Annotated in this window: 57 protein-coding genes and 1 tRNA gene (1 of these 58 running past the window's edge); 25 read left to right on the forward strand and 33 right to left on the reverse strand. The window is 34.3% G+C overall.

What is annotated here, in order from left to right:
• Nucleotides 1-178 precede the first annotated feature (178 nt).
• Both cydB and ACTF54_RS10600 read right to left on the reverse strand, forming a co-directional pair.
• Nucleotides 179-1216, reverse strand: coding sequence for a cytochrome d ubiquinol oxidase subunit II (cydB, locus tag ACTF54_RS10595; protein WP_347196709.1), 1038 nt, complete (start codon nucleotides 1214-1216; stop codon nucleotides 179-181).
• 3 nt (nucleotides 1217-1219) lie between these two features.
• Complete coding sequence (locus tag ACTF54_RS10600) at nucleotides 1220-2575, reverse strand: cytochrome ubiquinol oxidase subunit I (protein ID WP_347196710.1); 1356 nt, start codon at nucleotides 2573-2575, stop codon at nucleotides 1220-1222.
• Between the two features lie 268 nt (nucleotides 2576-2843).
• Here ACTF54_RS10600 and ACTF54_RS10605 point away from each other — a divergent pair, with 268 nt between their 5' ends.
• Together ACTF54_RS10605 and ACTF54_RS10610 are read left to right on the forward strand one after the other, a co-directional pair.
• Complete coding sequence (locus ACTF54_RS10605) at nucleotides 2844-3209, forward strand: hypothetical protein (RefSeq protein ID WP_347196711.1); 366 nt, start codon at nucleotides 2844-2846, stop codon at nucleotides 3207-3209.
• Nucleotides 3210-3288: 79 nt separating this feature from the next.
• Nucleotides 3289-5391 (forward strand): TonB-dependent receptor domain-containing protein, encoded by a 2103-nt coding sequence (locus ACTF54_RS10610; protein ID WP_438969316.1) that lies wholly within the window; start codon nucleotides 3289-3291, stop codon nucleotides 5389-5391.
• 52 nt (nucleotides 5392-5443) lie between these two features.
• Here the strand turns inward: ACTF54_RS10610 and ACTF54_RS10615 are convergent, their stop codons facing one another.
• The 5 genes from ACTF54_RS10615 to ACTF54_RS10635 all read right to left on the reverse strand — a co-directional run bounded on the left by ACTF54_RS10615 (nucleotide 5444) and on the right by ACTF54_RS10635 (nucleotide 10870).
• A complete protein-coding gene (locus tag ACTF54_RS10615) occupies nucleotides 5444-6049 on the reverse strand; it encodes a class I SAM-dependent methyltransferase (protein WP_347196713.1) in 606 nt (201 codons plus the stop codon).
• Nucleotides 6050-6057: 8 nt separating this feature from the next.
• Complete coding sequence (locus ACTF54_RS10620) at nucleotides 6058-6531, reverse strand: Dps family protein (protein WP_438969317.1); 474 nt, start codon at nucleotides 6529-6531, stop codon at nucleotides 6058-6060.
• A 61-nt stretch (nucleotides 6532-6592) separates the two neighbouring features.
• Nucleotides 6593-7258 (reverse strand): peroxiredoxin, encoded by a 666-nt coding sequence (locus ACTF54_RS10625; protein WP_347196715.1) that lies wholly within the window; start codon nucleotides 7256-7258, stop codon nucleotides 6593-6595.
• A gap of 224 nt (nucleotides 7259-7482) precedes the next feature.
• Nucleotides 7483-9381 carry a hypothetical protein gene (locus ACTF54_RS10630; RefSeq protein ID WP_438969318.1) on the reverse strand — a complete coding sequence of 633 codons (1899 nt, stop codon included), beginning with the start codon at nucleotides 9379-9381 and terminating at the stop codon, nucleotides 7483-7485.
• Between the two features lie 181 nt (nucleotides 9382-9562).
• On the reverse strand, nucleotides 9563-10870 hold the full coding sequence (locus tag ACTF54_RS10635) for an NAD(P)/FAD-dependent oxidoreductase (protein ID WP_438969319.1): 1308 nt from the start codon (nucleotides 10868-10870) through the stop codon (nucleotides 9563-9565).
• Nucleotides 10871-10992: 122 nt separating this feature from the next.
• Here ACTF54_RS10635 and ACTF54_RS10640 point away from each other — a divergent pair, with 122 nt between their 5' ends.
• Nucleotides 10993-11583: a class I SAM-dependent methyltransferase gene (locus ACTF54_RS10640; RefSeq protein WP_347196719.1), complete on the forward strand. Its 591-nt coding sequence runs from the start codon at nucleotides 10993-10995 to the stop codon at nucleotides 11581-11583.
• Nucleotides 11584-11593: 10 nt separating this feature from the next.
• Here ACTF54_RS10640 and ACTF54_RS10645 read toward each other — a convergent pair whose 3' ends face one another.
• The 11 genes from ACTF54_RS10645 to ACTF54_RS10695 form a co-directional block, all read right to left on the reverse strand.
• On the reverse strand, nucleotides 11594-12274 hold the full coding sequence (locus tag ACTF54_RS10645; protein ID WP_438969320.1) for an aspartate/glutamate racemase family protein: 681 nt from the start codon (nucleotides 12272-12274) through the stop codon (nucleotides 11594-11596).
• Nucleotides 12275-12298: 24 nt separating this feature from the next.
• Nucleotides 12299-12820, reverse strand: coding sequence for a hypothetical protein (locus tag ACTF54_RS10650; RefSeq protein ID WP_347196721.1), 522 nt, complete (start codon nucleotides 12818-12820; stop codon nucleotides 12299-12301).
• A gap of 1 nt (nucleotide 12821) precedes the next feature.
• Complete coding sequence (locus tag ACTF54_RS10655; protein WP_438969321.1) at nucleotides 12822-13595, reverse strand: DUF2490 domain-containing protein; 774 nt, start codon at nucleotides 13593-13595, stop codon at nucleotides 12822-12824.
• Nucleotides 13546-14580, reverse strand: a complete 1035-nt coding sequence (locus ACTF54_RS10660) for a Tll0287-like domain-containing protein (protein ID WP_438969322.1) — start codon at nucleotides 14578-14580, stop codon at nucleotides 13546-13548. Before ACTF54_RS10660 ends, ACTF54_RS10655 begins: the two co-directional genes overlap by 50 nt.
• A gap of 33 nt (nucleotides 14581-14613) precedes the next feature.
• Complete coding sequence (locus ACTF54_RS10665) at nucleotides 14614-14874, reverse strand: YidH family protein (RefSeq protein ID WP_347196724.1); 261 nt, start codon at nucleotides 14872-14874, stop codon at nucleotides 14614-14616.
• The gene (locus tag ACTF54_RS10670; protein ID WP_347196725.1) at nucleotides 14874-15140 is read right to left on the reverse strand and encodes a heavy-metal-associated domain-containing protein; all 267 of its coding nucleotides are present in this window, start codon (nucleotides 15138-15140) and stop codon (nucleotides 14874-14876) included. The genes ACTF54_RS10665 and ACTF54_RS10670 overlap by 1 nt, the downstream gene beginning before the upstream one ends.
• 177 nt (nucleotides 15141-15317) lie before the next feature.
• The gene (locus ACTF54_RS10675; RefSeq protein WP_438969323.1) at nucleotides 15318-15680 is read right to left on the reverse strand and encodes a rhodanese-like domain-containing protein; all 363 of its coding nucleotides are present in this window, start codon (nucleotides 15678-15680) and stop codon (nucleotides 15318-15320) included.
• A 103-nt stretch (nucleotides 15681-15783) separates the two neighbouring features.
• Nucleotides 15784-17196: an MBL fold metallo-hydrolase gene (locus ACTF54_RS10680; protein WP_347196727.1), complete on the reverse strand. Its 1413-nt coding sequence runs from the start codon at nucleotides 17194-17196 to the stop codon at nucleotides 15784-15786.
• 164 nt (nucleotides 17197-17360) lie between these two features.
• Complete coding sequence (locus tag ACTF54_RS10685; RefSeq protein ID WP_438969364.1) at nucleotides 17361-18275, reverse strand: penicillin-binding transpeptidase domain-containing protein; 915 nt, start codon at nucleotides 18273-18275, stop codon at nucleotides 17361-17363.
• A 17-nt stretch (nucleotides 18276-18292) separates the two neighbouring features.
• The gene (locus tag ACTF54_RS10690; RefSeq protein WP_438969324.1) at nucleotides 18293-18766 is read right to left on the reverse strand and encodes a hypothetical protein; all 474 of its coding nucleotides are present in this window, start codon (nucleotides 18764-18766) and stop codon (nucleotides 18293-18295) included.
• Between the two features lie 2 nt (nucleotides 18767-18768).
• A complete protein-coding gene (locus ACTF54_RS10695; protein ID WP_438969325.1) occupies nucleotides 18769-19713 on the reverse strand; it encodes a transglycosylase domain-containing protein in 945 nt (314 codons plus the stop codon).
• A 214-nt stretch (nucleotides 19714-19927) separates the two neighbouring features.
• On the opposite strand from ACTF54_RS10695, the gene ACTF54_RS10700 reads away from it, so the two are divergent.
• From ACTF54_RS10700 to ACTF54_RS10715, 4 genes are all read left to right on the forward strand, one after another.
• The gene (locus ACTF54_RS10700; protein WP_438969326.1) at nucleotides 19928-20332 is read left to right on the forward strand and encodes a hypothetical protein; all 405 of its coding nucleotides are present in this window, start codon (nucleotides 19928-19930) and stop codon (nucleotides 20330-20332) included.
• Nucleotides 20333-20408: 76 nt separating this feature from the next.
• Nucleotides 20409-24767, forward strand: coding sequence for a CusA/CzcA family heavy metal efflux RND transporter (locus tag ACTF54_RS10705; RefSeq protein ID WP_438969327.1), 4359 nt, complete (start codon nucleotides 20409-20411; stop codon nucleotides 24765-24767).
• Between the two features lie 10 nt (nucleotides 24768-24777).
• Nucleotides 24778-25938: an efflux RND transporter periplasmic adaptor subunit gene (locus ACTF54_RS10710; RefSeq protein WP_347196732.1), complete on the forward strand. Its 1161-nt coding sequence runs from the start codon at nucleotides 24778-24780 to the stop codon at nucleotides 25936-25938.
• Between the two features lie 110 nt (nucleotides 25939-26048).
• On the forward strand, nucleotides 26049-27047 hold the full coding sequence (locus tag ACTF54_RS10715; RefSeq protein ID WP_438969328.1) for a metal-dependent hydrolase: 999 nt from the start codon (nucleotides 26049-26051) through the stop codon (nucleotides 27045-27047).
• An 81-nt stretch (nucleotides 27048-27128) separates the two neighbouring features.
• Here the strand turns inward: ACTF54_RS10715 and ACTF54_RS10720 are convergent.
• The 3 genes from ACTF54_RS10720 to ACTF54_RS10730 form a co-directional block, all read right to left on the reverse strand.
• Nucleotides 27129-27204, reverse strand: a tRNA-His gene (locus tag ACTF54_RS10720).
• A 118-nt stretch (nucleotides 27205-27322) separates the two neighbouring features.
• On the reverse strand, nucleotides 27323-28039 hold the full coding sequence (gene bshB1 / locus ACTF54_RS10725) for a bacillithiol biosynthesis deacetylase BshB1 (protein ID WP_347196734.1): 717 nt from the start codon (nucleotides 28037-28039) through the stop codon (nucleotides 27323-27325).
• A 156-nt stretch (nucleotides 28040-28195) separates the two neighbouring features.
• Nucleotides 28196-29350, reverse strand: a complete 1155-nt coding sequence (locus ACTF54_RS10730; protein ID WP_438969329.1) for a trans-sulfuration enzyme family protein — start codon at nucleotides 29348-29350, stop codon at nucleotides 28196-28198.
• 126 nt (nucleotides 29351-29476) lie between these two features.
• On the opposite strand from ACTF54_RS10730, the gene hutI reads away from it, so the two are divergent.
• The 3 genes from hutI (at nucleotide 29477) to ACTF54_RS10745 (ending at nucleotide 32898) form a co-directional block, all read left to right on the forward strand.
• The gene (gene hutI / locus ACTF54_RS10735) at nucleotides 29477-30727 is read left to right on the forward strand and encodes an imidazolonepropionase (RefSeq protein WP_347196736.1); all 1251 of its coding nucleotides are present in this window, start codon (nucleotides 29477-29479) and stop codon (nucleotides 30725-30727) included.
• 6 nt (nucleotides 30728-30733) lie between these two features.
• Nucleotides 30734-31753 carry a formimidoylglutamase gene (locus ACTF54_RS10740; RefSeq protein WP_347202001.1) on the forward strand — a complete coding sequence of 340 codons (1020 nt, stop codon included), beginning with the start codon at nucleotides 30734-30736 and terminating at the stop codon, nucleotides 31751-31753.
• Nucleotides 31754-32100: 347 nt separating this feature from the next.
• A complete protein-coding gene (locus ACTF54_RS10745) occupies nucleotides 32101-32898 on the forward strand; it encodes an MBL fold metallo-hydrolase (protein WP_347196738.1) in 798 nt (265 codons plus the stop codon).
• 114 nt (nucleotides 32899-33012) lie between these two features.
• Here ACTF54_RS10745 and ACTF54_RS10750 read toward each other — a convergent pair whose 3' ends face one another.
• The 5 genes from ACTF54_RS10750 to trmD all read right to left on the reverse strand — a co-directional run bounded on the left by ACTF54_RS10750 (nucleotide 33013) and on the right by trmD (nucleotide 37738).
• On the reverse strand, nucleotides 33013-33417 hold the full coding sequence (locus tag ACTF54_RS10750) for a DUF2306 domain-containing protein (protein ID WP_347196739.1): 405 nt from the start codon (nucleotides 33415-33417) through the stop codon (nucleotides 33013-33015).
• A gap of 178 nt (nucleotides 33418-33595) precedes the next feature.
• Complete coding sequence (locus ACTF54_RS10755; RefSeq protein ID WP_438969330.1) at nucleotides 33596-35815, reverse strand: NADP-dependent isocitrate dehydrogenase; 2220 nt, start codon at nucleotides 35813-35815, stop codon at nucleotides 33596-33598.
• A 347-nt stretch (nucleotides 35816-36162) separates the two neighbouring features.
• Nucleotides 36163-36516, reverse strand: coding sequence for a 50S ribosomal protein L19 (gene rplS / locus ACTF54_RS10760; protein ID WP_347196741.1), 354 nt, complete (start codon nucleotides 36514-36516; stop codon nucleotides 36163-36165).
• 131 nt (nucleotides 36517-36647) lie between these two features.
• On the reverse strand, nucleotides 36648-37010 hold the full coding sequence (locus ACTF54_RS10765; protein WP_347196742.1) for a T9SS type A sorting domain-containing protein: 363 nt from the start codon (nucleotides 37008-37010) through the stop codon (nucleotides 36648-36650).
• A 47-nt stretch (nucleotides 37011-37057) separates the two neighbouring features.
• Nucleotides 37058-37738, reverse strand: a complete 681-nt coding sequence (trmD, locus tag ACTF54_RS10770) for a tRNA (guanosine(37)-N1)-methyltransferase TrmD (RefSeq protein ID WP_347196743.1) — start codon at nucleotides 37736-37738, stop codon at nucleotides 37058-37060.
• A gap of 178 nt (nucleotides 37739-37916) precedes the next feature.
• Here trmD and ACTF54_RS10775 point away from each other — a divergent pair, with 178 nt between their 5' ends.
• The 7 genes from ACTF54_RS10775 (at nucleotide 37917) to ACTF54_RS10805 (ending at nucleotide 44135) form a co-directional block, all read left to right on the forward strand.
• Nucleotides 37917-38276 (forward strand): BlaI/MecI/CopY family transcriptional regulator, encoded by a 360-nt coding sequence (locus ACTF54_RS10775; RefSeq protein ID WP_438969331.1) that lies wholly within the window; start codon nucleotides 37917-37919, stop codon nucleotides 38274-38276.
• A 1-nt stretch (nucleotide 38277) separates the two neighbouring features.
• The gene (locus ACTF54_RS10780) at nucleotides 38278-41151 is read left to right on the forward strand and encodes a M56 family metallopeptidase (RefSeq protein ID WP_438969332.1); all 2874 of its coding nucleotides are present in this window, start codon (nucleotides 38278-38280) and stop codon (nucleotides 41149-41151) included.
• Between the two features lie 108 nt (nucleotides 41152-41259).
• Nucleotides 41260-41412, forward strand: coding sequence for an SsrA-binding protein (locus ACTF54_RS10785; RefSeq protein WP_347195730.1), 153 nt, complete (start codon nucleotides 41260-41262; stop codon nucleotides 41410-41412).
• The gene (locus ACTF54_RS10790; protein ID WP_347195731.1) at nucleotides 41412-42248 is read left to right on the forward strand and encodes an ABC transporter substrate-binding protein; all 837 of its coding nucleotides are present in this window, start codon (nucleotides 41412-41414) and stop codon (nucleotides 42246-42248) included. Before ACTF54_RS10785 ends, ACTF54_RS10790 begins: the two co-directional genes overlap by 1 nt.
• A gap of 71 nt (nucleotides 42249-42319) precedes the next feature.
• On the forward strand, nucleotides 42320-42922 hold the full coding sequence (locus ACTF54_RS10795) for a LemA family protein (protein WP_438969333.1): 603 nt from the start codon (nucleotides 42320-42322) through the stop codon (nucleotides 42920-42922).
• Nucleotides 42923-42924: 2 nt separating this feature from the next.
• Complete coding sequence (locus ACTF54_RS10800; RefSeq protein WP_347195733.1) at nucleotides 42925-43362, forward strand: TPM domain-containing protein; 438 nt, start codon at nucleotides 42925-42927, stop codon at nucleotides 43360-43362.
• Nucleotides 43362-44135 (forward strand): TPM domain-containing protein, encoded by a 774-nt coding sequence (locus tag ACTF54_RS10805; protein ID WP_438969334.1) that lies wholly within the window; start codon nucleotides 43362-43364, stop codon nucleotides 44133-44135. The genes ACTF54_RS10800 and ACTF54_RS10805 overlap by 1 nt, the downstream gene beginning before the upstream one ends.
• 94 nt (nucleotides 44136-44229) lie before the next feature.
• Here ACTF54_RS10805 and ACTF54_RS10810 read toward each other — a convergent pair whose 3' ends face one another.
• Nucleotides 44230-49071 (reverse strand): choice-of-anchor L domain-containing protein, encoded by a 4842-nt coding sequence (locus ACTF54_RS10810; RefSeq protein ID WP_438969335.1) that lies wholly within the window; start codon nucleotides 49069-49071, stop codon nucleotides 44230-44232.
• 256 nt (nucleotides 49072-49327) lie between these two features.
• Between ACTF54_RS10810 and ACTF54_RS10815 the strand changes: the two genes are divergently transcribed.
• Genes ACTF54_RS10815 through ettA form a run of 3 tightly spaced genes read left to right on the forward strand, consistent with a single transcriptional unit; the run spans nucleotide 49328 to nucleotide 51605 of the window.
• A complete protein-coding gene (locus ACTF54_RS10815; RefSeq protein ID WP_347196204.1) occupies nucleotides 49328-49507 on the forward strand; it encodes a CAL67264 family membrane protein in 180 nt (59 codons plus the stop codon).
• A gap of 9 nt (nucleotides 49508-49516) precedes the next feature.
• Entirely contained in the window at nucleotides 49517-49927 is a 411-nt protein-coding gene (locus ACTF54_RS10820; protein ID WP_347196203.1) for a hypothetical protein, read from the forward strand.
• Nucleotides 49914-51605, forward strand: a complete 1692-nt coding sequence (gene ettA / locus ACTF54_RS10825; RefSeq protein WP_438969336.1) for an energy-dependent translational throttle protein EttA — start codon at nucleotides 49914-49916, stop codon at nucleotides 51603-51605. The genes ACTF54_RS10820 and ettA overlap by 14 nt, the downstream gene beginning before the upstream one ends.
• A gap of 130 nt (nucleotides 51606-51735) precedes the next feature.
• Here ettA and ACTF54_RS10830 read toward each other — a convergent pair whose 3' ends face one another.
• On the reverse strand, nucleotides 51736-52494 hold the full coding sequence (locus ACTF54_RS10830; RefSeq protein ID WP_347196201.1) for a zinc-dependent peptidase: 759 nt from the start codon (nucleotides 52492-52494) through the stop codon (nucleotides 51736-51738).
• 88 nt (nucleotides 52495-52582) lie between these two features.
• Nucleotides 52583-53317, reverse strand: coding sequence for a Bax inhibitor-1/YccA family protein (locus tag ACTF54_RS10835; protein WP_438969337.1), 735 nt, complete (start codon nucleotides 53315-53317; stop codon nucleotides 52583-52585).
• A gap of 117 nt (nucleotides 53318-53434) precedes the next feature.
• Between ACTF54_RS10835 and ACTF54_RS10840 the strand changes: the two genes are divergently transcribed.
• The 4 genes from ACTF54_RS10840 (at nucleotide 53435) to ACTF54_RS10855 (ending at nucleotide 55517) form a co-directional block, all read left to right on the forward strand.
• Entirely contained in the window at nucleotides 53435-53983 is a 549-nt protein-coding gene (locus ACTF54_RS10840; protein WP_438969338.1) for an RNA polymerase sigma factor, read from the forward strand.
• A 30-nt stretch (nucleotides 53984-54013) separates the two neighbouring features.
• Nucleotides 54014-54520, forward strand: a complete 507-nt coding sequence (locus tag ACTF54_RS10845) for a hypothetical protein (RefSeq protein WP_438969339.1) — start codon at nucleotides 54014-54016, stop codon at nucleotides 54518-54520.
• The gene (locus tag ACTF54_RS10850) at nucleotides 54517-54990 is read left to right on the forward strand and encodes a sensor of ECF-type sigma factor (protein WP_347196197.1); all 474 of its coding nucleotides are present in this window, start codon (nucleotides 54517-54519) and stop codon (nucleotides 54988-54990) included. Before ACTF54_RS10845 ends, ACTF54_RS10850 begins: the two co-directional genes overlap by 4 nt.
• A 188-nt stretch (nucleotides 54991-55178) precedes the next feature.
• Nucleotides 55179-55517: a hypothetical protein gene (locus ACTF54_RS10855; protein ID WP_438969340.1), complete on the forward strand. Its 339-nt coding sequence runs from the start codon at nucleotides 55179-55181 to the stop codon at nucleotides 55515-55517.
• Between the two features lies 1 nt (nucleotide 55518).
• Here the strand turns inward: ACTF54_RS10855 and ACTF54_RS10860 are convergent, their stop codons facing one another.
• From ACTF54_RS10860 to ACTF54_RS10875, 4 genes are all read right to left on the reverse strand, one after another.
• Nucleotides 55519-55803 carry a DUF4230 domain-containing protein gene (locus ACTF54_RS10860; RefSeq protein WP_438969365.1) on the reverse strand — a complete coding sequence of 95 codons (285 nt, stop codon included), beginning with the start codon at nucleotides 55801-55803 and terminating at the stop codon, nucleotides 55519-55521.
• Nucleotides 55804-56016, reverse strand: a complete 213-nt coding sequence (locus tag ACTF54_RS10865; protein ID WP_438969341.1) for a hypothetical protein — start codon at nucleotides 56014-56016, stop codon at nucleotides 55804-55806.
• On the reverse strand, nucleotides 56017-56934 hold the full coding sequence (locus ACTF54_RS10870) for a GSCFA domain-containing protein (RefSeq protein WP_347196195.1): 918 nt from the start codon (nucleotides 56932-56934) through the stop codon (nucleotides 56017-56019). It abuts the gene before it with no gap.
• A 98-nt stretch (nucleotides 56935-57032) separates the two neighbouring features.
• Nucleotides 57033-57323, reverse strand: coding sequence for a hypothetical protein (locus ACTF54_RS10875; RefSeq protein WP_347196194.1), 291 nt, complete (start codon nucleotides 57321-57323; stop codon nucleotides 57033-57035).
• A gap of 175 nt (nucleotides 57324-57498) precedes the next feature.
• Between ACTF54_RS10875 and ACTF54_RS10880 the strand changes: the two genes are divergently transcribed.
• Nucleotides 57499-57671, forward strand: the 5' portion of a protein-coding gene (locus tag ACTF54_RS10880) for a formate/nitrite transporter family protein (protein WP_347196193.1). It continues 658 nt past the right edge of the window; only the first 173 of its 831 coding nucleotides appear in the window; the start codon lies at nucleotides 57499-57501; its stop codon lies beyond the right edge, outside the window.

Genomic DNA, 57671 nt, shown 5'->3' on the forward strand with positions numbered 1-57671 from the left:
ACTTCTTCATCAAAGAACAACTAAATAAAAACTTTTTGTCTAATTTTAAAGTGTCCTATTTTTGTGGAAGCCTACACAAATACTACAATTTATATAGTTGCTTTCATTATAATTTTACATTTTCTAATAGGCTTTATATGGCTAGCTTTCAAATTGAATAAGAAAAAAGAAAAGTAAATTAATAACTCGTATCATCTAGTTTCACTTTACCATGAAAAGTTTTATACAAGAATAAAAAATATCCGGCTAAAAGCGGTGCACCTATACATACAATGGTTAACATAATACCTAGTGACTTTTGTGATGATGCTGCGTTGTAAATAGTAACACTATATTCTGGATCAATAGTAGAAGGTAACAATACAGGATATAGTTGTACTGCTACCAGCATTAATAAAAATGCCATCGTTAATGAGGAAAAAATTAGAGCTGTTCCATAACTTTTCTTTGATACTAATCGAGGCACATTTGCAACTGCTAGAAAGGCCAAAACAGGAATTATAAACAGTATAGGGTACTCTTTAAATCTATCTGTCACTCCAGGTAAAAATACGAGTGTGTATAAGGATGTTGCAGCAAAACTTACGATAAAGAAAATCATTCCTTTTTTAAGTAAAAACGTTAGTCTAGCGTGCAAACGACCTTCAGTTTTTAACAGTAGGAAGATAGCACCTTGCGTCATAAATAGGGATACTGTGGTAAAACCTACCATAATCGCGTATGGATTTAAGAAAGAGAAAAACATACCGCCTTTATAGCTTAAATTTTCTCCAATAGCGATGCCTTGTAAAATGTTTGCAACCACAACACCTAGCAAGAACGAGATTAAGACATTAGATATGAAATAGGTAATATCCCAAGCCTTACGCCACCACAACATTTCTTCTGCACTTCTAAATTTTATAGCTGCAGAGCGTAGTACTAACAACATTAGAAATAGCATAAATGGTACGTACATAGACGACAACATCGTTGCATACATCACTGGGAAACCAGCAAATAATGCGCCACCACCTATCACTAACCATACTTGATTTGCATCCCACAAAGGGCCGATAGCATTAATCGCAATACGCCTGCTCATATCTTTTTTGAAAAATAAATGCCAAGCGCCAGCACCATAATCAAAACCTTCTAAAATGGCATAGCCTGAGAATAATAAACCGACTACTAGAAACCAAAGTGTTGGATAATCTATACCTAAAAAATATTCCATCTATTAAACGTATTTTAAAAATTCATCTGGATGCTTTGCCTCATCATAAGGACCATGTTTTATTTTCTTATTTACAGAGTAAATGAATAGTAAAAATAAAATGGTGTAAACAACTAGAAATAATATCAACGAGAATAGAATCTGGTTAGAAGAAACTTCTTGAGAAAACCCTTCGTCTGTTCTTAAATGACCGTAAACTATCCATGGTTGTCTTCCCATTTCTGCAGAGAACCATCCTACTTGATTTGCTATTTGAGGCAGCAATACCGAGAATGCAAATATCTTTAAAAGCCACTTTTTGTCAAACAGTGTGCCTCTCCACCACAAGAAACTAGCATATATGGTCAGTCCTATAAGAAGCATACCTATAGAGATCATAATGTGATAAAATTGGAATACAGCATTTACTTGTCCTGGTCTATCTTCTTTTGCAAATGCATTTAAACCGGTTACTGGTGTATCAAAATCTTGATGTAGTAAGAAAGATAAACCACCTGGTAATTTAACTCCTGTAACTTCTTGTGTCTCATTGTCTACCCATCCAAATAAGTACAAATCTGCTGCTGCGGACTCTTCATAATGTCCTTCCATAGCTGCTAGTTTTGCAGGTTGATGTTCTGCTACAATTTCGGCAGATCTGTGCCCAGAAAATAGCTGTGTCAATGAAATAATTGTAGCAAGACCTAATGCGACTTTAAAAGCTTTTTTAGAAATTTCAACATATCTTCCTTTAAGTAAATAATACGCGTGTACACTCAATACTAAAAAGGCACCAGCAAGAAAAGCGCCTTGCCATACGTGTATGATTCTATCGACACTAGATGGATTAAAAACCATTTCCCAGAAATCAGTTACTTCTGCGCGAGCATTAAAACCTTCTCCTACAATGTGATATCCAGCTGGCGTTTGTTGCCAGCTATTTGCTACTACAATCCATACCGCCGAAAACATCGAGCCTAAAAACACACCTATGGTTGAGATGAAATGCACCTTAGGTGACACTCTATTCCAGCCAAAGAGTAGAATCCCGAGAAAGGCGCTTTCTAATCCAAATGCAAACAAACCTTCAGCAGCAAGTGCGCTCCCAAAAATGTCTCCTACATATCTGGAATACACGGACCAATTTGTCCCAAATTCAAACTCCATTATAATTCCAGTGGCTACTCCGATACCGAATGTGATGGCAAATATTTTTAACCAAAAACGAGTTAACACCTCGTAATGTTTATTTCCAGTTTTCAAATACATCCCTTCAAAAAACACCATTATCAACCCTATCCCTATACTTAAAGGTGGGTAGATGTAGTGAAAGGCAATAGTAAAAGCAAACTGGATTCTAGCAAGAATTTCTGTATCCATAGTTTCTGGGAATTTTATCAGCAAATTTAAACGTACTAACTAAGTTATCGGGTAACACAGGTTACATAATTATACTTTCTATGACTTTTGATTTGTGTAACTTTAGTTGCATTAGGCGTTATCATTTTAAAATACTTTTGTAATAATTTCTGACTTTCAAGTCTGGATATTTTCATAAAATCGCTTTTGCGAAAGCGTAACAAATAAATCAATTTTGAAAATGGTTTTTATCAGTTTATTAGAAAATATTATGCCTTAATTTTGTTTTGTGAAGTTATGTAGCTTAATCATATTATCCCTTTTGTTGTTAAGTAATAGTCTTAAAGTCACCATAGTTTATACGTGGTATACACTAGATGTGGATAGTTTTATTGAGCAATTGTGTGAAAATAAAGACAGACCTCAGTTAAAATGTGATGGTAAATGCTATTTAAGTAAAATAAGTAAAGATGCGTCTGGTCAAAACGACCAAACATTACCTTTACTGGAATGGGAGTCCTGGTTCTTTTTTAATCCAGCGATTATTTTTGATGATTTATTAATTACTACTATTTCACTAGATAAAAACTTTTACTACCTCACAACTTTCCCTAAAGACATTACCAATACTATTTTTCATCCTCCACAGGTATAATTTTCATATATAATTTAAAAAGAGAAAACTCATTTTAGTTTTCTCAAGACGATTGATGTTCAATTTTGAAAATTCACAAATGAAAATAATAAAATTTGCGTTATTATACGCATTTATTCCTGTATCAATAGTAGCACAGGAAACTGTAAAAAAAGATACTACAACAACAAAACCTATTAATTTAAATACCGTAATCGTTACTGGACAAGGAACTACAGATCCGGTTCTCACCAAGGTAAAAACAGATTTAGTTAAAAAAGTGGTTCAACCCAAAAACGTTGCTGATTTATTCAATGATTTCAATGGATTTTCACTCATCAAACGTGGAAACTATGCCATCGATCCATCTTTTAGAGCCTCACAATATGAGCAACTCAATATTCTGTTTGATAGTGGTACAAAGGCAATGCACGCCTGCCCAAACAGAATGGATCCAATAACGACGCACGTAGTTCCAGAAGATATTGAACGTATAGAAGTTATAAAAGGACCTTATACGGTAAGATACGGTGCTACTTTTGGAGGAGTTATAAACCTCGTAACTCAAAAACCTAGCGCTATGGATAACGGTTTTCACGGCAGCATAAGCAGCGGTTATGAAACTAATGGAAATGCATTAGTCTCTTCCTTAAAACTGCATCAAATCACAGACAAGTACGATGTTACAGCTACCGCTGGTTATCGTGATTTTGGAAACTATGAAGATGGTGATGGAACTGAAATTCCTAGCGCCTTCAGAAGTCTTGATTATGGCTTGAGATTAGGCTACAATATTAAAGACAATCAAAGAATCCAGGCACACTGGCGACAGTCTTATGGAAGAGATGTATTACATGCTGGACTACCTATGGATACTGATGAGGATAACAGCTCCATTTTATCATTAGATTATAAAATTTCTGACGTGGGCGATTTTATAGAAGAAATTAATGCCAAAGCTTATTATTCTTATGTAGATCATATTATGTCTAACGCAAGACGACCTTCTTCTATGATGACTGAAGCTTTATCTACCATAGATGCCACAACGGCTGGTGGAAAAGTAGAGTTCAAAATGAAACCCACAGAAAAATGGATTTCATATGGTGGAATCGATGCTTTACTTATTGCCCGTGATGGCGGGAGAACACGTACCGTAAAGCGCAATATGATGGGCGACCTCTTACCACAACCTATGGTGTTTCAAGACAAAGTTTGGCAGGATTCTTATATAAATGACTACGGGCTTTTTGCTGAAAATAAGTATGCTCTTTCTAATAAAACGATTCTTACGGCAGGTGTTCGTTATGATCTGGTAATTTCAGATATACAAGATCCCGAAGCCGATTTTCAAGAATTATATACTGATTTAGGACAACGTGATGAACACAATGTCTCTGCAACGGTTTCCATGAAGCACAGACTTTCAGGAAATAATAAATTGGAAATAGCTTATGGTCGTGGCGTGCGGTCTGCAAATATGATAGAGCGCTATATCAATCACTTTTCTGTAGGTCAAGACCCATTTGAATATGTCGGGAACCCTAATTTAGATGCTGAGGTGAATAATCAGTTTGAAATAGGTTTTAAGGGAAGAAAAGCCTTCACTAAAGGGATTGATGCGCTACGCTATAGCATTTCTGGCTATTATTCATTATATGAAAACTACATCGTAGCTGTGGTTGACCCAACGCTAGACCGCAAATTTATGCCCAATGCACAACCTCAAGAGGTAAAGCGTTTTATTAATATAGACGATGCCTACAAAACAGGTTTTGAGGCTGAAGCTGCCATAGATTTTGCAAAACACTTCAATTTTAATGCAGCAATGGCTTATGTATATGCGAGAAATGAAGACCTTGATGAATCACTGCCACTAACGCCACCTTTAACAACGCGCTTAGGTTTCGGTTTTGAAAAAGAAAAAGTATGGGCAAGTTTAGATTATACGATTACTTCTCGACAAGACCAGATTTCAACAAGTTTTAGAGAGCAGGAAACCGCTGGTTATGAGACTTTGGATTTGAGATTAGGTATAAAACCTTATAAAAATGTACAGTTAGGATTGGCCGTTTTAAACGTTTTTGATGAAACCTATAACAACCACTTGAACTTTTCATTTACTAATCAAGCAGATTTTGGTCGTGTACCGATCAATGATCCAGGAAGAAACTTCTCGGTGTTTGCAAAGTTTGATTTTTAATGATTTGCTTTAACATTACAAGCCCTTTTGATAGTTTCAAAAGGGCTTTTTTTTATTGCTTGATACCTACAAATCGTATCACTTCTGCTTCGCCTTTATGGTAGTTACCTTCAGATAATGTGATGGTTTCTTCTCTTAATTGCTCAAATTTTAATCCAGCAAATTCGGTCTCTATTTCTTCAATAGAAAATAACATCTCGATATTTTTAGGTCCTCCAGAAGGTTTTCCTAATTGCGCTTTCGCGAAAGCTTCAAAAATAACTTTCCCATTAAGCTTTAAGAACTTTAAGAGATGTTGAAATGCTTCTTTTCTTATTTCTATAGGAAAATGGGCGTAACAAAATCCTATTGCATTAAATTGGATATCAGTTTTAAAGTTTAGCACGCTAGTAATTTGATAATCTACGTTAACCTTTTGTTTTTCTGACAATTGCATGAATTTCTCCTTACCACTTGTACTTATATCAAAGGCAACAACATCCCAACCTTGCAACGCCGCATACACCGCATTACGGCCTTCACCTTCGGCAGGTAGGAGTACCTTTCCTGCCGCTAACTGGTCTAATTGTTCTTTGAAAAACACATTGGGTTGTGTGCCATAGACATATTCTTTTTCGGCATAGCGTTCATTCCAAAAGTCTGCTGGGTATTGTTTCATAAATTATATTAGTCTTGGTAAGCAGACAACATCCATACAAGTTTCTCTTGTTGTACAATATAGTCACTCATCAGAGCGACCGTTCCTTCATCGTTTGCATCGCCGGCAATTGATAATATAGCTCTCTCTTTGCTTAAAAGAATCTTTAACGATTCTAAGATACTATTGATAGCTACTTCACCATCTGTCACGTTTTCTGCAGATTTTATCTCTGACGCATCTAAGTATGCATTAAAAGCATGCAAAGGTGTTGCGCTTAAGGTTAGAACACGCTCAGCAATTTCATCAACCTTGATTAAGGCATCGTTATAAAGTTCTTCAAACTTAAGATGAAGTTCAAAGAATTTCTTTCCTTTTATATTCCAGTGAAAACCTCTTAGGTTCATGTAGAATAATTGATAGTTTGCAAGAAGATCGTTAAGCTGGACTGCTGTGTTTTGAGAAGCCTCAATGTCTAATCCTATATTGTTCATATTTTTCATAATGCTATATTTAATAATTAAAAAAGGGCTTTAGTAAAAGTACATAAAGCCCTGATTTTATTTATATATCTTTTTTTGCTAAGTACCACGTAATTTTTTCTACAGAATCATCTGCTAGTCTATCATTTAAAGCATCTAATGACTTAGGTGGTGGACAGATCGCTTGATCACCTCTTTTCCAATCTAATGGCATTGCTACTTTATGCTTATCAGACATTTGTAACGCATCAAGAGCTCTTAAAATTTCATCCATGTTACGACCAACGTTAAGTGGATAATACATGATAAGTCTTATTTTTTTTGAAGGATCAATGAAGAATACGGCTCTTACTGCAGCGGTCTCACTTTCATTAGGTTGTAGCATTCCATAAAGTTTTGATACCTTCATGTCAATGTCTGCGATAATTGGGAAGTCAAAGTAAACGCCTGTGTTTTCTCTTACGTTTTGTACCCAACCTAAATGTGCGTGAATACTATCTATACTTAAACCTAATAACTCTGTATTAAGTGCATCAAACTCAGCTTTTCTTTCAGCAAAACCACTCATTTCTGTGGTACAAACTGGTGTAAAATCTGCTGGATGCGAAAACATAACTGTCCATTTGTCTTTTGCAAATTCAGACATTTTAATGTTTCCTTTAGTAGTAACAGCTTCAAAATCTGGTGCAGTATCACCTATTCTAGGCATAGATACTACGTTTTCTTGTAATTCATTTTCGTTATTCATAATAGTTAAAATTTATTGTTTTATTAATATGTTATAAATTTACGCTATGTAAAAGTTAGCGTCGGTAACACAGGTTACATAACGTTGGATTTCACAAAATTCTAACAAAACAGATCTTATTTATAGGAAGACTTGAGCGATTATCGTTCAATTATTGTAAATAAAAAAGAGCAACCATTACAGCTGCTCTTTGGACATTTAAAATTTACTAAATCAATATTAATCTATCTAATCACTAGTTTTTTAGAAATTAGCAAGCTCATTTCCTTCAACTTAACATCAGTAATGTTAATAGGTGCCGTACGATTTCTTTTATCTAAAATGTTTTTAGGGATGCGATAAATCGATTTTGAAGAGAAGGTGATGACATCTTCATCAGTGATGATGTAATCATTTACCACCTCACTAAATGAATTACCATTAGATATCACTTTCAATTTATCATGCTCAGGATCATATTGTGTCAGGTTACCGTTAGATAACATCCATAGATAAGAACCATCAGCCTGTATATTGTTGAAAATAGTGCTTTCATTGATGGGTGATTGTGTAATTACGCTTTCGCGAAAGCGAGACCCTAAATCATCTTTCTCACAAATTAAGAAAGTACCTGATTTAGTCGCTATCCATAATTCTTCCTGCTTTATTGTTAATGAATTAGAATAAATGGAAGCGTTTTTATGAGTTAATTCTATAAGTGTATTATGCCTGGCATCATACATATAAGTCCCGTCTATAAATGAAATAATGATGCGATTATTATCGATGACGAGCGCCTCTTTAACGCGTTGCTGCCTTATCGTGTAAGCCTGAGATTTATCGTATGAATTTTTATAAAAAAGTGCCTCTTTAAAATTACCGTAGAATAAAAGAGTATCATTAAGCCGTGTTATACTTTTTGCGCTGTTGTAGAATAAGTCATGTTCAACAAGCTGTCCGTTATTTAGATCTAAGGTGTAAGAATCGTTTCCTATACCGCTTATGATTAGTTTTTTATATTGAGTATCATAGTATAAATACTCGATAAAATTTGAATCTTTTAATTGATACTTCTTAGTAAAGCTTGAAGGATGCTCATAGATATATATTCCACCTAAACTAGTACCTATTACCATTTTATTAGAACCTAATGGATAACTAGCCGTCACTTTTTCCTTTGGGTTTTCTATGGTAAAGCGTCGTTTGTTGATGTCTGATACAATAAACAATCCGTTATCCAAAGATGTAGCCCATAGGTTGCCATTAAAATCCTTCATTATACTAGAGATTGATTGTGATTTCAATAAATGCAACGGATTAATTAATATGTCCTTTTTTAAAGTATATCGCCAGACTCCATCGTTAGTACAAAACCATAATTGATCATTAATTACCTTTATATTATAAATACGATTAGTCCTTAATTCTTGAGGAACCTTTAAAGGGGTTTTCCTATTCTGCGCGTCTATGTGAATAATCTTATTTTCATTATTAAGCATGTAGTGAATCAATAATTCTTCTTGAAACCTAGTAATCATGGGAGCAATTACATTGCTTAAGTCGATGCTGGTGATTGACGTTACTGTTTCGTTGTCAATCAGATCAATACTGAAGTCATCTTGAGGTGGATTGAGCGAAAGTAATTGAGTTGCACCAGAACTTGTGGTGGCACTCAATGTAAGCTTAGATGATATTTTTTCAACTACCTTACTTTTTCTATTAATACTGAATATACCATTATTGCGTGTAAATAATTGTACTGATGCCTCTTTAACTTGAAAAGGCGACAACTGGCCACCAGTAAGGTCACGAGCGTCGTAGAACAATTGTAATTGATCATCTTTTACATAAAATATCTGACCATAGAGATTATTACACCATAAGATTCCATCTTGATCAAGTGTAAGATTAAATACCGTAATTGCTCGTTGCTTTTCATTAGTATAAGTAATGAATTGATCACCATCATATTTAACTAATCCATTACCACTCGCTAACCATATATTATAATTGTAGTCTTCTACTATATCATAATAAATTGCAGTCGGTAATTGATCGGTATTGAACAAATGATCATACACGACATTTTGCGCATAAAGAATAGAGGAGCAAGTTAAAAACAGAATTACAAAAAGTCTAGACAAAAAATATATTTAAAAAAGCAAAACTAAAAAAGATTAAAAATAAATAGACATCTTTTTTTTAAAGTACAGCTCTTCTTTTCTAACTTAAAGAATTATCGAAAGAATTTATGAATTCAAAAGTGTAATAATGAAAAAAGGCAAAGCAATACGCTTTACCTTCTAACATCATTAAAATTAAAAATTACACGTCTTGTCCCTTCATCATTTTATTCCAGTATAAGTATGGTAAACCAAATTTCTTGAGCATCCACAATCTCCAGTGCTCTTTGGCACTATTTGAGATTAATAGATATTTTAATTTTGGATCTGGTGTAAACTTTCCAGTATAGTCAAATTCGGCAAGAACCATCTTGCCATAATCTGTTACAAGTGGACAAGACGAGTAACCTTTATACAACATTGAACCTATCTTGTTTTGTTGAATTAGTTTACTGATATTATCTACCACCACTGGTACTTCTTTACGAATGGCTGCTCCAGTCTTTGCAGTAGGTAATGCAGCTACATCGCCCAGTGAAAAAATATTTGTATATTTTTTATGTTGCAAGGTGTTGATATCTACATCTACCCAACCAGCATCGTTTACAAGGTCAGATTCTTGAATAAATTTAGGTGCTACTGATGGTGGTGCGGTATGTAACATATCGTAATGAATACCGTAACGTCCATCTTTTTTAGTGACCTTCACATCTTTATAATTGTACTGGAAAGTTTCATCTAGGTATTTACCATCATCATCACCAGACATTATTACACAGCCTCCAGCTTGAATATCTTTAGTGAGTTCATACCATGCAATTTTATTAGCTCCATCTACTTCTACAAGTTTATGGTTAAATCTTAAGTTGATGTCTTTACGATCAACAACTTCCATCAAGGTTTCTGCTATTTCTTTTGTACCAAAAATAACAGTTCCCGCCGTTGCAAAAATGACATTGGTATTTGATTTTGTATTGCTTTTTGCCCAATGGCTTTCTGCGAGATACATAATTTTTTGAGGTGCACCACCACATTTAATAGGTGTAGCAGGTTGCGTAAATAGGGCAGTACCACCTTTAAAGTTTTTAATGACATCCCATGTATGTTTAGGATCTGTATAATTACTACAAACAACACCTTTATCCATTGCCTCTCCTAGACCTGGTACTAAACTAAAATCATAAGCCAGTCCAGGAGCAACGACTAAATAATCATAGGTGATATCTCCATTTATAGAAGTATGAACGGTGTTATTTATGGCATCAAAACCAGTTGCTTTATCCTTTATCCATTGGGTACCTTCAGGAATAACTTCGGCCATTGGCTTTCCTGTTTTATCGTAATCATAAGCACCAGCACCTACTAAAGTCCACGCAGGCTGGTAATAATGCGTATCAGCTGGTTCTATTATTGCAATACTGCTCGTTTTCTTTTTTTGTAAAAGTTGTGCTGCTGTCATTATACCTGCAGTTCCTCCACCTATTATTAAGATTTGATAGTGCGATGCCATTTCTTGAATTTGATTTATTAATTTGATAAATATAATGGTACATTTTGTGGGATTATGTAACTCAGGTTACATAAGTTTGAGAATTATAATGATATCATTACTAGAAATTTAATTTATAGTCAGTGAAACAGGAGACATTAACCCAACTTGTAGGAAATACCGATATTTATATTATAGATCAAATAATGAAAGAACGTTATCTGAAAAATGATAAAATACTGGATGCTGGTTGCGGAGAAGGAAGAAACTTAAAATGGTTTTATTTAAATGGATTTGATATTTCTGGAATTGACACTGATGTAGATAGATTGCAAAATGCCAAAATACTTTATCCTAAAGCCGCTTCTCAATTTCAAGTTAGCAATTTAGAACAATTACCCTACAAGGATGAATCATTTAATCATGTGCTTTGTAGTGCGGTACTACACTTTTCAAACGATGAAACTCACTTTTATAAAATGTTCTCAGAACTTTCAAGAGTTTTAAAAACAGGAGGATCTCTATTTATAAGAGTTGCATCAAATATTGGGCTAGACGGTCATAAGCCTTATTTAAAAGAAAGTCAGACCAATAGAGAAGGAACCTTTTTCATCACTAGGGCAATTATAAAAAGTTTAATAGAAAAATACTCTTTTGAGCTTATTGATCCTATTAAAACTACAAACGTTCAAGATATAAGAGCGATGACTACATTAGTCATGCGTAAGACTTAAAACGTATTGATTAAGAAAGAATAAAATCAACGGCCATTTGTGCATGTAGTTCTGTTGTAGCAAGTAAGGGTATGTTAACCTCTTCCTGTGTTACCAGCAAAGGAAGTTCTGTACAACCTAAAATTATTCCATCTGCACCTTTTTGGACTAATAATTCTATTTGTTGGATAAAAAACTGTTTTGCCTCACTGGTAAAATGGCCTTGAGTAAGTTCCTTTGATACATGGTTATGAGCTACGTTTATATGTTTTATTTCTGGTATAAACGTTTGTATATCATAATTAACTTGTAAAATATTGGGTATAAAATCCCCTGTCATGGTAGGCCTATTACCTAAAAGACCTAATTTATTTAAACCTTTTTTCTTTGCCTTTTTTCCTGTAGCATCTGCAATGTGTAATATAGGAATGTTGATTTTAGGCTGTACATAATTATAAACCATATGCGGCGTGTTTGCACATATAACAATCGCCTTTGCTCCAGCGTGTTCTAATTTTTGTGAGACTTCTAAGTATTTAGAATAAATTTTTTCTTTGTTTTGTTCCCGCATCAATTCAATGTTAATGCTATAAATGATAAGTTCAGGATTTCCTTGTGAGCCTATTTCTTTGCCTACCAGAACATTAATTAATCGATAATATTCAATAGTAGAGTGCCAAGATGTGCCACCTATAAGTCCAATTGTTTTCATTGATTTATCAATTTATTTAGATTATTAAAGTTTAAGCCCAATGCCTAAACCTAGATTCCAAGTATTGTAACCGTCAAATCGCTGATCTAAAAATAACGTAGGTAATAGGTAAAGTGAATTTGTAATATCTTTTTCATATTCAATTCCTAACCTCATAAGATAAAAAGATTCTTCTTTTTCTAATTCAACACCAGGACCGACGGTTAAAACAAAACCACCGCCAAATTGATATAAAGCATCAAGAGTAAGCACCAACGGATTGACTCTTTCTATCTCCATATTATCCTCATCAAGAATGATAAAAGTCTCGATCTCGACATCATTATGTAGTCCTAAACCCCATTTGTGGTTGAACCAGTATTCTACATCGAGACCCCAAGATGGCACAAACACATTATCAACACCTTCTGTATTAATAAGCGTGTGACCTATAATACCAGCAATTCTAAAACCACTTCCATCATGATCTTCTTTAGTGTGTTCTTGCGCATTTATAAAAAATCCAGTCGTTAGAATTAGCATTAAAGTGAGTTGAAGCTTTTTCATTCTAAATTTTATAAGTTATGGTAGTTTCCCAAATTTGATTATTAATAAACAGATTGCTTCTTTTTGCATAGATATCATGATACCCAGAGCGTATTTTAATATGCTCGCTTGCGCGAAAACTAAAACCCAAAAACATCCAGTTTTGATCTAGCTTTTCTGGCCTCAACCCATTACCAAAATCCAAATGTGCCTCGTCGTAAAAGACCAAGTTTAAAACACGATGATTTGAAAATGATTTTAATGGCACGCTTATTTGAAATTTATATCGAAATCTATTTCTGTTTTTGATACCATTTGTCACGAACTCGTTAGGCTCTATCTCTACAATATTTTGCTGGAAACGTTCTTCAAAACGCAAACGATGATCAAATGAAAATTTTGAGAATTTATGTTTGATAGTGAGTTGTTGGAATATATTATTCTCGATAAAATCTATTGGAGTGCTGTAATTTGAATAGTTATAGTTTTTAATATAACTGTACCCTATAGCAATATCCAGATCATTTTCAAAAGTGTAATGTAAAAAGGGTCTTATTATGAATTGTTCCCAATTTTTCAAAAAATTAGTACGTCTTAAGTTAAACTCTGTATTAATAGCCCACTTCTTATTCAGTTTTTTATGAATATCAAAGGTATTCCAACTACTATAATGAGTCTCTTTATCTTGCGCAGTAACATTAAAAATGGATATTGCTATAAATACAACAATAAATAATTGCTTCATTTTATTGCTTATAGGTAATACTCCAGATACCACGTACTTCGTTAATACCATAGCCTGTTGCTTTATCCTCAGGATAAAGAGATGTGATTGCAGTAAACACTGATGGCTCTATGTTTTTATTTGGACTACCATGACATTGCAAACACATGGAGTTAGTAGTTATAGGGGCATAAAATTTTACCGTACCATCTTCAATTGTTGTTACAGGTTCATATTTTTCATTATTTGCAATGGCTTTTTTAAACTTTTCTATAATGCCCAATTCTTTAGCGTTTGCTTGATTCTCTACGTTACGTGGTTTATCAGAAACTCGTCTTATCGATGCATTTTGCGCTACTGCCATACTATCTGTAATAGGATAGGCTTGTTTATTGCAAAATTTCACTGCTTCTAAAGTTCCTTTTTTCTGAATGGTTCCCATCAAGTTTTTGCCTAGTTCTTTTTTCGTACTAAAAGCATATTCCATTCCTATCTCAGTATGGGTTTTTGATTCCGCTTTCGCGTAAGCATTACCAGTATCAACATTATCAGTACCATCTACATCTTTTCCATCATTACGGTATTGTAATTTACCTTTACTTTCTTCTTCAATATGATCTTTAAACCATTCTGGTTCGTCAATTTTAAAATCATACATATAATCTGAAATCTGCTTGATGTCTGCTTTTTCAAAAGGTTGATATGGCATCAAATTAAAACGACGTACTGCACCACGCATTTTAGATTTTTCTTTGGTAGGTTTTTCTACAAAGTGCCAGATAGCATTTGCAAATTCCTCTTTAGTAATATCGTCAGTCTTGTAATGGGACTTTACAGCTACCATAGGTGGAGCAATTCTATTATCGTGATCAGCAGTTGGGTTATGACACAAGTAGCATTTAGCTTCCATCAGTTTTTTACCAGGATGGTTAGTTGCGGTGTAAGTACCTGTTTTCTTTACTTCTGACTGATTTGAGTAGTCGTTCTTTTTTGTGTCCTGACAACTTGCTAGTACAAGCATTAAGATGGCAACTGGTATTATGGTATAAATTTTCATGAACTAATTATTAGGTCTAATTGAGCTTAATTATTAAGTGATATAGTATTTTCTAATGTTTCTCTTCACATATAAAAATCTTATGAAACCAATTAAGAATAGAAGAGGAGCTATGATAATAAGCATAATACCTATCCATCTAATTTCAATCAACATATCAAGTTTAAGAATGGCAAAACCAGAGCTCAAGAAAACGATAAAGGTTCTAAAATATGCAAGAAAAGTTCTTTCATTAGCAAGCCTGGTTCTGTCTATTGCGAGTTTATCTGTTAAGGAGAGAATAATTTTCTCCATTACTTCATCTTTCCCGTAGCGCAGCTTACAAAGGATTTTGCTTTTGAAAGCATGCCATTTTCATCTTCAATCGATGGGTAACCAAGTGTTTTTAATCTTTCTTTTACGGTTAATGCCTCATCTGGACCGATGGCTGAAAACGAAACGGTAGATGCATCAGCATCTACAACTATGTCTGTTATATTCTCTAATTGAGATAGTTTTGAGGTAATGGTATTTGCACAACCACCACATTTTAAATTTTGAACTATTATTGAAGTTTTCATTTGCTTTGGTTTATATAGCAAGTTATATGAAAGCTGAAGTCTAGGTAGTAACCTATGTTACACAACAGAAGATTTTTAGAAAGAATCTATAATTAATGTTACGCCTTCGCGAAAGCGTAACAAAAAAGAAAGACCCAAACGATCATCCTTAATTTAAATAATGAAAACAGGTTTAGATTACCAATTTAAATAACCGCCTTTAAGATCAAATATCTTTTTAAAACCGAGACTATCTAATTGGTGAGCCGCTTTCTGACTGCGATTACCAGATCTGCAATACACATAGACTGGCTTTTCTTTATCTAGCTTTTTAACGGCCGATATAAAATCACTTTGATTAAAAAAATCAATGTTGACAGCATTTTCAATGTGACCACCATTAAATTCATTAGGTGTTCTCACGTCTACTAATTGAACATCTTTAGAATGAATAGCAGTTTTAAATGCAGATGGATCTAGAATTTTTATAGTATCATTTTTTTGTGCATTGGAACCGAATAATGAGGATAAGAATGACATAAGTATTAGTATTAATTTCATTTTAATTTGTGAAGCTTATAAGTGATATAAGTACTTATAATTCTTTGAAAAAGACGCCCAATTTATTATTAATTAGGCGTCGTAATTATGTTTAAAAATAATATTACAATAGAGTAGTAGGGCAAACATATTCCGTTTTTGCAACTCCTGTTTCAGATATCTCTTTAAAGCCACCTATAACATCTACAAAATCACTCCATCCTCTTTGTTTTAGTATGGAAGAGGCAATCATACTTCTATATCCACCAGCACAATGCAATATGAACGGTTGGTCTTTAGGTATTTGAGCTAGATGTTGATTAATTTCATTCAACGGTATATTAACTGCATCTATAACATGCTCAGATTGATATTCACTATTCTTGCGTACATCAATCACTAAAGGTTTTTTAGTATTGAATTGTTTTTCAAATTCTTGTGGCGATATTCTGCTTACAGTTTCCATATCTTTTCCAGAGGTTTTCCATGAAGCAAATCCGTCTTTTAAGTATCCAATAGTATGATCATAACCTACTCTAGACAGCCTAGTAATTGCTTCCTCTTCTTTACCTGCATCAGTAATTAAAAGGATTTCTTGTTTAACATCAGGTATCATTTCTCCTACCCATTGGGCAAAATTACCTTCTAGTCCTATGTTGATACTATTAGGAATAAAACCTTTTGCAAATTCACTGGCATCTCTAGTATCTAACATAAGTGCACCAGATTCATTTGCTAATAATTCAAACTCAATAGGATTAAGCGGTTTTGTTGCTCTATCCATTACCGTATCCAGACTTTCATAACCCTTGATATTCATTAAAACATTTTGAGGAAAATAGCTAGGTGGTGCAGTTAAACCTGTAAGAAGTGTTTTAATAAACTCTTCTTTAGTCATATTCTGTAAGGCATAATTGGTCTTCTTCTGATTTCCTAAAGTGTCTGTAGTTTCTTTACTCATCATTTTTCCACAAGCAGATCCTGCACCATGATTAGGATATACAATCAAATCATCACTTAAAGGAATTATTTTGTTTCTCAAGGAATCATAAAGATGTCCTGCTAGTTTTTCTTCGGTAAGTTCAGAAACGACATGCTGTGCAAGATCTGGTCGACCTACGTCACCGATAAAAAGAGTATCACCTGTAATAATACCGTGTTCCTTACCATTTTCATCAATTAGAAGGTAAGTCGTACTTTCCATAGTATGACCAGGTGTGTGAATTACTTTAATCTTGTAATCACCGATTTCAAACACCTCACCATCTACCGCGGTAGTTGCGTCATAAGCAGGGCTTGCTCCAGGACCGAATACGATTTCTGCTCCAGCCTTCTTTTGTAAGTCTAAATGACCACTCACAAAATCTGCATGAAAATGTGTTTCAAATACATATTTAATTTTTGCCCCATCTTTTTGTGCACGATCTAGATAGGGTTGTACTTCTCTTAATGGATCAAAAACTGCGGCAACGCCATTACTTTCAATATAATATGCTGCATGTGCAATACATCCTGTATAAATTTGCTCTACTTTCATTTTGGTATGTTTTATAAATTGAACAGGATAAAATTAAAACCTAAACAAAACTTTATTAGTAACATAGGTTACAGTAATGCATAAAAGACAGTGAATTGCTATTGTCTTATTTAATGTATGCATGTATTTCTTACAACATTTATAAATCAGGATAATTTAATATGCTATTCCTTAAGTAAAGACTCAAGTGGTTTTAGACCAGAAATAGTATCTATAACAATACTATCTAATTGTACTGTAGGATTTGCGAGTATAGAATCTCTAATTCGTAAACTTTCTAGATACGTCGTATCATTTTTATAAAAGTTAGTAGATTCTACAGAAGTGCTTTCACTGAAACCTGGAGAAGGGAAGTAAGGTCTCTCATATTCAAAATCTGTCAGTAAAGGTTTCTTCCAACTGCTTAGACTTTTAAATATAGACGCTACCATGGGCATTGCAGTATTTGCACCACTACCCATCGAGGTACTTTCAAAATGAACACGTTTATCGCGAGCACCAACCCAAGAACCAATAACTATCTCTGGCGATGCAGCAATAAACCAACCATCGCTATTATTTTGAGTGGTTCCTGTTTTGCCGATGATATTAAAAGGAATAGCATAATTACTAAATCCAGCACCAGTTCCATCGATTAAAACTTTCCCCATCATTTGTTGAAGGTTTTTGATGCTTTGAGAACTAGCCACACAACCTTCATACTTAGGTTTTGCTTGATACAAAATAGTACCGTTTTGATCCGTTATTTTTTGAATCATATATGGCTTTATCGAGTTGCCGCCATTGGATATACTCGCATAAGCAGTCATCATTTCTATAAGGCTAATATTTGCAGTTCCTAAAGCAATAGAAGGAACCTCTGGAATGTCAGAGACAATTCCCATTTTCTTTGCCTTTTTAATGGTATTAGAAACTCCTACTTGCAATTGCAAACTAGCAGCAACTGTGTTTACACTATTAGCTAGCGCTCCATGTAAACTGTAACTACCGCCATATTTGCTGTTACTATTTTTGGGCTGCCAGTTTTCATACTTGCTATATGTACGTAAAGAGTTATCATAAAAATCACAAGGATCTATACTTTGATCTAAAGCGGTTAAATATAAGTAATAGGCTTAAAAATAGAACCTACTTGATTCTTTACTTTTATATTATCTATTTGAGAAAAACCATAATCTATACCACCCAAATATCCTAAAATAGCAGCATTACGGCTGTTCATAGCAAGAATACCTGTGTGTAATCGCACCATAGAACTTATGATACTATCTTCAACAGATTGATTACGGGACTCAAAACCTCTTCCTATTTCCCAATATTTTCCAGCTTTTGTTTTTTGAAGATATTGTTTGATTTCTTCTTCTGACTTTCCATTTGAAACCATGTTTTTTACCACCGGTTGAATAGTCATCAGTTTTTCAATAAACACCTCTTTTCCGCCTTCGGTAGTTTTGATAGTCCAGTGTTTATCCATTAATTTTTGAAGTCTTATCATCTGGCGCTCCATAGACTTATCTGCATATTTTTGAATGTTCGGTTGTAGAGTAGTATAAATTTTTAATCCGTCCATTTCTAGATCATAAATTTATCCATCAGGTCCTGGATTTGAATTTGCCCAAGTTTTAATTCTTCTTTAATATAATTTTTATAATAACCAGAAAATGAAGAATTTTTTTGTGCCGGACTATATTTTAATACAATTTCGGTTTTTGCAGCATCAGCTTCTTCTTGGGTAATAGCATTATTTTTTACCATTTGTTGTAAAACTACGTTCCTGCGATTAGTAGAATTATTAGGGTTTCTACGCGGATTGTAATATGTAGGTGCTTTTAAAACACCTACTAATGTTGCACATTCTGATAGGTTTAATTTTGAAGGCGTTTTACTAAAAAACCGCTGAGAGGCTTTCTCAATTCCGTAGAGATTTTCACCAAAGGAAACCGTGTTGAAATAGAGCAATAACAACTCTTCCTTTGTATAAATACTTTCTAATCGCTTTGCGATAATTAGTTCTCTCATTTTATTGATAGGCGTACTCAATAACCACATTTCTTTCCTGCCAAAAATATTCTTTGCAATTTGTTGGGTGATCGTACTGCCGCCACCTTTTCCCTGTTGCATCAGTATAGATTTCACAAAAACACATCCATAACTTCTATAATCAATACCAGAATGCTCATAAAACCGCACATTTTCTGTGGCAACTAACGCTTGTATCAGATATGGATTTAATTCTAACGAATCAATATTACTTCGATTTTGTAGATAGAAATATGCTATTGGCTTGCTATCACTTCCATAAACAGTAGACGTGACTGGATTTTCTAATTTTGTCAGCTCTTCTTTATTAGGTACATGATCGAATAGCCCTGCATAAGTTCCTAAGAAAAGCAATCCTACAAATACAAACCCAGTAAGAATTAAAAAGCCCATAGACTTAAAAGGATGCTTGATCAAATACCTGAAAAAACGCTTTACTTTCATTACTCTATTTTGTTGTACAAGGTTGGCTTTCATTTAAAATTTTAAAATCAATATAGAATACGAATTTAGTTTGTTTCCAACTAATTAAATCATGTCATAATTGTAGTATCACTTCTTGAAACTTAGTAAATAGGTTTAAGGATTTTGTCTGTTTCGCTTTCGCGAAAGCGTTAAATTCAAAGAAACCATACTAAGTTATGTAACTTTAGACACCAAACTATCGCAATTTATTTAATACTTTTACCATATGAGTAATTTGTTTTCCATATCATTATCTCTTTTTATCCTACTACAAAGTTTTGGGATAAGTGTTGCTGATGTAGCTCAAATGGATGAATTTATAGAGCATGCACAATATCATAGTGAACAATATGGTGACAACGTGTTTGTTTTTATTTCAAAACATTATGGTGAATTAAAAGCAGACCATGATAAAGAACATCAGGAAGAAAAGGAAGACCATGAAGAGTTGCCATTCAATCACAATAACTGTTCTCATATAGCCTCTGTAACTGTATTTGTTTTACATACACAAAAACAAGATTACCATATTCCAGAATTATTAGAATTGAGAAAAGACCATTTCTTTTATCAAGAACCTTCGTCATCCATTCATTCAGAAGGACCATTCCAGCCTCCACGTTTTTCATAAAATAACCGTATTTAATTTTTAGCTGCCTTTTGCTTTTGTAAAATGGTAGGCATCACACGTTTATTATTAATGAAAAATGCTATCATATATTATCAATTTCAGCATAAAGAATAAGTTTCTTGTTCTTTTGTTTACAAGCTCTATCATAGGGTTTGGTTTATATTCTTTATCTCAAATCTCTATAGGTGCCGTTCCTGATGTAACAAATAATCAGGTACAGGTAATCACGACGTCAACTAATCTTTCTACACAGGATATGGAGCAATTCATTACCTATCCAGTAGAATTAGAAATGGCAAATTTACCAGGCGTTCAAGAGATACGTTCTGTTTCAAAATTTGGCTTGTCTGTGGTAACTATCGTTTTTGATGATGATATGGGAACCTATTTACCTCGTCAGCTCATTGCAGAGAAAATCAAATCTGCATCAGAGAAAATTCCTGAAGGTTTTGGTACCCCAGAAATGGGGCCGATTACCACAGGACTAGGAGAGATTTATCAATACATCCTAGACGTAAAACCAGAGTTTAAAGACCAGTATACACCACAGGATTTAAGAACTATACAAGATTGGGTAGTACGACGACAGCTTTCAGGAATTCCTGGTGTTGTTGAGGTAAATACTTGGGGCGGATTTTTAAAACAGTATGAGGTTGCTATTGATACTGAGAAATTAAATGCGATGGATATCACCGCGCAAGATGTTTTTACCGCTCTAGAAAGGAACAATAGTATTTCTGGTGGTAGTTATATTGAAAAGGTAAACCAGGCCTTTTTTATACGTGGTGAAGGACTTATTTCATCTCTTGAGGACATCGGTAATATCGTGGTCAAGAATGAAGATAATTTCCCTATTTATATAAAGAATGTTGCAGCGGTAAGTTACGGCAATGCACCGCGTTTTGGCGCCATAACAGGAAATGGCGAAGGCGAAAAAGTGCTGGGCCAGGTAATGATGCTTAAAGATGCCAATTCTAAAAAGGTCATTGAAGCAGTAAAAGAACGTGTAGCACTTATTTCAAAATCATTGCCAGAAGGCGTTTATATCAATGCTTTTTTAGACCGCAGTGACCTAATTGCAAAAACGACTTTTACCGTTTCAGAAAATCTCATTTTAGGATGTTTGATCGTTGTTTTTATTGTAGTTCTATTGCTAGGTAGCTGGCGTTCAGGACTCGTGGTAGCATCAGTTATTCCGTTGTGTTTATTATTTGCTTTATCGTTGATGTACATTTTTGGAGTGGACGCAAACTTGATGAGTCTTGGTGCGATTGACTTTGGGATCATTATCGATGGAGCTGTAATAATTGTAGAGTTCATTGCTTTTCAAATGACAAAAAACAAGGATGAGATCAACACTGTTTATAATAATGAGAATACCGCTTTCGCGAAAGCGGAACAACAGAAAATAAAAGACACCATTACATTCAATGGTGCATCAAAAATGATGAATTCGGCGATTTTTGGTCAGATCATTATTCTAATTGTATTCATTCCTATTTTATCTTTATCTGGTGTAGAAGGGAAAATGTTTAAACCTATGGCTTTGACATTTAGTTTTGCACTAGTAGGAGCGATGCTGTTGTGCTTTACTTATGTTCCTGTAGCTGCATCTTTATTTTTAAAACCATCTACAGCGACAGATAAAAATATATCGGTACGCCTAGTAAAATGGCTCAACAAATTATATGAACCAGTCATAGATTGGGCCTTGCGCAGCAAACGATTCGTACTTGCTGTGGCAACTCTTTTGCTAGCAGGTTCTATTTACTTATTTGCTACCATGGGTGCCGAGTTTGTACCGACATTAGATGAAGGTGATTTTGTAATTCAACCAGTTTTAAAAACAGGAACGTCCCTTAGCAATACTGTAGCAATCACTACCGAAATTGAGAAAATACTTCTTAAAGAGTTTCCAGAAGTCAACCAAGTAGTTACCAGAATAGGTGCTGCAGAAGTCCCGACAGATCCTATGTCGATGGAAGAAAGTGATGTTATAATTGTTTTGAAGCCTAAAAGTGAATGGACCTCAGCATCTTCAAAAGATGAGCTTGCAGATAAATTTAAAGAAGCACTGGCCATAATCCCAGGAATGGAAGTAGAATTCACACAACCTATTGAGATGCGATTCAATGAATTGATCACAGGTGTGCGAGCAGATATCGCCATTAAAATTTTCGGTGATGATCTTGATATTCTTGCCCAAAAAGGAAATGAGATAGGAGAACTCATTGAAAATGTTCCCGGAGCTGCAGATATATCTGTAGAAAAGATTGCCGGGCTTCCAGAAATGAATGTCAATTTTGATAGAACAAAAATCGCTCGTTACGGACTTAATATCCAAGATGTCAATGATATGATCGCCATGGGTTTTGCTGGTCGTTATGCAGGTAGTGTTTTTGAAGGTGAAAAACGATTTGATCTAGTATTGCGATTAGCAAAACAAAAACGCAATGATATCGATGATCTCAAAAATCTATTTATTGATTTGCCAGATGGTGGTAAAGTACCATTAAGAGAACTAGCTGATATTACGTATCAAAAAGGAGCGGCCAAAATATCTCGTGACGACACACGACGTAGGATAGTAGTAGGAATTAATGTGCGTAATCGCGATTTACAATCGGTTGTGGATGAAGTTCAAAGCTTGATTAAGGAGAATGTGAAATTACCAATAGGTTACAACATTACTTATGGTGGGCAGTTTGAAAACCTAGAAAGCGCGAAGGAACGATTATTGGTAGCTGTTCCTATCGCGTTGATATTGATTTTTGTGATGCTGTATTTTGCATTTAAATCGGTTAAAGAAGCGTTGATGATTTACTCAGCCATTCCTCTAGCAGCTTTTGGTGGCGTGTTGTTATTATGGTTTAGAGATTTGCCTTTTAGTATTTCTGCTGGAGTTGGTTTTATTGCTCTTTTTGGAATTGCTGTTTTGAATGGTATTGTACTGATAGAGCATTTTAAAGAATTACAAAAAGAAGGAAATTTTAATAACATCATAGACCTTATCAAACAAGGAACACAAGATCGATTGCGTGCAGTATTGTTAACTGCACTTGCAGCAGCTTTAGGATTCTTGCCTATGGCTATTTCTACCAATGCAGGAGCAGAGGTACAACGACCACTCGCGACCGTTGTCATAGGAGGATTAATCACGGCTACCATTTTAACCTTAGTGGTACTACCAGTTTTGTATGCTTATTTCAATACACCTAAAAAAGAAAAAGTGATGTCAAATAAAAAGAATTTGGGTGCTTTAGGTATTTTAATTCTATTAGGAATAATACAAGCACAGGCACAACAACCTATGAATTTAGAAACGTTGATTCCGTTAGCATTAGAAAATAATTCAGGAATTAAAGCTCAAGAACTGCAAGTAGATCAATCCAGTGAGTTAGTGAATAGTGCCTACAACTTTGATAAAACTGAAATCTATTATCACTTTGATGAAAATAATTTGGCTCTTGTAAATGATGAACCTATTCGTGTTTTTGGGATCCAGCAAGACTTTAAATTCCCTACGGTTTATGGCTCTCAGAAAAGATTAAATAAAGCAAACCTCGCATTAGTAACTAGTGCTAGTAGTATTTACAAAAAAGGAGTGGAGCGTAAAGTGACACATGCTTATTATAAATATCAAATCGCTAGAGAAGAACAAACGGTCTTAAAAACGTTGGATAGTTTGTATTCAAATTTTGCTCGCATCGCTGCTAGAAAGTTTGAACTAGGCGAGACTAATTATCTGGAGAAGATTACAGCTGCTTCTAAACAAAAACAAATCAGTATTAAATACCAAGAAGCACAGCAGCATGTAGCTTTAACTTATAATGAGCTAGAAAATATAGTTCAGTCTTCTGATAGTTTGATTTTAGAAAAAGAATCGAATCTGAAAATACCAATGAATAGGATAGAAGTCTCGTCAACAGTAGAGTTAGATTATTACCGTAATAGAGTAGCCATGCAAGAAGCCCAACAGAATCTCGAAAAGAAACAGCTTTTGCCAGATATAAGTTTAAATTATTTTCAAGGAACTAATTCTGGTGTGAGTGGTAGTTTGTATGGTGTTCAAGTTGGTTTAAAAGTCCCACTTTTATTTAGTGGTCAATCTGCTAGAATTAAAGCAGCTGGAATTGCTCAAGAAGCAGTTACAGAAGAATATAATGAATACGAAGTCCAACTAAACGCAAAGTTTAAAGCTCTTACTATAGAGCGCAATCAAATTAATAAAGCACTTTCTTATTATGAAGAAGAAGGTGCTGCCTTGTCAGACGAGATTTTAAAAACTGCTAATGGTAGTTTTAGAAATGGAGAAATTGACTTTTACCAATACATCCAGAGTTTAGAAGGTGCTTATGAGATCAAATTAGATTATTTAAAACAACTCCATCAATACAATAATACCGTCATAGCTATTAACTACTTGACTTTATAAATACAATTATATGCAACGTATCATCAATATTATCGCAGTAACGAGTTTACTTTTAACACTTATAAGTTGTGGCAATCAAGCCACCGAACAAGAAGCATCTCAAGCAATTGATGATGATCATGAAGAAGAATTCATTTTTGTTTCTAACGCTCAATTTGAGAGTAGCAAAATGACATTGGGAAGTATGGAAGAAAAACCGTTTCCTATTACTGTAAAAACAACGGGAATGATAGACGTTCCTCCAGAAAATAGGGCTGTGGTAAATGCAACAATGGGCGGTTACATCAAAACTACTCCATTGCTCATAGGTGATGAAGTGAGTAAAGGTCAAGTACTGGTAACGATTGAGAATCCGCAATTTGTTCAAGTTCAACAAGAATATATGGAAGTAAAAGAGCAGCTCAACTATTTACAAGTAGAATTTGAGAGACATGAAACCATGCGCAAAGAAAATATCACCTCTCAAAAAAGCTTTTTACAAGCTCAAAGCAACTATAAAAAAGCCCAAGCCAGTTACAATGGACTGCGTAAACAATTACAATTGTTGAATATTTCTCCTGCTAATGTTGAGGCAGGAAACATTACTTCCATAGTCTCTATTTATGCTCCTATTTCAGGAAGTATTACTAAAGTAAATGTCACGATGGGAACCTACGTATCGCCCGCAACTCCTATTTTAGAAATTATTGACAACGACCATCTTCATTTAGAATTATCGATTTTTGAAAAGGATATTCTCAAATTAAAAAAAGGGCAGCCTATTCTTTTTAAAATTCCAGAATCCTCTCAAGAAACCTATCATGCAGATGTACATTTAATAGGTACTTCTATAGAATCTAATCGCACTATTAAAGTTCATGGTCACCTAGAAAATGAAGAACAAGTAAACTTTCTAACAGGTATGTTTGTAGATGCTGATATTGTTGTGGAGTCCGCTTTCGCGAAAGCGTTACCAGAAACAGCTATTGCAAAAATAGAAGAAGATAGCTTTGTCTTATTACTACATGAGAAAACAGATGAAGGCTACTATTTTGAACAGATTGAAGTAGATACAGGAGATATTTTTAAGAAATTTATCCCCATTGTAGGAGATGAGCTGGATAGAAAGGCGTTATTCCTAACAAAAGGAGCTTTTAACTTAATAGGAGAATCTGGTGGACATGATCATTAACTATGGGAATTTACGAAAGACATTATGTCAATCTTAGTGGTTGGTTATGTGCTAAGTTTCTGAGTCTAAATTGAAAGGGTTTTTTCAATACGAAGTATTAATTTCACAAAATGGATTCATTAACACAAATCGTATTGGGAGCAGCAGTTGGAGAGGCTGTTTTGGGGAGAAAAGTTGGTAATAAGGCGATGTTATATGGTGCTATAGCTGGTACTTTTCCAGATCTAGATGTTTTAGCATCTAACTTTACAAATACAGTTACTGCACTAGCTATCCATCGTGGCTTTACGCATTCTATAGTTTTCTCAGTCCTATTTGCGCCCATTTTCGGCTGGGTCGTTTCTAGATATGAGAAATATAAAGATTTCAAGGGTTGGTCGTGGTTGTTCTTTTGGGCATTTGTAACGCACCCTATTTTAGATTCTTATACGACATGGGGCACACAGTTGTTTTGGCCAATTGATTTAAGGCTAGCTTTTAAAACGATATTTGTTATTGATCCGTTATACACGTTGCCATTCATAGTTTTCTTGATACTTGCGATGATACAAAAAAGAACGGAGAAGAAAAGAGCTTTTTATAATAAAATGGGATTGATAGTAAGTTCTTCTTATCTAGTAATTACCTGCTTTTTAAAATGGGCAGCATATTCTCAATTTGAAAGTGCTTTAGCAAATCAAAATATAGAATACCGTCAAATTGATACCAGACCAGCCGCTTTAAATACCATTTTATGGAACGCAAATGTAGAGGTGGAAGACGCTTATCTACTGGCAGATTATTCTTTTTTTGATACACAACCCATCACTTTTGAAACCTATCCTAAAAACCACAAATTGTTAGGCGATCTCATTAACAATAAGAAAGTACAACGCATGATTATCAATTCAGAAAACTGGTTTACTATAACAAAAAAGAAAAACCAACTCTATTTTAACGACCTCAGGTTTGGTCTATTAAGTACTGTACCACAATCACAAGATTTTGTATTTCAATATTTGATTGAAGTAGATGAATCTGGAACAGTCACTTTTACTGAAACTAAAAAGAATACGAGAGATGCAAAAAAGCTTATGTCAGACTTATGGGAACGAATAAAGGGCTATTAAAAAAGGTCAGTTTCCATATGTTTTCTCAGTTTTGTAGATAACTAAAAATAAAAAAAGTCCTAGATTTCTCTAGGACTTTTAGGGTGGAAGACGGGATTCGAACCCGCGACTTCCGGCACCACAAACCAGCGCTCTAACCAACTGAGCTACAACCACCATATCAATGTGAGTTTTTTGAAGTGGATCTCAAGAATTCAACCACTCGCGTAAAGCGGTTGCAAATTTAATACAATTCTTAAAACTGGAAATAGAAAAAGTGTTTTTTTTCAATTTATTTATATTAAGTCAAAAAGGCTGTTGACCGCAGGATGTCTTTCGGTTGTAAAGCCTTCAGCATGATCTGTTCCTATAATTCTACCCATATTTGCGCTACGGTATTTAATCGATTCTAAGAAGTTTTTAGAATTTATAGGAGTTTTAGGGCCTTTGTCATCGGGATTGTAAAATTGTGTTCCATAAGCTTGAACTGCGGCCATTTTCCCATCAATAAATCCAGATATATCGACAACAAAATCAGGCTCTAAGTCCAACCACTGAATGTAGTGATAAACATGTTTAGGTCTCCAGTGTTCTTGTTTTTTACCATCTAGAAAGGTTTCAATACGTTTTAGTCCAGAAAGAAAACAGCTTACACTAGCTAATTCAGATCCTTTTGCATGATCTGGATGTCTATCTTTTATGGCATTACAAAGAACTATCTCAGGTTGATACTTTCTAATTATCTTAATAATTTCTAGCTGATGTTCTTCATCATTAGTGAAAAATCCATCTTTAAAAGCTAGATTTTCTCGAGCTGAAAGTTTAAGGATTTTTGCAGCATCAGCTGCTTCTTGGTCTCTAATTTCGGCACTACCTCTTGAACCTAACTCACCTCTTGTTAAATCTAATACTCCTGTTTTTTTTCCTGCGGCCTGTTCTTTCAATAAAACTCCAGCGCAACTTAATTCTATATCGTCTGGATGTGCCCCTATGGCTAGTATATCTAATTTCATGTTTTTAGTTTTGTGTAAGAATTGAAAGTTGTTATTTGCTTATTTCAAATTATTCGGTTTACATAGGCAACTTTCAACCTTTCCGGCTACAACTGGCTATCGCTCGTATTAGCCACCTTTCCTTTTTTAAGGAAGGTTTGTTTTTGTAGCGTATTATTAATTTTTTTTGCTTTTTTTCATTGCATTTTTAAGATCTGCAATGAGTATGCTTGCTTCTTCAATTCCTACGGAAAATCTTAAAAGGCGGTCAGAAATACCTTGTTCTTTTCTTTCTTCTGGCGTTAACAAACTATGTGAAGTTGTTGTAGGTGCAAGAATAGTACTTTCTACTCCAGCAAGACTTAGTGCTGGAAATATGACTTCTAGTTCTTCTAAGAATTTTGTTTGATCTATATCTTGTGTCAATTCAAATGACATCATCCCGCCGTAAGCTTTCATTTGTTTTTTGGCAAGTTGATATTGTGGATGTGATTTCAAACCAGGATAGTTCACCCTTTTAATGTCTGTATGATTTTCTAAGAATTTTGCTATTTTCTTAGCTGTTTTAGATTGTCTTTTCACTCTTAATCCTAATGTTTTTATGCTGCGTTCTAACAAATAAACTGTCTGATCGCTCAGGCTACCACCATAATTTTTTGCCGTTTTCCATAACTGATCCATGTGTTCATGGCTACAACTTACGGTACCAGCACAAATATCACTGTGGCCACCCAAATATTTGGTCGCGCTGTGAATGATAATATCGATACCAAAATCTGCAGGATTCTGGTTAATAGGAGAGGCAAAAGTATTGTCGATGACACTTGTTAAGGAGTTTGCTTTCGCGAAAGCGGAAACCAAAGACATATCTGTAACTTCTAATAATGGATTACTAGGCGTTTCCATGTAGACCATTTTAGTACTGGATTTCAAGGCAGCTTGCAAACTTTCTTCATTTACATGTTCGATCATCGTGAACTCAATACCTAACTTTTCAAACTCTGCCGTAACAAAATGCGAAGTACCTCCGTAAATGGCTCGTTGTAAAATGATGTGATCTCCCGTTTTAAGGAATGCCAGAAAAACAGCGCTTATTGCTGCCATACCACTACCGAAAATCATTCCAGCCTCTGTGTGTTCTATAGCTGCCATTTTTTTACCTAGCGCTACCTGGTTAGGTGTGTTGAAATAACGCGGATATAAATTTGTTCCTTCACCGCGGTAATCATAAGCGGTTGAGGTATAAATAGGGGCAGTTGCGCCACCGTAGATAGTGTCTTTTAATTGTCCTGCATGAACGCAAAGGTAATTGGGATACTGTTTTTCTTTCATGGTTTCGAAATTACTAAGATAGTTGTAGGTAAAGGTAAATTAAATGTGAAATGTGAGGCATGTAGAAAGTAATAATTGATGGTATAAAGTTCCTTTTATTGTTTAGGAGTTATTTATCTTCACGTCATGAGCACACTTTTTACAAATATCAAGGAATTAATTCAAGTACGTAAACATACTAAAATGCCATTGCGAGGTAAACAAATGGATGAGTTACCTTCTATTGAAAATGCTTATTTGTGGATAGAAGATGGACTGATCAAAGATTATGGAGGTATGGATGAATTTCATCCACATCCTGCCGAAGAAGTTTATGATTGTACTGGAAAAACTATTACTCCAGGTTATGTGGACAGTCATACACATTTAATTTTTGCAGCGACTCGCGAGAAAGAGTTTGAGGATAGAATTCATGGTTTAACTTACGAAGAAATAGCAGCTCGCGGTGGTGGTATTTTGAATAGTGCGGCCGCTTTAGAAAAAATGACAGAAGATCAACTTTTTGAACAAGCACGATTACGTCTGGATAAAATTGTAGCGCAAGGAACCACAGCCGTAGAAATTAAAAGCGGTTATGGTTTAAGTGTTGAAAGCGAATTAAAAATATTAAGAGTTGCATCTCGCTTGCGCGAAAGCGGAACAACTACCAACCATATCATACCAATTAAAATAACTTTTCTGGGAGCACATGCATTTCCTAAGAAATATAAGAACGATCGTGAAGCATATATCAAGCTGATTATTCACAAGATGTTACCTAAAATAGCGGAAGAAAAACTAGCCGATTATATTGATGTTTTTTGTGAGACTAATTATTTTACCGTAGAAGAAATGTTGCGCATTGTAGAAGCTGGAAGTGCTTATGGATTAAAAGCAAAAGTTCATGTGAATCAGTTCACTTCTTTGGGCGCTATCGATGCTGCTGTAAAAGCAGGATCAGTAAGTGTCGATCATCTAGAAGTGATGGAAACAGCTGATTTTACAGCGCTATCCGGTTCAAAAACCATTGCCACTGCTTTACCTAGTTGTTCCTTTTTTTTAGGTTTAGATTATGCGCCAGTAAATAAAATGATTGATCAAGATATTGCGGTTGCATTAGCGAGTGATTATAATCCAGGAAGTACACCATCAGGGAATTTGAATTTTGTATTCTCTCTAGCTTGTATCAAAATGAAGCTGACACCACAACGTGCTTTTAATGCGTTAACGGTTAATGCAGCACATGCTTTAGAAATGCAAGATGAATTAGGTAGTATTACTAAAGGAAAGAAGGCTAATCTTTTGATCTTTAATAATATTGATAGTATTGCAGCAGTGCCATATAATTTTGGTCAGGTTGTGATTGATCAAGTGGTTGTTGATGGAGTATTTATTTAAGGAATTATGAGCAAACACTTTACACTTTTTACAGATACGGATCGAGAAGGTTTTATTTCTAAACGTTATGATTTAAATGATGTAGATGCTTTTGAATCAGAAAATGACGCTATTTCTTTTTCTCAATCCATAGAAATTTGCGAGGATGTGGAAGGACTTTCTAGTGTGAAAGCAAAATATATTTTAATCGGTATTCCAGAAGATGTAGGAGTGCGTGCAAACATGGGACGAGTAGGAGCGAGTGAAGCCTGGGAAGTTTTTTTGAAATCTTTTTTAGGAATGCAGCAAACTTCTTTAAATGATGCAAGCCGATTTTGTGTTTTAGGAAATGTGTTTACAGAAGACATCATGCAGCAAGCAGAGCGTTTAAATTCTTCTGTTCATAAAGAAAGAAAACAGCTTAGTGATCTTGTTTCTTTGTTAGATCAGCGAGTGAGTGAAATTGCTACTAAAATTATGGAAGCTGGAAAATTACCAATAGTTATAGGTGGTGGACATAATAACAGTTATCCTCTTTTAAGATCTTGTGGATATTCTGAGCCGATTGATTGTATAAATATCGATGCACATACAGATTTAAGAGCTTCAAAAGGAAGACATAGTGGTAATGGTTTTAATCATGCAATTCATGATGGTTATTTAAAGTCTTATTATATACTAGGTATTCAAGAAAATTACTTGAGCCAACCAATGCTGGATCTAATAGATTCAAATTTAAATATCAATTATAGTCCCCATGGATCCATTAATGGTCTTGCAGATAGTGCTGCTCAAGTAGCGCTTCAACATATAGATTCTACAAGTTTTTCTTTAGAATTAGACATGGACGTAGTTGCAAATTTTCCATCTAGTGCGCAATCTCCCGTAGGGTACACATTTCAAGAAGTAAGAAGTCTTATGAGAGAGATTATAAAACAAGCGTCTTCTTTTCCTAAATACATTCATATATGTGAAGCAGCACCTAAATATGGTTATGAAAATGAAGTAGGTAAAGCGCTAGCAGCTCTAGTAAACGACCTTCCTTAATATGTTTAATGTATACTCTTTTTCAAATAATTGGCAATTGATGTTTCTACCAGTTTTCCTAATTGTTTTCTGGTTGCTATTTGTTTTGAAGAATCTTTCTAATTTCAGAAAAGAGTTTCAAAACATGGATCGGAAAGAGCGGTCGTCAGAGTTGGGTCAGTTACAAATCAATGACTTGAGGAAAAAGTATTTGTTGAGGTCTTTATTTGGTTTTATTGCTTGTGTGATCCTTTATTTTGTGATGTACTTCATTTATTCTTAAAAATACTTGTGTTGATTTTAATTTTAATTTGGCTAAAAACAGTTGAGGTGTCTATAACTTTGAATCAACCTTAAAAATTAATCAAATGAAAAAATTGTGGATTGCATTAATGGCCGTTTCAATAATGGCTATATCGTGCAAAGAAAATAAAGAAGAAGTTGTTGAAGAAGATACAGCAGTTTCAGAAGCACCAGCTGAAAAGACAATAGCAGCAATGAATGATATTGAAATAATGCCTATTTCACATGCTACTTTTGTAATGAACTGGGATGGACAGATCATTTATGTGGATCCCGTAGGTGGATCAGCTTCTTTTGAAGGTATGCCAGATGCTGAGGTAATCTTAGTAACCGATATCCATGGTGATCACATGAGTGAGGAAACACTTATGTCTATTAAAAACGACAAGAACTTTTTATTTACACCTAAAGCTGTTGCAGATAAACTTTCTGATGGTTTGAAACCATTAGTTGTTGTCAATAACGGAGAAACTACAACAAGAAATGAGTTGAAAATCACTGCAATTCCTATGTATAATCTAACAGAAGGGAGATTAGATAAACATGTGAAAGGAAGAGGTAATGGTTATATTCTTGAGAAAAACGGTTATCGTGTTTATATTTCTGGTGATACAGAAGGTATTCCAGAAATGAGGTCTTTAGAAAATATTGACAAAGCATTTGTTTGTATGAATTTACCATACACGATGGATATTAATCAAGCAGCAAGCGCTGTTTTAGAATTTGCTCCTAAGGAAGTTATTCCTTACCACTACAGAGGTTCAGAAGGTTTTCAAAATGTAGATAAATTTAAGTCCATTGTAAATGAAGGCAATGAATCTATTGAAGTAACATTAATGGAATGGTATCCTTCAAAAGGGTAGTACCACATTTAACATCAAAAAAAGGGAATTACTTTATAAAGTGATTCCTTTTTTTTTATGTTTTTTTTATGAGAAGTTCCGCTTTCGCGAAAGCGAGATATATATCATTGAATTCTATCCAAAGAATACTTCATACATAAACCTGCCAGGAACGAAAGTAAATCCACCGGCGATGATTAACGCGCCTATGTATACCAAGATCATTTTGATCTTATGCTTTTTTATCTGACCTTTTCTTACTGCAATATATGCGGTGGGAACAGACCACAAAGTCAAAATACTAAATAGATGAATCCATCCAAAATGTCCTAAAAGCTGTGGTCCAACCATTGCTGGCATGAAGAGTGAAACGATAGCAGTGATAACCATAGAAATCATGTAATATTTTCCCAAGGATCTGTGCCATTTTGTTCCTTTACTGAAGAGCAATAAATAAGCGCCTACAAAAACACATGGGATCACAGTAATTAGATGCGTGTACATTAAAGATAGATATAAAGTAGAATAATGTTCTGACATGATGGTTGGTTGTTTTTATAAAGATAGGTAACCCAAAAGCCATAAATTCATACTATTATACTGAGTTGTCAATAATTAATGATGAATTGCATTATTAAACTGTATCCAATAAAAAAACCTCAAGCAAGGCTTGAGGTTTTTACTGATATCAATTAATTTGAATTTTTAGCTCTATTAATTAATCTATAATTGCATTTAATGTAGTACTTGGTCTCATTGCAGCAATTTCTTTATCTGCATCTGGCATATAATAACCGCCTATATCCATTGATTTTCCTTGAGCTTCAATAAGCTCGTTAGTAATTTTCTCTTCATTTTCTACCAACTTGTTTGCAATAGAAGAAAAATGAGCAGCCAGTTCTTCATCAGCCTCTTGATCTGCTAGTTCTTGAGCCCAGTAGGTAGCAAGATAATATTGAGAACCTCTATTATCTAATTCGTTTACTTTACGAGATGGCGATTTCCTATTAGTTAAAAACTTCTCAGTGGCTCTATCTAAAGCATCTGCAATAATTTGTGCTTTGTCATTCTTATAAGCTATAGCAAGATGTTCTAAAGAAACGGCAAGAGCAAGAAATTCTCCTAAAGAATCCCAACGCAGGTGATTTTCTTTCTCAAATTGTTGCACGTGCTTAGGAGCACTACCACCAGCACCAGTTTCAAATAAACCACCACCATTCATTAATGGAACAATAGAAAGCATTTTTGCACTGGTTCCTACTTCTAGAATAGGGAATAAGTCGGTATTATAATCTCTTAATACATTCCCTGTTACGGATATAGTGTCTTGTCCATCTTTCATTCTTCTCAAAGTACGTTCAGTAGCTTTGATAGGAGAAGCGATAGTAATGTCTAGTCCGTCTGTATCGTGATCTTTAAGATAAAGATTTACTTTTTTAATGATTTCTGCATCGTGCGCTCTGTTTTCATCTAACCAAAAGATTGCAGGATCATTAGTAGCTCTAGCTCTGGAAACAGCCAGCTTTACCCAATCTTGAATAGGAGCATCTTTAGTTTGACAAGCTCTCCATATATCACCAGCTTCTACTGTATGTTCCAAATAAACGGTACCATCTTCATCTACTACTTGTACTTTACCACCATAACCTATTTCAAAGGTTTTATCATGAGAACCGTATTCTTCTGCTTTCTGTGCCATAAGACCTACGTTAGGAACTGTTCCCATTGTTGTTGGATCAAAAGCGCCATTCTTTTTACAGAACTCTATTGTCGCATCATAAATACCTGCGTAGGAACTATCTGGAATAACTGCTTTTGTATCTTGTGATTTTCCTTCACTATTCCACATTTGTCCAGAATTTCTGATCATTGCTGGCATAGAAGCATCGATAATCACGTCACTAGGGACGTGTAAGTTGGTAATACCATGATCACTATTTACCATGGCAAGAGAAGGTCTTGTTTTATAAACCTCTCTTAAGGCATCTTTAATTTCTTCTCTTTCTAATTCTGGTAAATCATGAAGCTTACTTAATAAATCTCCTAATCCATTATTTACATCTACACCTAACTTATTAAAGGTAGAAGAATATTTTTCAAATAAGGGTTTAAAGAAAGCTTCTACAGCATGACCAAAAATGATTGGGTCAGAAACCTTCATCATAGTTGCTTTCATGTGTAACGAGAAAAGCACATCTTTTTCTAGAGCATCGTCAATTTGATCTTCTAAAAATTCAATTAATGCTGTTTTACTCATGTAAGTAGCATCAAGAATTTCTCCTTTTTGTAGAGCAAGTCCAGACTTTAAAACATGAGTACGATCTGCTTTATCAATTAACTGTATGTTAACTTTAGTGTCTTTTGTTGTAGTAAAGCTTTTTTCATTATGTGCAAAATCTCCAGCACTCATTGTAGATACATGTGATTTTGAATCCTTACTCCATGCTCCCATTGAATGTGGATTGTTCTTTGCGTATTGCTTTACTGGTTTCGGTGCACGACGGTCAGAATTACCTTCACGCAATACAGGATTTACTGCACTACCTTTTATTTTATCGTAACGTTTTTTTGCTTCCTTTTCTTCATCTGTTTCAGGATCTTCAGGGTAGTTAGGGATGTCATAACCTTTTGCCTGTAATTCGGTTATAGCCTCTACTAATTGTGGTACCGATGCAGATATATTAGGAAGTTTGATCACATTTGCCTCAGGTTTTTTTACTAATTCACCTAATTGAGAAAGAGCATCTACTTGTTTCTGATCTTCTTTTAATCTTTCAGGAAAAACAGCAAGTATTCTACTGGCAAGAGAAATATTACTTGTCTCAATATCAATTCCTGCAGGAGCGATAAACTTTTTAATAATAGGTAGAAATGACGCTGTTGCAAGTGCAGGCGCTTCATCTGTTTTAGTATAAATGATCTTAGGCTGATCTGACATATTGTATGGGGTTATGAATTTAATTTTATTTTAAACTATCACTTTAGAATAAAAATGATAGCACACAAAGATAAGGTTTCAATAAGGTTTTTAAAACTCATTTAGCTTATGGTTAGTATTACTACTTGATTTATAAACTTCTCATTTACTGGTGTCATTTTTTAGGAACCTAAATAAAATAACTCGATGAAATTATGAATTAAACAAAAATTAGTAATCATTTTATTTTTTTATAAAAATTTCGCTTTCGCAAAAGCGAAATAATCTTCTAATATCTAAACGATTTAATTTAAGGACATAAAAAAAGCTGCCCTTTTAGGCAGCTTTTAAAATATATTGAAGAAAGATTACTTTCTGCGCGCTTCTTTGATACGTGCTTTCTTTCCTGTAAGTTCTCTGAAATAGAAAATACGCTTTCTACGTACAGCACCTTGCTTGTTCACCTCGATTTTTTGAATAGCAGGTAAATTGATAGGGAAGATACGCTCTACACCAATGTTACCAGACATTTTTCTGATAGTAAAAGTCTTTGTTAAACCAGTACCTCTTAATTGTAGAACAACACCACGGAAGAACTGTGTACGGCTTTTTTCACCTTCTTTAATCTCATAAAATACAGTGATTGTATCTCCTGCAGAGAATTTAGGGAAGTCTTTTTTTTCTATGAATTCGTCTTGTACGAACTTTACTAATTGTTCCATCTTAAATAGGAATTAATATGTTTAAGTAATGATCAACGTGCACGATTATCGTCAGAGGTTAATTTTTACGAGCTGCAAAAGTACAAACTTGTATTTAATTGACAAATAAAAAAGTGAATTATTAAAATCGATTATCTAATGATCAATTTTTTGACAAAGCTAGAAGAATTAGTGCTTACTCTTAGGAAGTAGATACCAGCACTTAATTTAGAAATGTCAAAAGTTTGAACATTACTATTAATATTGCGCTTTGTTTGATACACTTGTTTGCCTAATGAATTAATGATCGTTAAATTAAGATCACTACTTTGAGAAGCGGTAAGTGTTAATTTTAAGTACCCATCCTTCACTGGATTTGTTAGAATGGTAAGTTTTTCTTTGTCCTTTTTCACAAGGCTTTGTTCCACACTATTATTCCCATCAAATTGAGCAAAGCTCGTATGGAAGGACAGTGTAAAAACACCCAATAAGATATAAAGTAAAATTCTTTTCATAATAATATTGTGTTGTAAAGTTAAAACTTTTTAACCAATTATGTTTGTTAATCTCCTTTTAAAAGGTCAGGTCGTCTTTCTTTGGTTCTTTCATAAGCCTTTTCTTCTCTCCAAGCTTCAATTTTTTTGAGATGACCACTCAGTAAAATCTCTGGTACTTTGTGTCCTTTATAATCGGCTGGACGCGTATAAACCGGTGGAGCAAGCAAGCCATCTTGAAAACTATCGGTTAATGCACTAGTCTCATCACTAATCACGCCAGGAATTAATCTAATCACAGCATCGCATAAAACTGCTGCTCCTAATTCACCACCAGAAAGCACATAGTCACCTATGGAAATCTCTTTAGTAATATATAGATCTCGCACACGTTGATCGATTCCTTTGTAATGACCACAAATGATCATTATATTTTCTTTCAGGGATAAATGATTAGCAATTCCTTGACTTAAAGTTTCTCCGTCTGGCGTCATATAAATGACTTCGTCATAATCGCGATCTGCTTTTAGTTCGTGAATCATCTTGTCTAGAGGTTCAATCATCATCACCATTCCTGCGCCACCACCATATTGATAATCGTCTACTTGATTGTATTTATTCATACCATATTTTCTCAAATTATGCATGTGAACTTCTACAATTCCTTTTTCTATACTACGTTTTAAGATAGAAGCTTCAAAAGGGCTTTGAATTAATTCTGGTAATAAGGTGATGATATCTATGCGCACGTTACTGATTTTAATGCAAAGTTACGCGAAAACTAGGTTGTTGATAGCCAAATTAAGGATCAATAACAATAATTAACTATACAAATAGTTTATTAACTATACAAATAGTTTGATAACTATAATAATAGTTATATGTTTGTGAACCGATAATGAAGAATCACTACTAGAAATATTTGTAATGGAAAAACTAACACAAAAAGAAGAAGAAGTCATGCAAGCACTTTGGAATCTAGAAAAAGCCTTTGTAAAAGAAATCGTTCCAGAATTAGCAGGAACTAATCATTACAATACCGTTTCTACCATCGTACGCAAGCTAGAGGAGAAAGGTTATGTGGCTTATGAAGCCTTTGGTAAAACACATCGATATTATCCTATCATAGAAAAAGATGCTTATCGCAATAGGTTTGTTAACAACGCGATGACCAGTTACTTCAATGATTCTTATAAAAATATGGTTTCCTTTTTTGCCAAAGAAGAGAAAATAAGCGCCACAGAATTGCGTGAGATATTAGACATGATAGAATCTAAAGAAAAATAAGATGGAAGCAATCATAGACTACCTTTTAAAAAGCGCTGGAGTACTAAGTATTTTTTTACTCGTATATCATTTTCTATTGCGCCGCCTGACCTTTTTTAATGCAAATCGCTGGTTTTTACTAGCCGGTATTGTAGCAAGTATTTTGTTTCCATTAATCGAAATTACACAAACCGTTTATGTAGAACAACCAGAAGAGGTTCTTTACATGCCACAACAACTAGCCACGCCTATGGCTATGGTTTTAGAACAGCCGCCAGTAGAGGCAATACCTTTTAATTATGGAGTGCTCGCCATCTATTTATACCTAGCGATTACTTTATTCTTTCTGGGTAAAATGACGGTAGAATTAAGCTCACTGCGCAGTTTGATACGTTCTGGAACTAAGAAAAGAGAAGGGAAATTTGTTTTTGTTTCGCTTTCGCGAAAGCTGACACCTTTCAGTTTCTTTAACTATATATGTTACTCTGATAACGATTTACAATCACCAGAACTAGATTTGATTATCGATCATGAAAAAGTCCATGCAAAAGAATGGCATTCGATTGATTTATTAGTATCGCATGTGTTTAGGGCGGTATTTTGGATCAACCCTTTAGTGTGGTTGTTAAAAAGACAAATAGGAGAGAATTTAGAGTTTATTGCCGACACTAAAGCAAAAATTCAAAACAAATCTGGCATCAGTTACGAGCGCACATTGCTCAGTACCGCAGCCAGTCATATGCAACCAGCACTGGCAAATAATTTTTTCACACCATTTATTAAAAAACGAATTCTTATGTTACAAAAAGAAGCATCTGCCCGATGGAATGCCTATAAATATGCCTTGATTTTACCAGTAATTGTGTTGTTTCTATACAGTTTTAATGTGGTGGAAGAGATAGAGTATGTGGAAAAAAATGAAGCTTCAAAAGAAGAGAAAACTTCAAGTGTTGAGAAACCTAATGACGGATTGATTTTCGACATAAGAGCTTCTACAACCAAAGAGCAATTGACTAAATATGCCAGCCAGATCAACGAATATGCAAATTATCAAGTCCGTTTTAGCGATGATGAACGCAATCAAAAAGGACATCTTACCAAGTTAAGTATTTCAACTAAATTTCCTAATAAAAAATGGAATAAGAATTTGGTAATTAATCAAAATCCAATAAACTTATTACTATTAATAGCTCAAAAAGAAATTTTGAACATTAGCAATGATGACTCAAAAGAATTCTTCTTACTCACTGATGAAGGTACCGAAATAAAAAAGAATACTCCAGTGCTTTATGGGAATAATAATATTCCAAAAATTAACAATAATCCATCAATAATAAAACCTATTTCAGACCATACCATTTCATTTAAAATAGATGCCACTTCTACAAAAGAAGATTTAATTGCAATGAAGAAATTTTTTGAAGAAGAATATGATATAAAATTTGACTATAGTAAGTTGAGGTTTAAAAACGATAAAATAGTTAGACTTAAATTAAGTTTAGATGATAAAAAGGGCTACAAAGCTTCTAAAACAGATTCAGATACTGACGGTATTGACCCCATTTGTGTAACCGCTGTTGTAAAAGGAAATGTTGCTAAATGGGACTTAGGAAATTGTAAAGAAAATGCAACTAATTCTTATAGCTTTTCAACTAGTAGTAGGTTTACTCCAAATGGATCTATTGTGAAAAATAAAGATACTAGTATGTCAACTGTTAATGGTCAGTTTAAAGCATATCGAATGGATTCACTAGTTAATAAAATGCAATTTCATTTGACTCAAATGGACTTGAGCCAATTGGATAGCTTGTCAAATGATTTACAAATTCAGATGAGCAAGCAAAATTGGGATTCCATTCAAGCAGATATGCAAATAAAGTTTAAGGAAATGCAATCACAGTTAATTAATATGGATTCCATTACTTATGAACTTAAAAATATCAAATTTACAGATTCCGTAACTGAGCAACTATTCAAAAATGGTTTTTCAAATATTCCAACAACTTCAGCCCAAATAAGAAGAGGCGTAGTAACAAGTAAAGACCAACCTTTAATCATTATCAATGGTAAAGAATCCACACAGGAAGCCATGTACACCTTAAATGCCCAGGACATAAAAAGTCTTACTGTTCTTAAGGATAATGAGTCAACCAGTTTGTATGGCAAAAAAGGAAAAAATGGAGTGATGGTCATTACTACAAAACCTAAAGTAACTTATGAAGTGACAAGCACAAGTTATGAAGATCATCCTAATAAACCAGAAGGTGCTGGTTATGCCTATATAAACGGTCAAGTTCATTATTATCTTGCCAAAGGAAATAATACGGAAATTTATAACCGTTGGGGAATTAAGATATTTACCATCAAGGGAATAATGAATGGAAAAATTGATCTCTATGATTCCATTATTTTAGAGAATAAAGAGTTGAACGTACAAGTGCATAATTCGTTAATTACACTATCTGATGACGATGGTAATTATTATAATGGTAAAGGAGAAGTCATTGAAGAACCGATTATAATGAGAGAAACTCCTAAAGAAGTTTTAAATGCTTTAAAGAGGCCAACAGCATATACCTATGAAGTAGGAGTTGTAGAAGGTTCTGTAAAAGGAGATTACTCACAAACAGCTCCATATAACGTCCATGTCGGTAATGACTACCGATTACAAAATATGTCCAAAGAAGGTTTTACAGAATTTGCAAAAACGTTAGAAGACGCAGGACATACTTTTAAATTAAAAACACACCGAATGAAAGATGATCGATTGGTAAAATTAAAATATGAAATCAATGGATCACAACATACTTATGAAAATAATAAAGGTATTAAAGAATTGAGTCTCTCTTTTGTGACAAAAGACGCGACACCTATTATTACCACTATTCCTTATTAAAGAAAGGCTGCACTTATTGCATTAGCTTTAAAACCCATTTGCCTTTAGTAAATGGGTTTTACTATTTTATTAATACAGATCGACACGGCAATACACTACCTTTGATATATGAAGAAAGAAGTGTTCAAAATACTAGCCAAGATAAATAAAGCGGTCTTACCCAGCTTTACAAAAAGGCGATTGGATCTAGCCAAAGCCAGCAAATGGCAAATGGCACTTTTTGGATACAGATTATGGGTAACTAAAAATGCACTAGACTAATGTTTTGTAAAATACCAGATCAATTAGGTAGAATGATCGAATTAGATCAACTACCACAAAGAATAATTTCACTTGTACCATCTCAAACAGAATTACTTATAGACCTAGGTTTAAAAGATAGGCTAGTAGGTGTCACTCGCTTTTGTATCCATCCAGCAGGATTGATAGATGAAAAAACCGTAGTAGGTGGTACTAAAAAAATAGTAGAATCTCGCATTATAGAATTACAGCCTGATTTAATCATTTGTAATAGAGAAGAAAACAATCAAAAGATTGTAGAGTTTTGTGATCATATTGCGCCTACTTATGTGTCAGATATTGATAATCTAGAACAAGCTCTAGAAATGATTGCAGATGTAGGAGAACTGACAGGAGCAAAATTTAAAGCAAAATCGCTTATTCGCAATATCACCAGTTCCTTTAAAAAGATTCCGCCTGCTGAGATCAACCAAAAGGCATTGTATTTAATATGGAAAAAGCCATACATGACTATTGGAACAGGAACTTTTATCAATGATATGATAGAAAAAGCAGGGTTTACAAATGCTGCCAAAGAATTGACCAGATATCCAGAATTAGAAGTGGAAGAAATGATCAAATTACAGCCAGATGTGGTCTTTTTATCTTCAGAGCCTTATCCGTTCTCAACAGATGATATTGCAGAGTTGAAGCTAGCTTTTTTAACAGCACCTTCACAAGATCCTGTAAAACCTAATGTTACACCAGATTTTAAAGTGGTAGATGGTGAACTATTTTCTTGGTATGGATCAAGACTATTAAAAACTCCAGAGTATCTACAAACACTTCAACCTAAGAAGACAGACCTTACCATCTAGAAATATTGATTTTTCATATTTCATGTAACTTTGAATTAAATTGGTATACAAATTAAATAAAGAATTATACAATGAAAAAAATAGGTGGATTAGGAATAGTGGGTATTTTACTAGGTCTTTTTGTCATTTACGGCATTTACTGGTACAACAGTACAGTAGGTATGAGTGAAGGAGTAGCAAACACTTGGGCAAATGTTGAAAGTAGTTATCAACGACGTAATGACTTAATTCCTAATATCGTTGCTACTGCTCAAAAATATGCAGAGTTCGAACAAGAAACCTTAACTGCGGTAATTGAAGCGCGTTCTAACGCGACTTCTATAAATGTAGATGCATCAGATTTGACAGAAGAAAATCTAGCAGCTTTTTCAAAAGCACAAAGTTCTGTTAGTTCTGGTCTAGGGAGATTATTGGCTACCTATGAGAATTACCCTAATCTCAAGGCAAACGAAAACTTTAAGGAGTTAATCAATGAATTGAGTAGAACAGAAAATCGCATTAATGTAGAGCGCAATCGCTATAATGATGCGGTAGGAACTTATAATGTAAAAGTAAAGCGAGTACCAGGAGTACTTTTTGCAAGTATTCTAGGCTTTGAACCAGCTGCCTTTTATCAAGCAGATGAAGGTGCTGAGGTAGCGCCAGACGTTAAAAACTTATTTGGATCTAATTAATTATGTCTATAAAGGTAGAGGATTTTCTTACTGCTGCTCAAGAACAAGCTATTATTGAAGCCATACGCACTGCAGAGTTGCTTACCAGTGGTGAAATACGTGTGCATCTAGAATCTGCCTGTGATGATCCTATAGTTCGTGCACAAGAATTATTTCATCTACTTAAAATGGACAATACTAAAGAAGAAAACGGAATTCTGTTTTACGTCGCTGTAGATGATAAAAAATTTGCCTTAATAGGTGATAAAGGAATCCACGATAGAGTAGGCAGTGACTTTTGGATTGCGGTAAGAAATGTGGTATTATCTCGCTTTCGCGAAAGCGAATTTCAAAAAGGCCTTATAGAAGGTATAGAATTAGTAGGTCAAAAACTAGCTGCACATTTTCCTTGGGATATGAATGATACCAACGAATTGTCAGACCAAATCTCTGTGAGCTGATGAGGTTATTCTGTCTTTTAATTTTATCCGTTCTTGCTTTTTCAAAATTGACTTATGGTCAATTTGAAATACCGCCGAAACCAGCAGATAGAAAACAAGTTTTTGTTTATGATTATGCTGGTGTTCTTCCAGATTCACAAGAACAAGCATTGAATGTAAAGTTAAAGCGCTATGCAGACACCACTTCTACGCAAATAGTTTATGCTATTATAAAAAGCTCTAATGGAGAAGAGTTGGACTTATTAGGCGCACGATGGGGACAAAAATGGGGGATAGGTCAAAAGGGAATCGACAACGGCTTATTATTATTGCTTGCTGTAAATGATCGTAAGGTAGATATCAATACTGGTTATGGGATAGAGTACAGGCTATCAGACAGTGATGCAGAGCGTATTGTTAATAGAGTACTCATTCCTAATTTTAAAATTCAAAACTATTACTCAGGTCTTGATCAAGGCGCTGATGCCATCTTTCAAGGTCTTAAAGGTGAGTTTAAAGGCACGCCACAAAGTAGTAATCAAATACCTTGGCAGTTTCTATTGTTTTTTGGAATCATCTTATTGTTCATTATTCTCAATGCAAAAAACAGAAATAATAATGGTAATAATGGCCGTAACAATGGCGGTTCTTTACTAGATATTATTATTTTAAGCAATATGGGACGTGGTGGTTTTGGTGGTGGCGGTTTTGGTGGTGGTAGTTCAGGTGGTGGTTTTGGTGGCGGCTTCGGCGGCGGTGGTTTTGGCGGCGGCGGTGCTGGTGGTAGTTGGTAAAATGATTGCTGTGTTTCCGCTTTCGCGAAAGCGAGAATAAAAAAATCCCTTAACTAGGTCAAGGGATTGTAGCGTTTTACATATTATTGAGAAATTACCTCTTCAAAGAAAAATGTCCCTTTACATCATAATTACCTCTAGAATCTCTTACCTCTAAAGTAAACCAATAATCTGATGATGGCATTGGGTTACCGTTATAAGTTCCATCCCAACCATTAAAATCTTTACCAAAGTTCTTTAATAGTTTGCCATATCTGTCATAAATATAAAAAGTGGCCTGTTCAAAAGTATCAATCTTATCTACATACCAAGTATCATTGAACCCATCATTGTTAGGAGTAAAGAATCGTGGATAATCTATAATCAGAACTATTTGCGGTGGCGTCGGTGCACAGCCATTTAAATCTATAACACGTACCTCATGAAATCCTCTACTCACATTAGTAAAGACGTTGCTCATTTGTGCTGGGCCATTATCTAAAACATATTGATAATCTCCTATACCATTAACATTTACTACTATGGTATTAGGATTTTCAAAATTAGTAGATGCTACAAAGTCCACGTTTGCAGTTTCAGATGCTATTACAGTAAATGAACGTACTGGTGATGCACAGCCTCTTGCGCTTGTTACTTGAACAGTATAATCACCTGGTGTTCTTATATTAATGGAATTTGTAGTTTCTCCTGTTGACCATAAATAGCGATCGCCAGAATTACCTGTAGACGCATTTACAATTACAAAGCTGTCATTACATATTACTTGAAAAGGATCTACAGTCACTAATGGTAATGGATCTACAATTACTTCAAACTCGCCAGTAGTGGAGCAACCTAATGTGGTGTTTGTTACACGAACATAGAAAGTGTCGGATTGATTCACAATTACATTAGTGTCTATTAATTCATTTGTATTGTTTTCTGCATCTGTTTCTGTAGAGAAGTATTGTACGGTATGCGTTGTGGTGCTCAACCCATTTAGAATAGTATTGTTGTTACTAGAAAGATCAAAGTTTAGTTCTTCATCAAAGTTATCATCACATTCTCTGATATTGTAGGTTCCAGAGGCTGCTATTTGTGGAGGTGTTTGTACAATAAGATTGAAACTAGCCGTTGAGAAGCAGCCAGAGTTACTATCATCTGCTCGTATGAAAAGAGTCGCGTTATTTGATGTGTAATTATACGTAGGACTGATCTCGTTTGTACTATTCTCGGCATCTGCAACTGTTTCGTAAAAACCAGTGGTAACACCAGCAGGTAATGGATCGATAAGAAGTGCAGTTACTTCATTTAAATTTGCGGTTGGAGAAGGGTTATCGCAAATTACAAGCTCTATACCTGTATTTAATTGTGGTGGTAGGTTTACAATTAACTCTAAGGTTCCTATATCAAAACACATAGATACAGTATTATAAAACCTTAAGTAAACAGTTTGAGGATTGCTAGTATTAGTAAATGATGTGTCGTTTACAATAGGGTTAGTATCGTTTTCTGCATCTAGAATACTTGTATGCCATGATAATGTCGAGTTAAAAGGTCTAGATCCAACCAAATCTGCTTCTCTAGAGGTTAAATCAAAAGTAGTAAATCCATCAAGATCATCATCACAAGTTGTAGAGGCGGTTATTAGATTCGTTTGTGGACTATCAACTATATTAATAACGATATCTTCTATTTCAAAACAATTTTCATCATTACTTATTCTCGCATAGATAATTTGTGGATTTGTACTGTTGGTAAAGTTGGTGGATAAAGCATTGGTACTGGATTCTGCTTCAAAGACTGATTCGTGAAAAGTTACAGTTAAATTTGTAGATATTCCAGCTGTTATAGCATCTGTGGTCTGCTGCAAATCTAAACTGGCTATTCCATCATTATTATCATCGCAAATTCTTAAGTCTGCTGGTGCGTTGTAAGTAGGAGAATCATCAACTTGGATTAAAAAGGAGTCCACTCCATAACAGGACGTATCGCTGTCATTCTCCACTCTTACCCATATGGTTTCAGGATTACTACTGTTTTGAAAAGCATTGAATTTATCAATTTCATTGATGCTAGAATTTGCATCTGCAGCGTTGGTGTAATAGCGCGCTGTTTTGCCTACTTGTCCATTTAGGATCTCAACATCCTTTGTGAAAAAGAAAAAATCTTCTATGTCATCACCATCAGATTCACAAATCTGGTAGGTGGTAATGGTAGTGAATACTGGTAATGTATTTACTAATATTGGTTGCTGGACTACAGTTTCACAACCAGTAAGGATGTTTTCTACCCTTACAAAAACTATTTCTGTTTGTGCATTGTAAGAATTAGGATTACTAATAGCATTTATGCCTAGGCTGGCATCATTAGAATCATTATGATAAGTAAAACTTCGATTTGATTCCGTTGTTATTTGCGCCTCTTGTGATGTAAGGTCAACTGTAAAAAAGCCATCTTGATCAGTATCACAAATAATGAACCCTGCTGGTGTTCCTGATAAAGGTGCAGGAAGAATATTAATATTAAAAGGTTGATAATCGCTACATCCATTGGGTGCAATCAGCTCTCCATAAACAGTCACTGGATTTGAACTATTAACAAATCCAGTCACTGGATTAATTCCGTTATCTGCATCTAATTGTGATAGGTAGTAACGTACAGAATGATCGTTACCAAATGAACCTCTAACAGCGTCATCAAATTCATTCAGTTCTATGAAGGTAAATAGATCCTGATCTTCATCACAATAGCTTTGATCTAAAATAGGAGCCGATTCAAAATATGGTTCTACTATTAATTCAAAATCAGAAAATTCAGTACATGTAGGACTATTGATTCTTATATAGATGACTTGTGGGTTACTTGTACTGAAATACTCTATCGTTGGATCCAGTTGGTTGGTGTCTGCGAGTTGATCTGCTTCATTTTCAAAAAACTCAATATTGACGTCCTGTAATCCATTAATAAAAAGCGTTTGGATTAAATCAAAATCAAACCCTTCTATTCCATCATTGCTGTTGTCATCACAAGTTATACTGTCTTGAATGTTAGTTCTATCTAAAAGTAAATTAGTATTTAGGTCTACGTCTGCTATAATAGAACAACCAGTTGATATAGATTCAAACCTAATATAGATTCTTTGTATTCTTGGTGTACTATTGTTAAAAGCATTCGGATTTGCAATTGGGTTTAAATTATCAAGAGCATCAGTTTGTGAAAGATGATAACTGATAATAAAATTAGCAACGTTTGTTGTTAATTCTGGAATAGCGCTTGTGATGTCAAAGGTTGCAAATCCATCATTATCTTGATCGCAAGCATCTATTAGTGCAAAAGTAGAATCTAAAACAGGTGGTAGGAGTACATCTAAAGTTATTTCACTAGTTGCAAAGCAACTTGTTAAATCATTTGTTACTCTCGCATAAATGGTATCAGGATTTCCAGTATTAGTATAGAATGTAGGGAGGTTTTGAATGTTATTTATCGCATCGTTTTCTGTCGCATGGTAAGTAATCGTAACATTTGTAGTAGTCGTAGAAACTTCAGTGTCAAATTGTGATAGATCTATAGATACAAAACCATCATTATTATCATCACAAGTAGTAAAGGCAAAATCTGTCGCATCAACAACTTCTGAAACTAATAGATTCACAGGTAAAATATTTTGACAACCTGTGTTGGAATCTGTAATACGTAAAAACACTGTTTGCGGATTACTGATATTTGTATAATCATCTGTTAAAGGATTAGATTGATTTTGGGCGTCGCTTTGATCAAAATAAAATCCAGTTGTGTAAGTACCTGTTGGCAGTTGTGTTAATGCATTATTTGCTACGGCTAGCAAATTGAAGGATTCAAAACCGTCAGCACTTACATCATCACAAAGTTCTTGATCTGGAATATTAATATTTAATTGATTTGGATCAATGGTAACAGTTACATCATCAGATATAATGCAATTTGATCCAGGTAACACAACCGTTATTTCAACTCGGTAATCTCCAGTAACTGTTACATTAAGAGTACTACTTGTTTCACCTATCAGTTCTGTATTGTTTCTAAACCATCTAAAAGTCGCTAGATTATTATCAATAGTAGCATTTAGTGTAGCTTCTACACATGGAAATAAGTCCGGACCTAAATCAACTTCGGCCTGTAAACTTCCTGCTTCTATGAAAATGGCGCTGTCGTATCCTGTAGGATCAAAACTAGATTGATCTGCAATAACCATTTTTAAATGATAGGTGGTATTAGGAATTACGTCTGCAGCTGCAGTTAAAGTCACGGTCCTTCCTTGAAAGTTAGTGTCGCCCAGCATTTGACCAGCAAAGTAATTAGGATTTGTAGCAGGACATTGCCCTACTATTTCTGGATGGACAGTGTCTATTCCAACAGGAGTGTTAGTGCCAGGAAGCACGGCAATATTTTGATAGGTACCTCCTAACGGTCTCAAGAGCAATGCAAAACGATCACCTACATTACAAGGAAAGTTTTGTTGATACTCTTCAGAAGCTAGTAAATAATTAAAACTAATTTTGTTTGAAGTACTAATTAAATCAAATTCTATTACGGTTGCGTTTACGGTATTAGCAATACCAGTAAAGTTTTCAAGATCGGCATCGCCTGTCCATGCGGTTGTTCCATCGCTTAAATCAGTTCCTATCGTATTATTTCCTATTTTATCACCATCGCCGGTACTTAGAAAAAAGCCATTAGAAAAAGGAAAAGAAGAACTACCTTGGGTAAAACTACCAAAACTATCTAAACCATCTACAGACCCATTCATATTTGAAGTTACATTTCTAATTTCAACACAATTATTACCCAAAGATTGTTGTACTAATTGATCTACCGTTAAAGTTGTAGAAGTAGTTATAAGTTGAGCAAATCCTTGATAACCTATCATCACAAATAAGATGAGTAAAATATATTTTTTTAAAATTATTGTTTTCAATGTGACGATTGTTTTTTGCGGTATTCTTTAAATTAGACTTAAGGTGTTGAATATTAGTATTTAAATGTGTTGACAGATCGCGTTTTTCCTTAGATTAAAACTAAACAAATATAACGTAGATAAGAATCCAAAGTTTCAAATAGCATCATATTTATATTTTTTTTAAACTTTTAATCCTATAGAATTGCGTTTCATCGATATTTAAAAAGTCATAAGCCGCATTTAACTATGTATATTTGCAAATTAATTTTAGAATATGGCATTGAATAAAAACGGAGTCCTAGGCTGGGCCACTTTAATAATGATCGTTATAGGTATTGGGCTTATTGCTCTAGGAATTTATCGTTATACGGATATTGGTTGGGGTTTTGGAGCGATAGGTGTTGGTTTTTTTGCTATCGCTTGGGTCTTTAATGCATTAAAAGGTAGGGTATAAGTGAAGGAAGTGATTCATTTTAAGGACATGAATGAGGCTAGATATAGAGTCATACTTCTTATAGCTGTTTTCATGTTGATTTCTGCAGCAGTTCTTTTTTTTCTAGATTTGCGCTTATACAGTTCTATTGCAGCGTTACTAGCAGTAACTTTCTTTTACATGAATAGTTTTGAAGGCTTTTCAACACGCAACTCTGTATCCTATAGTCTTAAATCAATTACCATAAAATTAGTAGGTAGAAAAACATTTGGATTTACCTTTAAAGAGTTAGAGAAAATAGATCTTTCAGAGAAAGGTCTTTATATTAAATCAAAAGGGATGGATGCTGTTAGGCTTTCGCGAAAGCGTTATGAAAATGATTCCCTAACACAGTTATATAAAATTTTACAAGAAAAAAGCACATCAAATGAGCGACGATAAACAAGTAATTTTTTCTATGTCTGGTCTTTCAAAGACCTATCAAAGCACTGGAAAACAAGTATTGAAAAACATACACCTTAGTTTTTTCTATGGTGCAAAAATTGGTATTCTAGGTCTTAATGGTTCTGGTAAATCTACTTTAATGAAGATTATTGCTGGTATTGAAAAGAATTATCAGGGTGATATTAATTTCTTACCCGGTTATAATGTCGGTTATCTAGAGCAAGAGCCACAACTGGATGAGACTAAAACGGTTATGGAAATCGTGCGTGAAGGCGTTGCAGAAACAGTTGCTGTTCTTGATGAATACAACAAGATCAATGATGATTTTGGTCTAGAAGAAGTGTACTCTGATGCAGATAAGATGGAAAAATTGATGAACCGTCAGGCGGTTCTTCAGGATAAAATCGATGCGTTAAATGCATGGGAACTAGATACCAAGCTAGAAATTGCTATGGATGCTCTGAGAACGCCTCCAGGAGAAGCAGAGATTAAAAACCTGTCTGGTGGAGAGCGACGTCGTGTAGCACTTTGTAGGTTATTATTACAACAACCAGAAATTTTATTACTGGATGAGCCTACTAACCACCTTGATGCAGAATCTGTATTATGGTTAGAGCAACATCTTGCACAGTATAAAGGAACGGTAATCGCGGTAACGCATGATAGATATTTCTTAGATAATGTTGCTGGATGGATCCTTGAACTAGATCGTGGTGAAGGAATTCCATGGAAAGGAAATTATTCTAGCTGGTTAGAGCAAAAAGGTGACCGACTGAGAAAAGAAGAGAAAACAGAGTCTAAAAGACAAAAAACACTGGCTCGAGAGCTGGATTGGGTACGTCAAGGTGCTAAAGGTCGTCAGACCAAACAGAAAGCGCGTTTAAATAATTATGACAAGCTTTTAAATGAAGATCAAAAGGTCAAAGAAGAAAAATTAGAGATCTACATACCTAATGGTCCACGTTTAGGAACAAACGTTATTGAGGCAAATGGAGTAAGTAAAGCCTTTGGTGATAAATTACTTTATGAAGACTTGAACTTTGTACTTCCACAAAATGGTATAGTAGGTATCATTGGACCAAATGGTGCTGGTAAAACCACTATTTTCAAAATGATTATGGAACAGGAAAAGCCAGATAAAGGGTCTTTTACTGTAGGAGAAACAGTGCAACTGGCTTATGTAGATCAATCACATTCTAATATTGATTCAAATAAATCGATTTGGGAAAATTTCTCTGATGGTCAGGATATGATCATGATGGGAGGAAAGATGGTGAATTCTAGAGCTTATTTAAGTCGTTTTAACTTCTCAGGAAGCGAGCAAAATAAAAAGGTTTCTACACTTTCTGGTGGAGAACGCAACCGTTTGCACCTTGCCATGACACTTAAAGAAGAAGGAAATGTGTTGCTACTGGATGAGCCTACTAATGATCTGGATGTAAATACATTAAGAGCACTGGAAGAAGGATTGGATAACTTTGCAGGTTGTGCAGTTATTATATCTCACGATAGATGGTTCTTAGATAGGGTTTGTACACATATTATTGCTTTTGAAGGAGATTCACAAATCTATTCGTTTGAAGGTAGTTTTACAGAGTATGAAGAGAATAAGAAAAAACGTTTAGGTGATCATGCTCCTAAAAGAATACGTTATAAAAAACTGACTAGAGACTAGTTGATTTTCTAAGTCTTTTAATTATCAAACCCCAAAGGTTTCCAAAACCTTTGGGTTTTTTATAGTGTGATTCTAGAATTTTCCCGGAAATAAGGGTCTTAGAACAGTAATTTTTTATAAATATTAAATACTAATTTAAAATCCACTCTTCCTTGTAGAGTAATGCCTTAGTAAGATGACTGTAAATGGACGGAAATTCTATTTTAAAATCAGCGTTAGATTCAAAATAGTATTCTACAAGAACCGCCATGAACTCGTATTGATTGGTAAACGCATATTCTCTGAAAAAACGTGTGGCATCTAGTTTACTACGTGTTTCTGGTTTCATTAATTCTAATAATATTTTTCTAGTATATTTTTTGAAGCGCTCTGCATCAATATCGCTACTGTGTTCACTTTCAAAATGAATCACGTGTGTGAATTCGTGCAGGCCTAAATGTAAATTATCATTAGTAATATCCATCCCTTCTTTAAAATCTTTCCAGGAAATAGCCAGAACCTTTGCCGTTGGATTAAATTCTCCTTTATGTAACGACTCATTAGTTGGGCTCATGAAGGGTTCAGGAAAAAACAAGATGGTACTTAATAAAGGATATAGGTAATTACGCCTTCCAAAGCTTAAACGACAGGCAACGCAGGCTACCAGGATCATTTGTTCATCAGTAATAGTTCCTTCATATCTATTTCTGTACTTTTTAGCATCTACAAAAGCCGCTACTCTGTGTTCAAATTCCTTTTGATACTTCTCATTAAGATGGCTATAAAAAGGGTAGGATTGTAGAACTCGCTTTCGCGAAAGCGGTAACTTTTTATTACTCCGTATCTGTCTGTACCATATAAAGTCTCGCTTACCTTGCAGACTGCGTAAAACGAAATGTACTAATACCATAAATAGTCCAAATGCAAATGCCGCTATGACATAAGGACCTAGCCAGAAGGTTTCGGAATTGGGTTGTAGTATTATGTAGTGGATGATTTTAATCGCGAGACATAAAGATTTGTAAAATATACCAGAACAACAGCATTAACGAAGAGAATAATCCCACGGCAGCGCCTACATATTGATCTGTGTGGTATTCATGAACAAGGTTTGAAGTTTGATATAAAATCGTTCCAGCAGCGAGAACAACCATTGCACCACTAAAGAAAAGACCTAAATCAAATCCAAAAATCATTCCTGCAATTATGAATCCTATTGCAATTATAAAACCTACAGTAAGAATACTTTTAAGAAAAGAAAAATCTTTTTTAGTAACAAGTACTACAGCACTTAATGCAGCAAATAAAGAAAGTGTTACAAATGCAGCCTGACTCAGTAAATTACTTTCACTACTACCTTCATAATACTGTTGATATTGTAAGGCAATAGAGATCAATGGTAAGAAGATAACGGCATAGGCAAGAACTATAAGCCCTAATCCTAAATACTGCTGGTTGCGGTCATGAGAAGTATGCGCCTTTTTTTCTGCATAAGAAGTTGCCCACATAAAAGCACCTAAGACCAATAACCAGGTCCAGCCTTGTGCCAGACTAAACATAAAGTCAACTAGAGGTTGTACTTGTAATAAAAGGGTTTCCAGTACCACAAATAAAAGAACTGCCGCAGCTACATGGCCGTAAGTTTTCTTATAAAAATCTGCTCTTACGTCATCAGTAACATGTGATAGTGCTTCAAACTGTTGATCGTATTGAGGGAAATTATCTTGATTCATAGTTTTTAAATAAAGAGTAAATATAATTATAATGTAGAATGTTAAACGTTAACGAAACATTTAAATTACTTTTAAACTCAATTAAACTTTTGGTGGAATCTATGGTCCTAGTAAGGTATGAATAAGACAACAGACAAAGAAATTATTTCTTTGATTCTCGATGATGCTACTGCAAATCAAGGGTTTCGTTTGTTAGTGGCGCAAAATCAAGAACAGTTGTACTGGCAAATTAGAAAAATGGTACTTGTTCACGATGATGCAGATGATGTTCTACAAAATGTTTTTATCAAAATATTTAGAGGGATAAAAAACTTCAATGGAGATAGTAAGTTGTCTACATGGATGTTTAGAATTGCACACAATGAAAGTATTACTTTCCTTAATCGTAGAGCAAATAAAATGCAGTTGTCTTCTCAAGAACTTCAAGATCATTTAATTGAAAAATTAGAGGCAGATGTCTATTTTACTAGTGACGAGATAGAGCTAGCTCTTAAAAAAGCACTTTATCAGTTACCAGATCGACAAAGACAGATATTTAATTTAAGATATTATGACGATCTTATGTTTAAGGAAATCGCAGAAATTTTGGATCTGACAGAAGGTGCAGTAAAAAGTACCTATCATATCGCAGCAAAAAAAGTTGAAAAATATCTTAAAGAAGATTAAACTAATGGACTTTAAAGAAGTCATAAGAATATGAAAAAGAATAACATACATAATAAAGCAGGTTTTAAAGTACCGGATGGTTACTTTGACCAACTTACTGATCGTGTGTTAGAAAAGACTCTTGAACATCAAAATGAAGAGCATGCAGGTTTTAAAACGCCTGATCATTACTTTTCTTCTTTACAGGATCGTATTATGCAACAAGTAACTGAAGAAACTAAAGTAATTCCGTTACAATCTTCAAATAATAAATCATGGCTGTATCCTTTACTGGCAGTAGCAGCATTTTTTATAGCATTGGTAACTATACAAGGAATGTTTTCAAATAGTCAAATTACATTTGCAGACGTAGGAGATCAAGAATTAAGAGATTATATAGCTGGTTCGAACTTTTTACAGGATGACGAGTCCATAGAGATATTATATGCAGATAATAGTATTTTGAATACTATAGAAATAGAAGATGATATAACAGATAGTGAGCTTTTTGATTACCTCATGGAAGACACTACCTTAAATGAAATAATAACAGAATGAGATACGTACTCCTAACATTGATATTGCTTTGTTCGTTTATGGTAAATGCGCAAGGTGCTGATGGTAAAAAAGACCATAAAAGCCATAGAAAAGAAATGCGAGATAAGATTAAAGCACTTTCTATAGCGCACATAACTAAAGAGTTAGATTTAACCACTAAAGAAGCACAAAAATTCTGGCCGTTGTACAACACCGTAAAAGAAGAGCGTGACCGTTTAGAAAAATTAAAAAAAGACTTGATTAAAAAGATGGAAGGTGAGTTTGAAACTATGAATGAGAAGCAGGCTATTTCATATGTTGATCAAATGGTTACCTTGGATCAAAAAATAAGCGCTACTAATTTAGATTACAAGCACGATGAAATTATAGCAGTAATAGGAGCAAAGCGCTTCCTTAAGTTAAAGAAGGCCGAAATGGATTTCAGACGTAAAATGATTAGAGAATATAAAGATCGCAAACGTAGAGAATAATCTTAGATTTAGTTGAGTTAGTAAAATCCTTTTCTATTTAATTAGAAAGGGATTTTTGATTTAAAAATTAGTATTAAAACTTTAAAAATGCTAACCTTGAAGAAATTGATGGTAGCAATTGTAAAAAAGTGAAAGTCAATTTTGATTAAAAAAAACTAGTGTTTATTTTTACCTTAAAAATTATCATGATGAAAAAGATATTTCTAATACTATCTCTAGCGTTGATAGCTAGTTGTACTTCAGGTGAGAAAGAAGCGGTATCCTCAAGTGATGATCCTATCAAGAGTAGTGATATTTATAAAAGCTATGTAAAGGCTTATAATGATTATGCATCTTGTAAAATGGAGCGTCCACAATTGACAACAGATTTTATGGATAATAAGATTAGTCAGGAGGAATTTGCAAAGGCATTAGAGCGCAACAATAAAAGTTGTAATATCAAGAAAGAGATATTCAACAAGTATTATCAGTTACTGGAGGCAGAATACGATAAAGCTGCTGTAGAACATAAAATAATGGAAGAATAGACTAGAATAAAAAAGTATTGATCTCGCTAGAACTATTAACTTGTTTATCATTATAAACTAGTTTCCAGCCCATAGAATTACTCAAAATATAAATATTGCTCAATTCAGTTACTAATCTGTTTTGAGCATTTTTTATTAACTGATCTTTTTCAATTTTTTTCTTCAGATCACTTTTCACCTTTCTAGTTATAGTGTTATAATCTTTACCTTCAAACCGGTTAAGTAACCCATTATCCATTTTATAAAAGGTAAGATTAGGATCAATAATTACTTCTGGTTTGGGAATCTATTTTATCGTTATATTTTTGTCTTCTGCATTTATCTCATACTTCATTTCTGTTACTACTAGCTTGCTAACGTTGTTTATTTCTTTTTCAATTAGAGCTGTTTGTGCAATAAGTTGTTCTTTCTCTCTATTTTGATCCATCAAACGTGTTACAAAATAAAATATAGCCACAGCGATTAATCCACTAATGATATATTTAAAAATATCCTTCATTTACAGCTGTGTTTTTGGAAATTGTTCAATTAACTTTTCTCGCATTTGTTTCAATTTTACTTCATGAGATAAAGTATCGGTTGGTCTATGATGCGACAGTTTTCTATATTTTTCCACAGCTTTTTGTTGTGGTAAAGTGTTTTTGTTGATTCCGCTTTCGCGAAAGCGAGACCAAATAAAATCTATGGCTACCTCATTTAAATGAACCATATCACGAGAATAGAATCTGTAGTCTCTCAACTCGTCCATAGCAATTTCATAGGCTGGGAAATAGTGCGCCTTATTTTGATCTACTTGAGATTGAATAGCCTCATGTAGTCTTGCTTTACTGCGTTGGTTTTCTACAAAACCATCTTTGATATGACGTACTGGCGATAGTGTATAAGTGATAGAAATACTGGGATTTACCGTTTTTACTAAATTATAAATCTCTTCCTGATCAAAGGAGATTTCTTCAATATCAAGCAGTTCTTTTTTAAATAGATGTTGCGGTTGTTTATGACAATTTGCAACGATCATATTTTTTTCTAAATTTCTGTAAACCCAAGCGGTTCCTAATGTGATGAATAGGTGTGTGCTATTTTTTAATGCAATTTGTAACTTTTCTAAACCGTTGTTTAGATTTTTGAGTAGCTGTTTAGGGTCGTTATCATTTAAATCAGAATGAACTAGATAGGAGAAATGAGACGTACAATCTTCAAGGGTGAAAGCTTGATTTTTCACAGCTCTTTTTACAAGCAATTTTATACTAGTAGAATTAAATACAATCCCAAATGGATTAACAACAACGTCAAAACCATAGTAAGCTAGTTTATTACCTATGTTTTCTGTAAAACAACTGCCTAATAAAGTGACTTTTGATTGGTAATCAATTAAGTTAGTTAAAGTTTTAACAGGAACCGTAGTGGTAAGTTTCATTTTCAATTGATTCTATGGTATTTCAAAGGTACGATCTTAATAAAAAGTATATCAAAAGTAAACGTGAAAACTAAACTAGAGAAAATGGATTACTTCACTTACACAAACATGAATAGGTAAAGTTGTATTAAACCGTACAAAAATATAGGGACAAGAATTACGGTGATAATAAAAGTTGCTATGGTTTTTCTTCTGGCAGTCTTCACTTCTAGTTGATAAGCATCTTTAACTGCTTGAACCTGCTGTGGAGTAAATCTTTTCTCTTTTATTTTACCGTTATAATAGCTCGATCCCGAATCGAGTCCTTTAAATTTTAAACGTGATTTTTTAAGCGCTGCATTATTCTTCATCGCTGTAATCATTGCCTGTATGGAACCACCGCTACTCATATCATATATGTAGTTATTTAAGGTAAATAGTTACGAAAGGTTGGTATAAATAGATTTTAATTAATGGTAATTTGTTTTTTTATGAATTAATTGAGGAAATTTTTAGTGAGATAAGGTTATCTTTCTTTTGATGCTAGTATACTAGAAAAGTATGATAAATAGGTAAGGTATAATTATGTCAAAAAAAGAAGTTGAAGAAATTATAGATACTAAATCTGATAAAGAAGAGATTGAAGATCAGGATGATATTTTGGTAAAACAATTATGTGAAGGACTGGATACCTATCGCAAGAATAGAGTGTCTACATTCTTAAGCAGCTTGATGGCAGGTTTGGAAATTGGTTTTAG

This window comes from Nonlabens sp., assembly GCF_965657255.1.
In the GTDB taxonomy this organism is placed as follows: domain Bacteria; phylum Bacteroidota; class Bacteroidia; order Flavobacteriales; family Flavobacteriaceae; genus Nonlabens.

What these genes read in the sequence shown, in the direction of transcription:
- cydB (WP_347196709.1), bottom strand. Translation starts at nt 1,216, where the DNA reads ATGGAATATTTTTTAGGTATAGATTATCCAACACTTTGGTTTCTAGTA.
- ACTF54_RS10600 (WP_347196710.1), bottom strand. Translation starts at nt 2,575, where the DNA reads ATGGATACAGAAATTCTTGCTAGAATCCAGTTTGCTTTTACTATTGCC.
- ACTF54_RS10610 (WP_438969316.1), top strand. Translation starts at nt 3,289, where the DNA reads ATGAAAATAATAAAATTTGCGTTATTATACGCATTTATTCCTGTATCA.
- ACTF54_RS10615 (WP_347196713.1), bottom strand. Translation starts at nt 6,049, where the DNA reads ATGAAACAATACCCAGCAGACTTTTGGAATGAACGCTATGCCGAAAAA.
- ACTF54_RS10620 (WP_438969317.1), bottom strand. Translation starts at nt 6,531, where the DNA reads ATGAAAAATATGAACAATATAGGATTAGACATTGAGGCTTCTCAAAAC.
- ACTF54_RS10625 (WP_347196715.1), bottom strand. Translation starts at nt 7,258, where the DNA reads ATGAATAACGAAAATGAATTACAAGAAAACGTAGTATCTATGCCTAGA.
- ACTF54_RS10635 (WP_438969319.1), bottom strand. Translation starts at nt 10,870, where the DNA reads ATGGCATCGCACTATCAAATCTTAATAATAGGTGGAGGAACTGCAGGT.
- ACTF54_RS10645 (WP_438969320.1), bottom strand. Translation starts at nt 12,274, where the DNA reads ATGAAAACAATTGGACTTATAGGTGGCACATCTTGGCACTCTACTATT.
- ACTF54_RS10650 (WP_347196721.1), bottom strand. Translation starts at nt 12,820, where the DNA reads ATGAAAAAGCTTCAACTCACTTTAATGCTAATTCTAACGACTGGATTT.
- ACTF54_RS10655 (WP_438969321.1), bottom strand. Translation starts at nt 13,595, where the DNA reads ATGGTATTAACGAAGTACGTGGTATCTGGAGTATTACCTATAAGCAAT.
- ACTF54_RS10660 (WP_438969322.1), bottom strand. Translation starts at nt 14,580, where the DNA reads ATGAAAATTTATACCATAATACCAGTTGCCATCTTAATGCTTGTACTA.
- ACTF54_RS10665 (WP_347196724.1), bottom strand. Translation starts at nt 14,874, where the DNA reads ATGGAGAAAATTATTCTCTCCTTAACAGATAAACTCGCAATAGACAGA.
- ACTF54_RS10670 (WP_347196725.1), bottom strand. Translation starts at nt 15,140, where the DNA reads ATGAAAACTTCAATAATAGTTCAAAATTTAAAATGTGGTGGTTGTGCA.
- ACTF54_RS10675 (WP_438969323.1), bottom strand. Translation starts at nt 15,680, where the DNA reads ATGAAATTAATACTAATACTTATGTCATTCTTATCCTCATTATTCGGT.
- ACTF54_RS10680 (WP_347196727.1), bottom strand. Translation starts at nt 17,196, where the DNA reads ATGAAAGTAGAGCAAATTTATACAGGATGTATTGCACATGCAGCATAT.
- ACTF54_RS10690 (WP_438969324.1), bottom strand. Translation starts at nt 18,766, where the DNA reads ATGGACGGATTAAAAATTTATACTACTCTACAACCGAACATTCAAAAA.
- ACTF54_RS10695 (WP_438969325.1), bottom strand. Translation starts at nt 19,713, where the DNA reads ATGAAAGCCAACCTTGTACAACAAAATAGAGTAATGAAAGTAAAGCGT.
- ACTF54_RS10700 (WP_438969326.1), top strand. Translation starts at nt 19,928, where the DNA reads ATGAGTAATTTGTTTTCCATATCATTATCTCTTTTTATCCTACTACAA.
- ACTF54_RS10705 (WP_438969327.1), top strand. Translation starts at nt 20,409, where the DNA reads ATGCTATCATATATTATCAATTTCAGCATAAAGAATAAGTTTCTTGTT.
- ACTF54_RS10710 (WP_347196732.1), top strand. Translation starts at nt 24,778, where the DNA reads ATGCAACGTATCATCAATATTATCGCAGTAACGAGTTTACTTTTAACA.
- ACTF54_RS10715 (WP_438969328.1), top strand. Translation starts at nt 26,049, where the DNA reads ATGGATTCATTAACACAAATCGTATTGGGAGCAGCAGTTGGAGAGGCT.
- bshB1 (WP_347196734.1), bottom strand. Translation starts at nt 28,039, where the DNA reads ATGAAATTAGATATACTAGCCATAGGGGCACATCCAGACGATATAGAA.
- ACTF54_RS10730 (WP_438969329.1), bottom strand. Translation starts at nt 29,350, where the DNA reads ATGAAAGAAAAACAGTATCCCAATTACCTTTGCGTTCATGCAGGACAA.
- hutI (WP_347196736.1), top strand. Translation starts at nt 29,477, where the DNA reads ATGAGCACACTTTTTACAAATATCAAGGAATTAATTCAAGTACGTAAA.
- ACTF54_RS10740 (WP_347202001.1), top strand. Translation starts at nt 30,734, where the DNA reads ATGAGCAAACACTTTACACTTTTTACAGATACGGATCGAGAAGGTTTT.
- ACTF54_RS10745 (WP_347196738.1), top strand. Translation starts at nt 32,101, where the DNA reads ATGAAAAAATTGTGGATTGCATTAATGGCCGTTTCAATAATGGCTATA.
- ACTF54_RS10750 (WP_347196739.1), bottom strand. Translation starts at nt 33,417, where the DNA reads ATGTCAGAACATTATTCTACTTTATATCTATCTTTAATGTACACGCAT.
- ACTF54_RS10755 (WP_438969330.1), bottom strand. Translation starts at nt 35,815, where the DNA reads ATGTCAGATCAGCCTAAGATCATTTATACTAAAACAGATGAAGCGCCT.
- rplS (WP_347196741.1), bottom strand. Translation starts at nt 36,516, where the DNA reads ATGGAACAATTAGTAAAGTTCGTACAAGACGAATTCATAGAAAAAAAA.
- ACTF54_RS10765 (WP_347196742.1), bottom strand. Translation starts at nt 37,010, where the DNA reads ATGAAAAGAATTTTACTTTATATCTTATTGGGTGTTTTTACACTGTCC.
- ACTF54_RS10775 (WP_438969331.1), top strand. Translation starts at nt 37,917, where the DNA reads ATGGAAAAACTAACACAAAAAGAAGAAGAAGTCATGCAAGCACTTTGG.
- ACTF54_RS10780 (WP_438969332.1), top strand. Translation starts at nt 38,278, where the DNA reads ATGGAAGCAATCATAGACTACCTTTTAAAAAGCGCTGGAGTACTAAGT.
- ACTF54_RS10785 (WP_347195730.1), top strand. Translation starts at nt 41,260, where the DNA reads ATGAAGAAAGAAGTGTTCAAAATACTAGCCAAGATAAATAAAGCGGTC.
- ACTF54_RS10790 (WP_347195731.1), top strand. Translation starts at nt 41,412, where the DNA reads ATGTTTTGTAAAATACCAGATCAATTAGGTAGAATGATCGAATTAGAT.
- ACTF54_RS10795 (WP_438969333.1), top strand. Translation starts at nt 42,320, where the DNA reads ATGAAAAAAATAGGTGGATTAGGAATAGTGGGTATTTTACTAGGTCTT.
- ACTF54_RS10800 (WP_347195733.1), top strand. Translation starts at nt 42,925, where the DNA reads ATGTCTATAAAGGTAGAGGATTTTCTTACTGCTGCTCAAGAACAAGCT.
- ACTF54_RS10805 (WP_438969334.1), top strand. Translation starts at nt 43,362, where the DNA reads ATGAGGTTATTCTGTCTTTTAATTTTATCCGTTCTTGCTTTTTCAAAA.
- ACTF54_RS10815 (WP_347196204.1), top strand. Translation starts at nt 49,328, where the DNA reads ATGGCATTGAATAAAAACGGAGTCCTAGGCTGGGCCACTTTAATAATG.
- ettA (WP_438969336.1), top strand. Translation starts at nt 49,914, where the DNA reads ATGAGCGACGATAAACAAGTAATTTTTTCTATGTCTGGTCTTTCAAAG.
- ACTF54_RS10830 (WP_347196201.1), bottom strand. Translation starts at nt 52,494, where the DNA reads ATGGTATTAGTACATTTCGTTTTACGCAGTCTGCAAGGTAAGCGAGAC.
- ACTF54_RS10835 (WP_438969337.1), bottom strand. Translation starts at nt 53,317, where the DNA reads ATGAATCAAGATAATTTCCCTCAATACGATCAACAGTTTGAAGCACTA.
- ACTF54_RS10840 (WP_438969338.1), top strand. Translation starts at nt 53,435, where the DNA reads ATGAATAAGACAACAGACAAAGAAATTATTTCTTTGATTCTCGATGAT.
- ACTF54_RS10845 (WP_438969339.1), top strand. Translation starts at nt 54,014, where the DNA reads ATGAAAAAGAATAACATACATAATAAAGCAGGTTTTAAAGTACCGGAT.
- ACTF54_RS10850 (WP_347196197.1), top strand. Translation starts at nt 54,517, where the DNA reads ATGAGATACGTACTCCTAACATTGATATTGCTTTGTTCGTTTATGGTA.
- ACTF54_RS10855 (WP_438969340.1), top strand. Translation starts at nt 55,179, where the DNA reads ATGAAAAAGATATTTCTAATACTATCTCTAGCGTTGATAGCTAGTTGT.
- ACTF54_RS10865 (WP_438969341.1), bottom strand. Translation starts at nt 56,016, where the DNA reads ATGAAGGATATTTTTAAATATATCATTAGTGGATTAATCGCTGTGGCT.
- ACTF54_RS10870 (WP_347196195.1), bottom strand. Translation starts at nt 56,934, where the DNA reads ATGAAACTTACCACTACGGTTCCTGTTAAAACTTTAACTAACTTAATT.
- ACTF54_RS10875 (WP_347196194.1), bottom strand. Translation starts at nt 57,323, where the DNA reads ATGAGTAGCGGTGGTTCCATACAGGCAATGATTACAGCGATGAAGAAT.